Genomic DNA, 57,671 nt, shown 5'->3' on the forward strand with positions numbered 1-57,671 from the left:
TGAGTAAATATATATTCTTCTGAACTATTTATACTTACCATTATTGTCACAAGCATCCGTATAAATATTATAATTGTCAATGTCTGTATAATTAATAATACTGTATCTTTCCAGTTTTTTATTTCTAGTATTCCGCTTGGTGTTGCAGCAATCAATACCATCATTAACATAAGTATCATTATTGGAATTATTATATTCAAAATAAATCTTGCACCTTTTGTTTTCATAAACTTCACCTCATCTATATCGAACTATTTAATATTTTCTATTTTCTTTATTTTTTCTACATATACACTCAAAGGAACTTTCGAGCTATAATAATCTTCATTTTTAATATATAAATCTGGAGTTACTTTTTCTTCCTCATCACATATTCCACTTTCAGTTAATGACATTGCAGAAGACATCCTTACAATTAAATTACTATTATTCAACTTGAATAAAACTGGATCTACACTATATCCATCACCCCCAGTTTTTGTTCCAATTATTGTTGCAAAATTTTTTTCTTTACAGAAAACTGCAAATGATTCAGAAGCAGAAAATACATTTTCATCAACAAGAAGATATATATTTCCATTAAAAGGATATTTTGCTTTTCCTTTTATATACGTATTATCATTAGAAAACTCAGTAAACATATTCGGAACTTCTTTTGGAGCTTTTTCTAATATTTTATCTGGAAGTTCATCTATGTTATGTAAATTTTCACTTCTTCTACTTGTATAATCTTTTATCGTTTTTGAATCATTTCTGAATAGTGTATATCCACCACAACTATAATTCTTATTCGTTATAGTAGATATCAATTCCATCCAATATAAATCATTTCCACCAGTATTTCCTCTTATATCAATAATAAGAGCTTTATAATTATTTTTATTTTTTAAAAATTTTTCTATTTTTATCATATCATTATCAATATTGCCACTCGCTGAATTCATCTGTGGAATAGATATGTATGCTATATTTCCTTTCATAACATCAATTGTATCTATGTCTTTGAACACATCTTCATATTTTTCAATTCCTTTTATTTCATTCATCGACTCATATCTTTCTATTACATCTTTATCCTCTAGAATTGGAAAATATCCTATAGGCTCATATACTTTTTGGTAATAATCAAATACTTTTTTATCTGATATAACACCATTATGTCCTTTATTTAATTTCCGAAGAATCTTATTCAAAGTATACATAAATTCTTTATCAGAAGATGTTTCTAACACCATCTCCTTAAATTCTTCCTTTTTCGATAGCCAGTCAATTCCATTAAGTCGTTTATTTACCTCAAGAAATGGATATCCTTTTTCTACCTCACTATACATCTGTTCAAAGTCCTCTATTTTTTCCTCTGTTGTTAGAGTTGATTTATTATCACCTGTTAAATTACTCGAACATCCAGTTAAAATAAATGACCGTAATAATATTCCCAATATAAGCAACCTTTTCTTCATAGAAATTTACCTCCATTAGTTGAATTGTCGTACTTATACATAGCTTTCGAATTAATTCGTGTCATAATTAGTATTTGATTATATATTTATCTTAAGTTCATATTACCACTATTGTTATCGTTTTTCAATATATTTTTATCTATTAACATTATATTTTTTGTTTTTTTCAATATTAAAAAGTCTGATTCGATTATATATCGATTCAGACTTTTTATTTTTTATATTTATTGAATTTTTAGCTTAAATCTACTTATCTTCGATTTCAATATCTCCAGATACATTTTCAATAATCATTTTGGGTCCTTTTGAATTTTTAATAAATTCGTATTGATACTTTTGACTGTTATAGTAAATATTCTCACTACTATTTGCTTCTATACTATAGTTTTTGCCATCTACTTTTATATCTCCCTCTACTGAGCTTATATATACATTTTTATTCGCTATTCCTGTATATATACAATCACCATCTACTGTATCCATTTTTATTTCATTCCCGAATGTATTTAATGCTGAAACGTCTCCATCTGTAGTATCAAGATTACATGATGTATATTTTATATTTTTTAGAGATATGTCCCCACCTACTGTATCTATTTTTAGACTATTTAATAATTTATTCTCTGGTATAGTTATATTTATCTTATTTCTGTTATCCTTTTCTGATGTAAAATACATTATTTTCAAATCTTCTGAATCTGACTCTATAAAAAGAGTATTATTATTAACTTCCATATTTTTTATACTTTCTTGGTCGTCAAAATTATACTTCACAGAATAATCTTTTCCTATAGAAATTTCTACGTCTGCATCTACTGATGATATATCTATATTTGAAAATTCTTCTACTTTAATACTTTTTTCTTCTTTTGATACATTTGTTATTTCATTTTTATTATCGTCCATTTTACTTCCTGCTGTATATAATCCTATTCCTAATATTAATATAGCCACCATACAAATCACTATTTTCTTAATCATTTTTAGATCTCCTTTCAACAAAATTTGAAATTTTAATAGTTATTTTCTTCAATAAAAATCTAAAAAAAGGAACAAACATACATATCAATAATACTGTAACAGATATCAGTATAAGTGATCCTCCAAACGTCTTCATCCATAAAGCAGGATTAAAATTCACAAGATAGCTAAATGACTCCACAAACATAGAAACTGAAACTTTTGAAAACACAAGTATTATCATTAATATTGCAAATATCAATGCAATAATTGTTATCAATGTACCAATTAATATACCTATTATTGGAAGAGATACAGGAAGTGAGCATATTGCTATAATACCTATAATAAATGCCTTACTTATATCTTTATCATCCTTATCAAGAGTTTTCTTCGCTGATTCTGCATATATTTTTGAAGAAAGATTTTTAGGGTTCCCGAATCTATCTGTAAGTTCTTCATACTCTATAATCCCTGCATCTTCTGCATACTCTCTATAGAAATTTAAAGCTTCTTCTCTATCTTCATCATTAAGTTTATGAAGATGTCTTGCTAATTCGTTGAAATACTTATTATTTGTCATTACTTACATCCTCCTCAAGTAATATATCCATCTTCTTCTTCATTTCATTCCATTCCGATATATATTTTTCAAGCTCTAACTCACCTTTTTGAGTTAATTTATAATACCTTCGATTTCTTCCCTGGTAAGGCATATCATATACACTCAAAAGTTCGTTTTTCTGCAATCTTTTCAAAGCTGGATACATCGCTGTTTCAGAAACATCCAGTATTTCCCTTACTTCCTGAGTTATTGCATATCCATACTCATCTTTATTTCGAAGTATACTCAGAACTACGAAATCAAGTATTGCTCCACCTATCTGAAATCCCAAGTAAATCACCTCACTAAATAATTATTTATTCTCTTATATTATAAATCGAATAATATTATAAGTCAATAAACTAATGTTAAATTTAAAATTATATTATCCTGTATTCAAACTTTTAAAATCTATTATTAGAAATACAAAATAAAAAGAGCCTGCTTAACACAGACTCTATCTAATTATTTTTCATCTTCTATATACATACCTATATTATATCTATTTCTACCTACAGTGGCTTTCCCATATTCTATAGCACACATAGGACATTCATTTATACATTTCAGACATTGCCGACATTCTTTTCCCCATACTGGTTTTCCATTTTCAATATGTATAGTCTTTATAGGACAGTTTCTTTCGCACACTCCACAACCTATACACTTTTCCGTTGCATAAAAACTCTTCGTACTTCTTGCAAATTTATTAAATCCCAAATTTACTATTCCAGATTTGATCCATGAAAAGCTGCCTTCTTCTGCTCTATATGTATATTTTCTGTTTTTTATTTCACCTGAAATTTCTTTTATCTCAATCTCAGCATTTTTTATCTTTCTTATCGCATCTTCTTTATTATCCGGATCTGAACCTACTATATAATTATTTGGCATTACTATACTATAGTTGCTGTCAGTTCTATATACCTTTGAAAATTTCTTAAGTGCATATCCTACATTTTCTCCACATGTACACACTGCAAATGTAAAAGAATCAACTTTTCCCAGATTTTGAGCAAATGAAATCATAATTTCTGGAGCTCCCCAGGCATAAACAGGAAATACAAAACCTATATAATTTTCGTTTTCTACATCTGGTATATTTTCTTTAGACGATATATCAAATACTCTATCTCCAATATTTTCCGCTATCTTTTCTGCAACCCATTTTGAATTACCTGTTCCAGAAAAATAAAATATCATTATCTCATCTCCAATCAGTTATCTATTGAATTCTTTTGCTGAAATATATCCATATTCACTATCAGCATTTTCTACAGCCCTAAGTATAGCCTCTGATACAACTCTTGATGCAAGAGTTCCTATCATGTCGCAATCGGCTGGAACATCTCCCAGAGAAACTGCATATATACTATCGCCATCCGCAGAAGTATGTACTGGTCTTATCGATCTTGCATATCCATTCTGTGACATTCCTGCTATCTTACAAAGCTGTGTCTTGTTGAATTTCGCATTTGTAAATACAACAGCAAGTGTAGTGTTGCCAGTAAATTTATTATCCATGCTTTCCATTAATTTGAACAGCTCCTCTTCTGAATCAGAAAAAGATTTTTTATCCTCAGAAAGAAGTCCCGCTATTTTCTGTCCATTTTTCCAGTCGTATATATCACCAAGTGCATTTACTGCTACAACCGCTCCAACTTTTATATCACCTATCTGAACTGCATAGCTTCCTATTCCAGATTTCATACAGAAATCCATTCCCTTGAATTTTCCTACAGTAGCACCTGTACCTGCTCCATAATTTCCGTCTCTATAGTTTCCTTTTTCTGAATTTACACAGGCCTCATACCCCATTTCTCTATTTGGTCTTGTAAAAGTATCACCTACAGTCAGATCAAATAGACATGACTGACATACCAGAGGAACTTTTGTAACACCTACATCGAATCCTATACCTTTTTCTTCAAGGTATTTTCTTACACCCGAAGATGCCTCAAGTCCAAATGCACTTCCACCGCTTAGTAAAATTGCATTTATCTCCTGTGCAGCTGCCATCGGCTTTAGAAGTTCGCTTTCTATAGATGCCGGACCTCCTCCTCTTACATCGAGACCGGCTGCAGCACCTTTTTCAAATATAAAAACTGTACATCCTGTAGCTGCTTCTCTGTTTTCTGCACTTCCTATTTTTAGATTATCAAAATCTTTTATGCTTATTTCTTTCAAAATATGCTCACCTCTCTAAAGTAGAAATCATGTTTCATATATATAATTTTATTTCTATTCAAAATCAACTTCATATATTTCAATACTTTCTTCATTTTTCTCATCTATTGTAAAATCATTTTGGAAGAACCATTTATATGCACGATTTGCAATTATCTTCGTTTCAACAAAATCTAATCCGCCTCCAACAACTGCTCCTACGCCAGGTATAAGTTTTCCCAAATTTACAACACCTTTTGTTCCAAACTTAGTTATAAATCTAAAACCCACCCTTTGGTTAATTTTGGTTAGAACTTTTCCTGGTATTTTTTTGATCAAATTATTTGTAAATTTAACACCAAACTTTATACTTGTTTGCTTTACTAATGCATTAACCGAAACACCAGCGAGACAAGCATATACAAATGTTTGTGTTTCATCACTATCAAGTTCAAAACCAGCCATATATGAAACACAGGCAACCATACGCATTTGAACATATAATACACTCGTAACATTTGCTGGTAGTGTTACTGGCATTGTAATCACTCCACCAAATCCAGTAATAAATCCTGATGTTGCACATTTAGTAATTTGATTTTTAAGCATTGCTTCACAAGCAAGTTCCCTAGTTTCGTATTTTCTTAAATATTCATTTGCCATATCTTTTACACTAGGACTTACTTTTGGAATACCATTCAAACATTTATCATAACATGAATCTAAAATTTTCATAATCTCTGCTTGAGATAATTTTTCTTATTATTTTTAGCCATATTTTCTTTAATCCTTTCGTATATGTATTTACTTATATATTTATTTTATATTATTATCATACGATTTTTCTAAGTTCTATAATTTTGTCTGAAGTTTTCATAATAATCTCTCTTCATGTTGTATATAATTCTATACTTAGATTATATTATCCTTTATGAAATCAGAGCACCAACTCCCGGTTTTATTTTGTTAACCAACAGTTGTATCGTTTAAATTTTAACATTTATACTGTTATATTTGAGCATATTACAAAGAATAGTATTACGGCTGTAACTATAAAAGCAAAAAATAGTATAGCAAATATTTTTATCCCCTTCCATATATCTACAGGCTTTTTATTATCTTTTTTATCTCTATTTTTCGTATACTTATCAAAATCAGCAAAAAATTTAAATAGTTTCAGCCATTCACTCTATTAGAATATTGTTTATAACAAATTATATATCTTTTTAAATATGTTTTCATCTATCATATATTAATAGAATCAATCTATTTATAACAATATATTATAATATATATTTAAACTAAAATTAATAATAATCAACAATATAATAAAAGCAGTAAATCAATTATAAATGATTTACTGCTTTCTTAATTACTATTTCTTGACAGCTGAAATTATAAGCATCATAGGTCTTCTCATTTCATCCTTCATACCATCTATATACATCATTTCTTCAGGTGGCTTTGGCTCTACTACTCTTTTAAGTTCAAAACCCTCTCTAAGTAATTTATCTATATAAGTTGTAATTGTCCTATGATATTTTGTTACATTTTCTCCTAGAAATACTGTATTTCTTTTACCTTCGTAATAATAATTATCAACTGGAAAATGCATTATATTGCCATTTTCATCATAGTACCAATCCTGTTTTCCCTCAGCTGTAAAAACTGGATGTTCCACTGAAAATATAAATTCACCCTTTGTTTTAAGAGATTTATATATTTTGGATAAAAGTTCATTAAAATTTTCAATATAGTGTATTGCCAGCGAACTTATTATTATATCAAACTCATCCTGATAATTTATATCTTCCATTGCCATACATATATAATTTATATTTTCTCTATTATTTTTATTTCTTGCTTCTTCAAGCATTTTTTCTGATATATCCGTTCCAATCACTAAATCAGCTCCATTATCAGAAGCATAAGAACAATGCCATCCATAGCCACAACCAAGATCGAGAACTTTTTTATTATTAAAATCAGGAAGTATTTTTTTTAGTTCATACCATTCTCCTGCACCCTCAAGTCCTTTTTTAGATCTTTCCATTTCAGCATATTTTTTAAAAAACTTTTCATTATCATACTTATTTTCTTTCATAATTCTTCCTTCCATTTAAAATTGTATTTATCTCCTGAGCAGTTGCCATCGGCTTTAGAAGTTCGCTTTCTATAGATGCCGGACCTCCTCCTCTTACATCGAGATCTGCTACAGCACCTTTTTCAAATATAAAAACTGTACATCCTATAGCTACTTCTCTACTTTCTACACTTCCAATTCTTAAATTCTTTTATGCTTATTTATTTCATAAATATCTTCCTATTTATTTTCTTCTTTTGATTCAATGTATTTAAGTATTATATTTAATATAGGGTATAATACTCCAGCCACTACAAATATAATCCATGATTTATCCCAACTATCAGTAGTCATACTGTATATTACATAAAAAGCAACAAATCCCATCCAATATATGCTGTTTATCAGTTTTGAAAATGTCATTTTAGAATTGTAGCTATTATATTCATTTAAGTTTTCTATTTTTTTCTTTGGAGAAAATTCTTCTTCCTGAAGTATTCTTTGGTATGTACCCCATCTTATAGCTGTCTTTACAAATATAAATACCGCACAGGCTACAACAAAAATCATAACACATACCATCTTTATAGAAAAATAATCATCTTTGTTTAATACTCCTGCAATTAAAATTGGAGATATAGAAAAAATACAAATTACCACTCCTATAATATTATTTAGGGTTCTCCTCATTTTATAATTCTCTTTTCGTTCCTTTATCTCATTTTCTATACTCCGGCTTACAGATATCTCTTCATAATCCATATATTCAAACTCTGATGATATATGTCCACTCATTATAAACATCGACACTGCAATTGATACCATAAGTAAAAGAATTAATACCCCTACTCCAGAAGCAATTCCCTCACTTATATTCATTGCACCAGCTTCACAAGCTCCAGATAAAAATATAAGCACTATAGGAGATATAATACAAAGAAATACACCTGTTGGAATTAGTTTTTCTATCCTCAATTTTTGATTTATAAATTTATATACTTCATCATCAGATACTTTCCTAGGTTCATTGTGTGATTGTATTTCATTTATTTTCTCTACTTCTGGATAGTATTCTCTATTTTCTAATTCATTATCTTTTGATTTAGATTCTATATTGTCTTTTAAAAGATAATCTGTTGTTACCCCAAATAACTCTGAAAGTTTTATTATTTTTTCTATATCTGGTATAGATTGACCACTTTCCCATTTTGATACAGACTGTCTACTTACATCCATATATTCAGCCAGATTTTCCTGAGACCATCCTCTGCTTTTTCTAAGTTCTATAATCTTGTCTGAAATTTTCATAATAACCTCTCCTCATGTTGTATATAATTCTATACTCAGATTATATTATCCTTTATGAAATCAGACCACCAACTCCCGGTTTTATTTTGTCAACCAACAGTTGCATCGTTTAAATTTCAACATTTATACAGTTATATTTGAGTATATTACAAAGAATAGTATTACGACTGTAACTATAAAAGCAAAGAATAATATGGCAAATATTTTTAGTCCCTTCCATATATCTACAGGCTTTTTATTATCTTTTTTATCCCCATTTTTTGTATATTTATCAAGATCATCAATATATTTAAATAGTTTCATATCTTCACTCCATTCAGGTATTATAATTTTTTATTCAACACTATATAAATACGGTAACAAATCTCTTGCCCTTACTTTTTTGACTCCTCCATTCTCCATAACTATAACCTCACATTCCGGTGCATAATCTGAAAGCATCTGTCTACAGTTTCCACATGGAGGTATAATTTCATCTCCATTTTTTCCTCTTACTGCTACAATAGATAAAAATTCCCTCTGACCATCTGTAATAGCAGCTCCTATTGCAACCTGTTCTGCACATGCACCATGAAGCGAATAAACATTTACACCTATGTATATTTTTCCATTTCTGCATCTAACCGCTGCACCAACTGTGTGGTTTTCATATTTATAATCGTAATTTCTTTTTATTACATCTGATGCAGCCTTTATCAACTCCTCATCTCCTTCATTAAGTAAATTCTCTCGTTTATATCTATCTATATATTCTTTCGTATATCTGCATACAGCGAAACATTTACCACATAAATCAGCTTCTATACCTGTTTCTCTCTTCATAATTTCAATCTGCTTTTCATAGCATTTTTCAACATCAACTATATTCTCTCTTTTCATTCCGGGAGCCCATAGAGTATTTTTAAGAGCAGATGCAGGACATTTATCAACACAGATACTACAATTTCCGCATAATGATCCTCCCGCTGGTATATCTGCTTCAAGTGGTGCATCAGTAAGAAGAGATGATATTCTTATTGCACAACCATACTCTTTTGTAACAAGTAGACAATTTTTTCCTATCCATCCAATGCCAGCCATTGTTGCAACGGTTTTATGTGGCAGTTCTGATATTCTATTTTCATTTATTTTTACTCTGTCTGTAGTCTGTGCATATGATTTGTATCCTCTGTCTAACAGATATTTTTCACCTGCTGATACAATATCATTCAGTTTGTTGTTCAAAGTATGATACATATTATAGTATTCTTCTGTAGGTGCACTTTTCAGTTGTATTACAAGTTCCACTGGAAGAGGTACTGCAACCGCCACACCTCTTTTATACTGACAATCGTCTCTATGACTCATATCAGCTATACCTACAAGTACAGCACCCTTATTATATAAAAGTTCTTTCAGTCCTTTTGTAATATTTTCCATATTAAAATCACACCTTTCCAACATTCGTATTACCTTTAAAAATCTATATTAATATATTTTTATCTCTAGACTATCAAGCAATGATACTACTTCCGGAAATGAGAATTTTGCATCTTTCAACATATTTGTATTTATATCTATCTCATATCCAGTAGATTCTCTAAAATCACATTTCATAAGATTAGAGTTTATATATTGAGTTGATTTCAGATTACATCCATTAAATTTTCCACTTCTTATATTGCATTCATCGAATATGCATTCATTAAAAATATTCCCAGAAAAATCATATTTGACAAAATTCATTCCTGAAAAAGTACAGTATTTCAGAAAACAATCTGATATACTTTTGATTGGTTCAAAAATCTGTCCTTCTGATACAAAATTTGCCATATTTATTCCAATTATATTGCAGGATACAAATTCAGTTTCTCTTATACCTGTTGATTCTGATTTTATAGACGATATACTGCAGTTTATAAACCTACATTCATTAAATATACAATTTTTCAAAGTACAATCTTCAAATACACAGTTTTCAAATTTACAATCTATAAACTCGATATCCTCTATATTTTCTCCATACAACTTTTTTTCTTTTATTATTTTATCTTCATAAACCATAAAAATCCTCCGAATTAATATATATCTAGATTATACAATAAAAAAACGCCACCGGCATATACCGATGGCATTATAAATATTTTTATTCAATTCAATATTATTCAGCTATTTCCCAGTTGTGGTAGATATCCTGAACATCGTCATCATCTTCAAGCATATCTATAAGTTTTTCCATAGCATGAACCTGTCCTTCTTCTTCAAGAACAGTTGTAGTCTGAGGTATCATTTTAACGTCTGCTGATATAAACTCGTATCCTGCTTCTTTTAATGCATCCCTTACTGCACCGAAATCAGCTGGATCAGTTATTACCTCAAATCCGTCCTCTTCTGTTATGAAATCTTCTGCACCAGCTTCTAAAGCTGCATCCATTAATTCATCTTCACTTACACCGTCTTCAGCTGCAACAAGTATCTGTCCTTTTCTGTCGAACATGAAAGATACACATCCTGAAGTACCAAGATTTCCACCGTTTTTATCGAAGTAGTATCTTATATTTCCTGCAGTTCTGTTTTTGTTGTCAGTAAGTGCATTTACTATAACTGCAACTCCTCCTGGTCCATATCCTTCATAAACTATTGTTTCGTAGTTTTCAGCATTTCCTGCACCAGTACCTTTTGCTATTGCTCTATCTATATTATCGTTTGGCATGTTGTCTGCCTTAGCTTTTTCTATAGCTGTTTTAAGAGCTGCATTGTATTCTGGATCTCCTCCACCATCTTTAGCAGCAACTGTTATTGCTCTAGCGTGTTTTGTAAATACTTTTGCTCTCTGGGCATCCTGTTTCCCTTTTCTATTGATTATGTTTCCTATACGTCCCATAATTCCACTCCTTCTAATCTTTTATCACTCTAAAATTCTACCACAAAATATCTGTTTAGTAAATTAGAATTTCGGAGGTGTTGGTGCTGTATGTCTCTTATGCTCACTGTTTCTGTGTAATCTATCTATTATTTCAAGGTGTTCTTTTGGAACTTCATCTCTTCTTCCCTCTACAACAGCATCTATATAATCATAAGTTGTTCCCATTTCATTCTCATCTGTCTGTCCTTCCCAAAGTCCTGCAGACGGAGCTTTGTTTATTATATCCTCATGTACTCCAAGCTCTTTTGCCCATTCGAATACTTCTCTCTTTGTAAGGTTTGCAAGTGGAAGAAGGTCTACTCCTCCATCTCCATGTTTTGTGAAATATCCTGTATGTATTTCAGCTGCATTATCTGTACCAACCACAAGGTATCCAAGATCATTTGCAACAGTGTATATAGTACTCATTCTTATTCTCGCTCTAAGATTTGCATCTGTCATTCTCAGATACTCTTCTTTAAGAAGATTTTTTTCTCTAAGCTTTTCTGTTACAAGATCAAGTATCATATTCTGAGGCTCTGCAAGTTCCAGGTCAAGATATTCTATATTACATCCTTCTATAACTTTAAGTGCATCCTCTCTATCCTTTGGATTTGATTTTATACTCATTATTACACCCATTGAATTTTCCGGGCATGCTTTTTTTATAAGGTATGACACAACAGCAGAATCAATTCCACCTGATACTCCTACTATAAGTCCTTTTGCATGTGCTTCTGAAACCTTATCCTTTAACCACTGCACAACTTTTTCTATATGTTCTTTTCTATCCATGATGTCCCTCCTAGTCTAGTATTATCTTTCCATCTTTTTCTGTAAGGTAAAACTCTTCTCCATCAGATATTTTTGCCGTTCCATTTGTTATATCAGTTATTCTCTCAACAAGTGCATCTCTATCCTCTGGCTTTGAATATATAATAAACTCAACATCTTCAAGATATATTGTATCCTTTACAAAATATCCAAGGTTCATTATCTCATTCTGAACTTTTCCTATCTGATTATAATCTATTTTTATCTTTACTTCCTGATACCATATTCTATCTATTATACCAGCTGCTTCAAGCCCTATCTTTGCACCTTTTGTATATGCTCTTACAAGACCTCCTGCACCTAGCTTTATACCACCGAAATATCTGGTAACAACTACAGCCACATCTCTTAAATCCTCTTTTTTTATAACTTCAAGAGTAGGTATACCTGCAGTTCCCTGTGGTTCTCCATCATCACTGTATCTCTGTATATTCATTGTAGGGCCTATTGTATATGCCCATACATTATGTGTAGCATCCTTGTGCTTTTTCTTTATCTCGTTTACAAATTCAATCGCTTCTTCCTCTGTTTTTACAGGTTTTGCATATCCTATAAATCTCGATCTTTCTTCTGTAAACTCATCGCTTCCGTATTCATATATAGTTCTGTATGAATTCATAATTACATCCTTTCAGATTTTTAAAACTCGAATATATTTATTCCTGTCTGCTCGTCAAATTTTCTTCCTATAGTATGCTCAAATACTGTTATAAATATTTCACTTGTTGCACCTACAACTGCTCTGTTAAGATGTCCACAATGAACAGCATCTTTCTTTGTATCTCCTATAACAATATGAAGATGTATATATGGTTTTGAATCTTTTTCTGTTATATTTCCTATTAGAGAACCTACTTCATAAAGTCCAGTGTATACTTCTCTTTTATACTCACCTGTCTCCATGTTATAAAGTCCTATCTCTGTTTCCTTTGTAGCACCGATTCCTGATATAGCTGCTGTTTTTATGTTTTCTTTTACACATACCTCGTTTATTTTTTCAAGTATTTCTTCTCCATAGTCAACTCTGAGTGCTATTGTATTTCCTGATTTTACATACTGCATAGTAATTCACCTCTTTTTTAATCTATATACTATTATATCTCAATAACAGATTTATTTTAAGAATTATTTGAAAAAAAAAATCCGCCTTTCCCGAAAGGCGGATTTTCTAAAAAGCTGATACATTACGATTATCTTGTCTGATTAGTCTACTATCTTCTTAGCGTCTTTATATTTTTTGTATGAAATTTCAACAAGAGATTTTTCCTTGCTGTGAGTTAGCATTTCTATTGCATCTTTCACTTTAAAGAATCCTCCATCAAGAAATTCCGGATCGATTTTGCAGTCAGTTTTTTCTGCGTCCATTATAAACCAGTTTATAGCATTACACACTCTCTGCTGTCTACTTCTTGAGAAGAACTCGTATATTGTGTCACCAGCTATATCAAGAAGTTTTACATCAACACCAGTTTCTGCTTTTACTCTTTCTATAGCACTTTCCTGAGCCATATCAGTTCCTGATATTTTTCCCTTTGGAAGTGTCCACTCACCTCTATCGTTCTTAACTAGAAGAACCTGATTTGCATGAAATACTACACCACCTGAACAACGTCTTACTATCATCTCGAACCCCTCCTAAAAAAATACATGGTATTTTATAGATTAAAAAATATAATGCCAGAATATCACTCTGACTTTTCTAACTCGATAATTGCTTCAAGATAGGCTCGAAGCACATAATCTTTTTCCGAATTTCTCTTTGCCTTATACTGATTTCTAAGGATATTGAGACTTCGGTTATTACCAACTTTTAAAAGAGCTTTCGCGCAGTACTGTCTGGTCTGCGGATTAGAGTCATAAAGTCCCATTTCAAGGACTTCTCTACTCTCAGGTGAACCAATTTTTCTTATAGCAGAATACGATATTCTTCTGACGTCAGAATTATTATTTTTTGTGAGCGTATGCAGAACTTTAAGAAATCCTGCATCTCTTAACTCCCCTGCTGTCCATATCAGTGCTATAAGATCATCCGTATTTCTTTCAGTGAGAATACGTTTGTACACCTTTCTCTTAAAGTATAACATTTTTTCGTCTTTTAATCTATTCAAAAAAGAAAGTCTTTCATCTTTTCCTAGTTCAAGATAGTTTTCAAGCTCATCTTTCTGTGATGTATCTGATACCGCCCTGTTTTTTTCTCGTTCTTCAAGTTTTGCCTTTATTATATGATCATTTATTTCCCGGGCACTTAAATTTCTTACTCTTTCTATCTGACCTATATTCAGAGATTCTTTATATAGAAGATATGTTATCTGATAATCCTCCAAAGAATCTATATTTTTCCAGCTTATTTCCATCTAAATCCCTACTTTTCAATTATAAACTGTTTGTATATATTGAAATCTTCTTCAACAAGAGATACTCTGAAAGTTATTCCATTCTCTCCGTATTCAAATTCCTCTACATTATATTTATCCTTGCATCTACTGAATATATCCCCTCTATCATATGGAATTAAAAGTTCAACATCATATGTATTTTCCATAACAGCTTTTTCTATCATATTAAGCAGCTTATCCATATTTATTCCCTGCTTTGCTGATATGTATACTATGTCATCATGATTTTTTGGATATATATCAAGTTCAAGTTTATCTACTTTATTGTAGACAAGTATTGTCTTTTTGTCGTCTGCTCCAAGTTCCTTCAGAACTTTTTCTGTTGTTTTTTTCTGTATCTCAAAACTCTCATTTGTTGCATCTATTACATGAAGTATAAGATCAGCGTAGTTTACCTCCTCAAGTGTAGATTTAAAAGCATCTACTAAATCGTGAGGCAGTTTACTTACAAAACCAACAGTATCTACGACAAGAAAATCCTTTTTATTCGGAAGTACAGCCTTTCTTAGAGTTACATCAAGTGTTGCAAACAGCATATCTTTTACAAACACTTCCTTTTCTTCCTCATAGTCTTTGTGTGTCTTTATAAGCTCATTTAAAAGAGTCGATTTTCCAGCATTTGTATATCCTACAAGTGCCACTATTGGAATATTTGATTTTTTTCTCTGAGTTCTCTGAGTCTCCCTGTTTTTCTTTACAAGTTTAAGTTCTTTTCTTATATCCGCTGCTCTGTTTAATATATGTCTTTTATCTATTTCCAGTTTCTGTTCCCCTGGACCTCTTGTTCCTATACCAGCTCCGGTTCTACTCATCGCCTCTCCCATTCCATAAAGTCTTGGAAGTCTGTACTTAAGCTGTGCAAGTTCTACCTGAAGTTTACCCTCCTTGCTCTTTGCTCTCTGTGCGAATATATCTAGTATAAGTGTAGTTCTGTCTATTACTTTTATTCCTGTAAGGTCTTCTATGTTTCTCGTCTGAGCTCCAGAAAGTTCGTCGTTGAATATTATCAGAGTCGCTTCAAGACTTTCGCAGTAGGTTCTTATCTCCTCTACTTTTCCCTTTCCTATATAGTATGCTGCATCCACTGCATGTCTATTCTGTATAAGAGATCCTACTACTTCAGCTCCTGCTGCCTTTGCAAGCTCCTTTAGTTCCTCCATAGAATCGTTTATATCTATATCGTCGGTTCTTTTTGCTATTGATGTCAGATTCATACCTACAAGCAAAGCTCTTTCTGTCACCTGTTCGTGAAGATTTATATCAAGTTCATTCATGTTATCACCTCTTTTTATTACTTTTTCTAATAATTTTTATAATAATTATATATCAATAATATAATATCATAATTGATATCTTTATACGTATACATGATATAATATATACATTATATTTTGGGAGGATTGTTATGAGCGATAATTATAAATTTTTCTGTCACAAAGGCTGTGAATTTTTTCCTTGTCATAAAACCGAAGACCCGGAAAACTTCAACTGTCTTTTCTGCTATTGTCCGCTTTATGCACTTGGAGAATCATGTGGCGGAAACTTCAGATATACAGACAAGGGAATAAAAGACTGCAGCAATTGTATGCTTCCACACAAAAAATCAAATTTTGATTATATAATGAGTAAATTCCAGGATATAGTCAAAATCACTTCAAAAAATTCAAAAGAATAATTTTATATCTAAAAGGGGAAAATACTCAGGTATTCTCCCCTTTTTCATATCATATTTTATAAATTTTATATTTCTTTTGATTTTAAATACAGTTTCAATAATATCATCCAGATAACAGCAGTCAGAATTATTATGAGAGCTGCTGCATGTAAAAAGAATGTTTCTGGAAGCATATTTATTATCGGATCCTTTGATGGATCAAATATCCAGTAGTCATTTCTGAACATTATTTTATGAAAAAGCACAAATGTTTTTTCAAAGGAGACAGCCATCATAATACCTGTAACAGCTGGAATTATGACCGTCATTATAAGTGTATCTCCAAGCATTTTGTATCTTTTTCTTTTGAATGCTTCATATATAGAGTATATTATCAGAACAATTCCTGCAGCCGCTATAAAATGAACTGCCAGAAATATATTTCTGACTTCCTCAAAATGTATTTTTCCTTCATTTGAAGATGGAAGTGTTGGAAGTGAAAACTCTCCTACCCTGAATTTTGTATTATAGTCTATAAGATAGTTGTAGTTTTCTATTATTTCCGTTTCAGAAATTCCACTTGTCTGCGGTATATTAAGTTTATCTATATCCATATAATAAAGCCATCTGGAATTTACGGTTATTATGACAGCTATCGATATTATAGCTGCTGCCGATATTATTGAACCTATAAACATCGCTGCTTTTTTCAAAGTCATCACCTCGAATGTTATTTGCAACTTACTCAGGAATATATTTAATATATATTATACTATCTTAGTTGTAAAATCTTCTATATTCCATACATCATCTACAAAATCCATATAGAATTCAGGCTCATGTGATACTAGAAGTACAGTTCCTTTGAATTCTTTTATTGCCTTCTTAAGCTCGTCTTTTGCATCCACATCAAGGTGGTTAGTAGGCTCGTCAAGTACAAGGAAGTTTATGTCTTTTAGCATAATCTTACATAATCTTACCTTTGCAGCCTCTCCTCCACTTAGAACTCTCACAAGACTTGTTATATGTTCATTTGTAAGTCCACATTTTGCAAGTGCCTGTCTTACCTCATAGTTTGTAAGGCCTGGATATTCCTGCCATATTTCCTCCATGGCAGTATTATTGTTGTCGTTTGAACTTTCCTGTTCGAAATATCCAACCTCAAGGTAATCTCCAAGTTTAACTTCTCCACTGTACGGTTTTATCATTCCAAGAAGAGTCTTTAGAAGTGTAGATTTACCTATACCGTTCATCCCTTTAAGTGCTATTTTCTTCCCTCTTTCAAGCTGGAAGTTTAGAGGCTTAGTAAGTGGCTCACCGTATCCAAGTACAAGATCCTTTGTCTCAAATACAATTTTTCCAGATACCCTAGCATCTCTGAAAGCAAATGTAGGCTTGATTTTTTCCTTTGGTCTTTCAAGTATCTCCATTTTATCAAGCTGTTTCTGTCTTGAGTTTGCCATACCTCTTGTAGCAACTCTAGCCTTGTTTCTTGCTATGAAGTCCTCAAGTTTTTCTCTTTCCTTCATTTGTCTTTCGTATGCCTGTTCTTCCTGTCTTTTCTTTATCTCGTTAAGTCTTTCGAACTCGTCATAGTTTCCTTTGTATCTGTTAAGCTCTCCATTTTCAAGATGATATACGACATTACATGTATTGTTTATAAAGCTTATATCGTGTGATACAAGTACAAATGCATTTTCATATTCCTGAAGATACTTAGTAAGCCATACTATATGTTCTTCATCAAGATAGTTTGTAGGCTCATCAAGTATAAGTATTGTAGGATTTTCAAGAAGAAGTTTAGTAAGAAGTACCTTTGTTCTCTGTCCACCACTAAGATCTGTTACATCTCTATCAAGTCCGATATCCCCAAGTCCAAGTCCATTTGCAACCTCGTTTATTTTTGCATCTATTGTATAGAATCCACTGTGCTCAAGGATAGTCTGTATCTCAGCAGTATCCTCCATAAGTTTTGCCATTTCATCATCAGATGCCTCTCCCATTTTCTCATACATCTGAAGCATCTCCTGCTCAAGTTCAAACATATGTCCAAATGCTTCTCTAAGCACTTCTCTTATTGTTTTTCCTTTTCCTAAAACCGTATGCTGATCAAGATATCCAACTGTAACCCTAGATGACCATTTTATATTTCCTGCATCAGGCATAAGTTTTTTGGTTATTATATTAAGGAAACTTGATTTTCCCTCTCCATTCGCTCCAACAAGTGCTATATGCTCACCTTTTCTTATTCTGAATGATACGTTTTCAAGTATAACCCTTGCTCCGAAGCCATGACTCACATTTTCTACTACTAGCATCAAAACACCTCTCTATTTATTTTATAATCATTTATTTTCACATTTATATTCAATCTATTTAATGATATATGTTTTTTGCCTATATTTCAATATATTTATGTTTTATGAATATGTATATATTATCATTCTTTTTAATACATTTTAATTTTTCATATAAACTGTTGTAATATGTGAATTTCTTCATAAAATAGCACTATTCAGCAGTTTTATGATATAATAATTACTTAGTATAGGAGGTAAAACTAATGAGAAATGATAATAATGGTGATAGCAATAGAATAAGAAGAAAAAAGATAAGTTCTTCACCGTCTAAAACTCCTTCAAAAGATACTCATAAGAAGGTGAGAACTTCAGGTAATGGAAGAAGGAAAAGAAAAAGAAAGTTTTCTGCTTTAAAAATTACCTTTCTAACTTTTCTTGCGCTTTTTGTAGTCGGCGTAGCTCTTGTACTCGGTGTTGGATTCAGTTCACTAAAAGACCTTAAGAACGTATCCGCTGCTGAACTAGACAAAAGAACTCATGTTACAACTACAATACTTTATTCAAACGGTGAGAAAATGTCCACTGCTCCAAGTGTAAACAAAAAAACACCTGTTATGCTTAATCAGATTTCACCTTATCTTCAAAAAGCTGTTGTTGCAATAGAAGATGAGCGTTTCTACCAGCATATAGGTGTCGACTTTATAGGTCTTGCAAGATCTGTTGTAAATACACTTACAGGAAATATGCAGGGTGGTTCGACTCTTGATATGCAGGTTTCAAAAATGCTTTATACAAGTACAGAACAGACAATCACTCGTAAAATAAAGGATATCTATTATGCAATTGAGATAGACAGAAAAGTTTCAAAGGACAAGATTCTTGAAACATACCTAAATAACTTCTTTGTAGGTAAAGGTCTATCAGGAGCTGAAGCTGGTGCCAGAGGATATTTTGATAAATCAGCAAAAGATCTTACTCTTGCAGAATCTGCACTTCTTGCAGGTTCAACAAAAAACCCTTCAAAATACTCTGCTTACAAAACAGCTAAACTTGATGGTACTGAAACAAAAGAAGATCTTGATCACAGACTTATAACTTTTACAAACACAGAGGATGATGATCTTGATGAGCCCACAGAAACAGAGCTTCAGATGATAGATAAAATCTATGAATGGGGTATGATAAACGAGGATAAATACAAGCGGCTTAAAGCTCAAACTCTTGTAATAAGAAAAGCCGTAAATAATCCTGATGCAAAAGAAAGACAGGAAACAGTATTATGGAAAATGAAAGAGCTTGGATATATTTCTCAGAAGGAATATACAGAAGCTCTTGCAGAAGAAATTGTTATAAGACTCCCTGAAAGTTCTGATGGAGTTTCCAGTTCTGTTGAAGACGTTATAGAGTCTGAAGTTATATCTGCTCTTATGGAACAGGGAAATACCAGAGAAGAAGCCACAAATATGTACTACAACGGTGGTCTTGTAATAAATACAACTATAGATCCAAAAATCCAGGATTCTATAGAAACTGAATATAAAAACAACAATAACTTCCCAGGAAATAAAATAGGTCCTGATGGAGTATATCAGCCACAGTCTGCCACTGTTATTCTTGATCATTCAACCGGACAGATAAAAGGACTTGTCGGCGGAAGAAATATAACGGGAAGAAAAACTCTGAACAGAGCACTTACTCCTAGACAGCCGGGTTCTACAATCAAACCTCTTGCGGTCTATACACCTGCAATTGATACCATGTCTATTACACAGGCTACTGCATTCAGTGATGCCAAGGGTGGATATAGATTTGAGAAAAACAGAAGCTGGAACCCTAGTACTACAACTGCAGGAAGTGGTTCTATGAGCCTTAGACTTGGTCTTGCCAAATCTTCTAATACAGTTGCTGTAAAAGTTGCAGAACTTCTTGGTGATTCATATGACGACTGTGTCGACATAATGATTGACTACCTTAACAACTTTGGTATAACAACACTTGCAGATAACAAGGCTACATCAGATTCAAATAATACGGACAGAACATTCCCTGCCCTTACACTTGGAGGACTTACTTATGGTATTTCTCCTCTTGAACTTGCATCTGCATATGGTGCTCTTGCAAATGGCGGTGTTTATATAGAACCTACTATATTTACTACAATAGAGACTTTTGACAATCAGACTCTTGTAAAATCATCACCTGAAAAACACAAAGTTGTAGATCCTGAGGTTGCGTATGTAATGACTGATATGCTTAAAGCTGTTATTACAGAAGGTACTGCAGGAAAAGCTCAGATTTCTGGTGGAATGCCTGTTGCCGGTAAAACCGGTACAACAAACAGTTCAAAAGAAGCATGGTTTGTCGGTTATACACCTTATTATGTAGGTGCAACTTATATAGCTGATGATGCCGGTGTAAAAGATGAAAACGGAAATGTAGTTCCTACAAGAAATATAGGAGGCGGAAGTTCTTCATCTGCTGTGCTTTGGCAGAAAATCATGACAAGAGTTCACAAAAACCTTGAGGTTAAGGATTTTGAAGTTCCAGATAATATATACTTTGAAAAAATAAATCTTCAGGATGGTGGCGCATCTTCTTCAGGTTCAAAAGCAGCCTTTATTGAAGGTACATCTGCCACAAGAGTAACTACTATGCCATCAAAACCATCTTCCGACAAAGCTGAAGAAAATACAAACAACGAAACTACTTCAGGAGACGGAAATGATGGAGGAGATGGAAACAGTGGAAACTCTGGTTCTAATAACTCCGGCTCTGAAAAACCGGATAGCGGTTCTGATAATGGTGGAGATTCTGGAAACTCTTCAGGCGGAGATTCCGGAAACTCTGGCGGAGAAAATTCCGGTTCCGAACCATCTACTGAACAATAATTTATAAATAAAAAAGCAGATTGTGAATAAAATTCTCAATCTGCTTTTTATTATATTAAATTTTCTTCTGCTATATTATGCCTTTTTCATACTTAACATCTGTCTCCGCAAGTTTTCTCATTGTTTCGATTGCCTTCTTTTCCATACGCGAAATCTGTACCTGTGATACTCCCAGACAGTTTCCTATTTCATTTTGTGTTTTATCCATAAAATACTTCTGTCTTATAACTGTTCTTGATTTCATCGGTATTCTATTTATCAGAGTCTCCAGATAAAGTCTATCAACAGTATAATCACTTTCATCCCTTTCATTTATTCTCATTAGGTCTACATAGTTAATAGTTCCACCGTCTTCTGATTCTCGGCATTCATCTATTGACTCTATATATAGATTACTTTTTTCCACATCAATTACTTCTTTTATATCCATATCGAGTCTTTCAGCAATTTCTGATGAACTTGCGTCTTTTCCATACTGTTTTAGAAAAAGCTCTTTCTCTTTTTTTATTTTCAGACCTTTTTCCTTTAGACTTCTTGATACTCTTATAATTCCATCATCCCTCAGATATCTTTTTATCTCTCCCTCAATCTTTGGAACTGCATAAGTTGAAAATTTCACATTAAAATTCATATCAAATCTCAGTATCGCCTTAAGAAGTCCCATACATCCAAGTTGAATAAGATCATCCTGCTCTTTTCCTGAATCACGGTATTTTCTGACCACACTTCTAACGAGTCCCATATTTCTACTTACAAGAATCTGTCTTGCATCAATATCTCCTTTTTGGGACTTCGCAACAAGTCTCATAATTTCACTGTGTTCCAGAAGTTCATCCTCCGGTACCACAGAGCTTTTTTCCTCACTTGCACTGACCTCTTTCATATACATAATATTGCCCCCCTATTTTTTATTCATACCAAAGTGAAACCTGTTTCAGAAATTGTGCTCAGTAAAATCCATTTACAGTAAATTAAGCTATTTTTTTATATATACTATGCTGTCGTTATATGTTACCTGTCCACCAAAATCTGATATACCTGATTCTGTTAGATAGTTTGGATTTCCATGCTTTTTCCACCATCCGACATACATTTTCACTGTATAGTCAGGAACCCCATCATCAATAACAGCTGTTACCTCTATCTTTCCCTTTTTGCCGTATAATATAACTGTTTTACTGTTTTTAACATTATATTTCTCAGCCATTTTATTGTTTAAATAAACTTTTGCCATATCTTCTCTATCCATATAATGTGCACTTGAAAGAGTATCCGATGGATGAACAGTAATCAGCCTAAGTCCTCCCTTTTCTATCTCGTCAGTGCTTTCATTTCTGATATACTCGGGGATATATGTTCCTCCTATTGATTTTGCATACTCTGAATAGATTTCTATCTTTCCGGTTTCTGTAGGAAATTTTCTATCTGCCCATGCAATATCTGTATCTATTGTAAAATTTGTATCTATGAGTTTCTGAAGAGATATCTCTGAATCGTAATCTTTTAGGGGAGCGATTACTTTTTCAAGATATTCTTCTTTTTCTACATAGGGGTATTCTTTCATTTTCATTCTTTTGGCAAGTTCTCTGAAAAAATAATATTCATCCATAAACTCATGTTTTGGATTTACCGCTTTTTCATTTACTGTTATGTATGGATTTGTCATGGAGCTGTATATTATATCCATACTTTCTAAAGTATTTGTACAAGGTATAAAAAGGTCGCATTTTGATGCCGTATCAGTCATAAACATATCAAAACACACTTTGAATTCTATATCTTCAAATACTTTTTCTAGTCTGTACAAATCCGGAAGCTGGTTTAACATATTACTTTTTGTGACTACAATCATTTTTATAGGCTCATCTGTTTCATAGGATTTTTCTATAAAATCAGATATATCACTTACATAAAATTCTCTATTCTCGCCGTATAAATAACTTTTATATGGATCTGAATCCAGAATATCAGGATAAACTCTATTGGAATAACTGACTCCTCCACCTTTGATTCCTATCTGTCCGGTTATTATCCCCAGTGAGTCTATCAGCCTTACTGTGTTTCCGCCATTTTTATATTTCTGTATACCATATCCTACATTTATATGAGATGGTGAATCCGCGTACTCAACTGCAAGGTTTTCTATATCACAAACAGAAACTCCACACTCATCGGATAGATAGTTCAGATTCTGAGACTTTACATATTCTTTGAATTCATCAAATCCATATACATAATTTTTGATAAAATTATAATCAATCAGATTTTTTTCTATTATTATTTTCACCATTGCAAGTGCAAGAGCACCATCAGTTCCTGGTTTTGTCCTTATATACAAATCAGCTGATTTTGCTGTTTCTGTATATATTGGATCTATTACAATTATCTTACTTCCATTTCTTTTTGCATCAAGAACTGCCTTCATCGTATGTATAGTAGTGTTAGCCGGATTTTTTCCCCATAGAATAATCCTTTTGCTGTTTTTCATATCATCTATTGAGTTTGATTTTACATCGCCAAAATCAGCCTTTTGTGCCTTCATACCAGCACTCCAGCATGGACCACCTTTTTGAATACATACACCTCCATAATAATTGAAAAATATATTTTCAATGCATTTCAGTACTGATCCTGTACCATACTGATCATAGTGCATTATAGATTTTGAGGAATATTTATTTTTATAATATGTAAGTTTTTCAGACATTATATCAAGTGCTTCGTCAAAATCTATTTCAACCCATACTCCATTCACTTTTTTCATAGGACTATATATCCTGTCCTTATGATTGAGTCTATCAAGATGCATTTTACCTTTTTTACATATAAATCCCTTTGTATAAGGATTTGTTTTTTCTCCTTTTATGGATAATACCTTACCATCTTCAACTTCTACACTGAATCTACAGCAATCATGGCAATCAAGTGTACAACCATGACTCAGAAATTTTTTATCTCCCATTCAATCCACCTCCTATTTATCTATATTTATGAAATAATTATACAATGTTATACAGAAAAAATCCTGCTCTACATGAACAGGATTTTCTATATAATCATTTATTAAATTTGTTCGGAATTATTTTTTATTCTTTTTATTGGCTCTTTCTATGTTAAGCTTATTTCCTTTTATCTTCTTGTTTTTCATTTTTTCTATAACAAGTTTCGCTTTTTTCTTTGGAACTTCAACAAATGTAAATTTATCATATACATCTATAGTTCCTATAGTTTTTCCAGATATTCCAGCTTCTCCAGATATAGCTCCAAGTATATCTTTTGCCTGTACTCTCTGCTTTCTTCCGACATTTATAAACAGCCTTACCATTCCTTCTCTGGCACCTGTTTCGTCAGTTTTTCCTCTTTTTCTTGATTTTTTAGGTTTTTCTTCTATTATTTCCTCTTTTTCTTCCTCACCCATAGCAAGTTTAAGAAGAGCTGCAGCTATATCTATTACAGAGTATTCTGTTTCCTCTTCTTCACAGAAGTTTTCTATCCACTGTATCTGCTTGGAAAGTTTTCCTTCTTCAACAACTCTTTTTACCTCACTGAAGAATGCTCCAACTTTCTTCTCTTCAACATCTCCTACTGTAGGTATCGGATGTTTTATAAGTTTTGACTTTGTGTATCTTTCTATATCCTTCATCTTTCTTATATCTCTTCCGTATACAAATGAGAAAGATATACCCTCTCTTCCAGCTCTTCCTGTTCTTCCTATTCTGTGAACATAGTATTCTTCATCCTGAGGAAGATCGAAGTTAAATACACATTCAACATCATCTACATCTATTCCTCTTGCCGCAACATCTGTAGCTACAAGTATATCTATAGTTCCGTTTCTGAATTTATCCATTACTATATCTCTCTGAACCTGCTTAAGATCTCCGTGAAGAGCATCCGCAAAATATCCTCTTCCCTGAAGCTCTCCTACAAGCTCATCCGCACCTTTTTTAGTGTTACAGAATACAACTGAAAGCTTTGGATTATATACATCTATAAGTCTTGAAAGAACTTCTATCTTGTTTGATGATCTTGTTTCTATATAGTACTGTTTTATATTTTCAACTGTAAGCTCTTTTCTTACAACTTTTATATGTTCCGGGTTATTCTGATATTTTTTTGTAAGTTCAAGTATTGCTTTTGGCATTGTTGCAGAGAAGAATGTAGTCTGTCTTTCATCCGGTACATTCTCAAGTATTGTCTCTATATCCTCTCTGAATCCCATATCAAGCATTTCATCCGCTTCATCAAGTACAACCATTTTTACATTTTCCGTTTTAAGTGTTCTTCTTTTTATATGGTCTATTGTACGACCTGGTGTCCCTATTATTATCTGTACTCCACCTTTAAGAGCTTTTATCTGTCTTTCTATAGGCTGCCCACCATATATAGGAAGAGCTTTTATACCGTGCATATATTTTGCAAGTTTTCTTATCTCCTGAGATACCTGTATTGCAAGCTCTCTTGTTGGACAAAGTACTATTGCCTGAAGTGATTTGTCTGATGAATCAACCATTTCAAGTATAGGTATAGAAAAGGCTGCTGTTTTTCCCGTTCCAGTCTGAGCCTGTCCTATTACGTCTCTTCCTTCAAGTATTACCGGTATAGATTTTGCCTGTATTGGAGACGGCTCTTCGAACCCCATCTCTGCTACAGCCTTTTTAATATTTTCATTTATCTGTAAATCTTCAAATTTTGTTATTTCCATATATTATTCCTTTCCGTTTCTATTTTTAGATACTAACCTTTTTATTATATACCCTGGCAAATAATAAGTAAACCTATATTTTCTCATTATAAAATATGTTTACATACTATAATACTAATTCTTTATTTTTCACAATATTCGTTATGATTCGAACGTTTACTTTTTTATAAAAATGATTCTTATGTGTTTTTTGAAACTTACTGTTACTTTTGTATCGATACCCATTTTCAATTTCTAATAATTTTCTGTTTTATCTGTTTAAATATATTTTCTGCGGGTATAATAATAAAAGCAAAAACTGTTTTATCCATTATAAATTAATATATATAGTATATTTATTAAAAAAATCGCTATTTTTTAATGTTTACATCTATTACATGTGTATAAATTAATATTTTGTATAAATTTTTTTATACATCTGTATCCCAGTTTTTTCAGTATGTAAACATTACTGAAAAAATAACAATTAATATTTGTATTTTCTTGTATACAATCTGGTTTTTTTATGGTAATATAACAGTTGCAGATTATTAAATAATTTATATAACTTACTTTTATTATATATAGGAGGTAAATTACATGACTACAGCATGGAATGGTTTTAAAACTGGTAACTGGAATAAAGAAGTTGATGTAAGAAACTTCATACAGTTAAACTATACACCATACGAGGGAGATGCATCTTTCCTTGCAGGTGAATCTAAAAATACAGAAAAATTATGGGGTGAAGTTGCTGAACTTTGTAAAAAAGAAATAGCAAACGGTGGTACTCTTGATGTAGATACTAAAACTATATCTTCTATAGATGCCTACAAGCCTGGATATATAGATAAAGAATTAGAGCAGATAGTTGGTCTTCAGACTGATGCTCCTCTAAAAAGAGCTGTTATGCCATACGGTGGTATAAGAATGGTTGAGAACTCTTGTAAAGCTTACGGATACGAGCTTGATCCAGAAGTTTCAACTATATTCCACAAATACAGAAAAACTCACAACCAGGGTGTTTTCGATGCTTATACAAAAGAAATGAGAGCTGCAAGAAAATCTGGTGTTATAACTGGTCTTCCAGATGCATACGGAAGAGGAAGAATAATAGGAGACTACAGAAGAGTTGCTCTTTACGGAGTTGACAGACTTATAGTTGACAAAATGGAGCAGAAAGAATCTCTTGAAGTTTCTACTATGGATGAATCAGTAATAAGATTAAGAGAAGAAATATCTGAGCAGATAAACGCTCTTGAAGCATTAAAAAGAATGGCTGAAAGCTACGGATTTGATATATCAAGACCAGCTGAAAACGCAAAAGAAGCTGTTCAGTGGTTATACTTCGGATACCTTGGTGCAGTTAAAGACCAGAACGGTGCTGCAATGTCACTAGGTAGAACTTCTACTTTCCTTGATATATACTTCGAAAGAGATTTAAAAGCTGGTATATTAACAGAAGAAGAAGCTCAGGAAATAATGGACCACTTCGTTATGAAGTTAAGAATGGTTAGATTCCTTAGAACTCCAGAATACAATGAATTATTCTCAGGAGACCCAACTTGGGTTACTGAATCAATAGGTGGTATGGGTATAGATGGTAGAACTCTTGTTACTAAAAACTCATTCAGAGTTCTTAACACTCTTTACACTCTTGGACCATCTCCAGAGCCAAACCTTACAGTTCTTTGGTCTACAAGACTTCCAAAAGGATTCAAAGATTTCTGTTCTAAGGTTTCAATAGATACAAGTTCAATACAGTACGAAAACGATGATCTTATGAGAGAATACTGGGGAGATGACTACGGTATAGCTTGTTGTGTATCTGCAATGAGAATAGGTAAACAGATGCAGTTCTTCGGAGCCAGAGTTAACGTAGCAAAAACTCTTCTTTACGCTATAAACGGTGGTGTTGATGAAAAATCAGGTGCTCAGGTAGGACCAAAATTCGAACCTATAACATCTGAATACCTTGACTACGATGAGGTTATGTCTAAGTTTGACTTATTCACTGAGTGGCTTGCTAACCTTTACGTAAATACTCTAAACGTTATACACTACATGCACGATAAATACTCTTATGAAGCACTAGAAATGGCACTTCATGACAGAGATGTATTCAGAACTATGGCTTGTGGTATAGCTGGTCTTTCAGTTTGTGCTGACTCTCTATCAGCTATAAAATACGCTAAAGTTAAAACTATAAGAAACGAAGATGGAATAGCTGTTGACTTCGAAATAGAAGGAGACTATCCAAAATTCGGAAACAACGACGACAGAGTTGACGAAATAGCTGTTAACATAGTTAAAGACGTTATGAACAAAATAAAACAGAACAAAACTTACAGAAATGCATACCATACTCAGTCAATACTTACTATAACTTCAAACGTTGTTTACGGTAAGAAGACTGGTAACACTCCTGATGGAAGAAGAGCTGGAGAACCATTCGCTCCAGGTGCTAACCCAATGCACGGAAGAGATGAAAACGGAGCACTTGCTTCACTTGCTTCAGTAGCAAAACTTCCATACGAATATTCTCAGGATGGTATATCTAACACATTCTCTATAATACCAAAATCATTAGGTAAAGATATGGATGAAAGAATAAACAACCTTTCTTCTATGTTAGATGGATATTTTGCTCAGAGAGCTCATCATCTAAACGTAAACGTATTTGACAGAGCTACTCTTGAAGATGCTATGGAACATCCGGAAAAATATCCACAGCTAACAGTTAGAGTTTCTGGATACGCAGTTAACTTTATAAAATTAACTAGAGAACAGCAGTTAGACGTTATAAACAGAACATTCCACAACAAAATGGCCTAATTTCAGAAGTAATCCTTTCTGGATATAGGTCGGAAAGGTAGTACATTATGATAAAAGGTAGAGTTCATTCAGTAGAAAGTTTCGGGACCGTTGACGGTCCCGGAATTAGATATATAGTATTTCTTCAGGGTTGTCCTTTGAGATGTAAATACTGCCACAATAGAGATACATGGGCTATGTGCGGCGGAAAAGAGATGACTGCTGAGGAAGTTGTTAAAGATGCTCTTAAATATAGAACTTACATGGAAGTTTCAGGTGGTGGTATAACTGTTTCCGGTGGTGAAGCCACTGCCCAGCCGGAGTTTCTTTATGAAATATTTAAGGAAGCAAAAGCTAATGGAATACATACATGTCTGGACACATCGGGATACAGATCTCCTGAATCAATATCTAAAGTTCTTGAAGTTACAGACCTTGTACTTCTTGATCTTAAGCATATGGTTCCAGAAAAAGCAAAAGATCTTGCCGGAATAAATATCGAAAAGACTTTTGAGTTTGCAAAATACCTTGATGAACACAAAATACCAGTATGGATAAGACACGTTCTTGTTCCTGGTGTTACTGATTCAGAAGAGAACCTGAACCTTATGGGTGAATTTGTTTCCAAGCTTAATAATGTAGACAGATTTGAAATTCTTCCATATCATACACTTGGTGTTCATAAATGGGAAGATATGGGACTTGAATATCCTCTTGAAGGTATTGAACAGGCTTCTGATGATGATGTTAAAAGAGCAAAGGATATAATAGAAAAATACGGTGTTTCAGTGTATAATAAATAGTATATGTAATTATATTTATTATATGCGGAGGTATACACATGAATATAGAAAACTGTATAAAAGAAAGAAGAAGTGTGAGAAAGTACAAAGAAGATGCTATTCCACACGAAGTATTTGAGAAAATTGTTGATCTTGCCAGATTTGCTCCTTCATGGAAAAATTCTCAGACAGCAAGATACCATATAATAGAAGATGCTGATACAAAAGAAAAACTGGCTTCTGAATGTGTTATGGACTTTGAGTTCAATGCTAAAACTATAAGAAGATCTGCTGCAGTTGTTGTACTTACTGCTGTTGGAAATATATGTGGATATGAGCCAGATGGATCTTTCTCTACTTCAAAGGGAGATAGATGGGAAACTTTTGATTCAGGTATAGCTTGTCAGACTTTCTGCCTTGCAGCACATGCAAATGGAGTTGGATCTGTTATACTTGGAATATTTGATGACGATAAAGTTGCAAAAGCATGCTCTATTCCAGAAAATGAGACTGTTATGGCACTTATCGCTGTTGGATATCCTGAATCTGCTTCAGGCAAAGTTCCTCCAAGAAAAGAAGTATCAGAGCTTTTATTCTTTGATAAGTAAACCTATAAAATTTGTATAAAATTAATCGAGCTGTGCGCATTAGCGTACAGCTCTTTTAATATCTATTTATTTGTTTAAACCAAGCACAACAGGAACCGATTTATATCCTACTCCCATTCTATCTATTCCCATATCGATAAGTTTTAGGAAATGCTCTCTGGTACGTATACATCCACTTCCTTTTACCTTGCAATTGTCTCCAACCTCCTTCATCATCATCTCTATAAGTTCTGGAACCGCACCATGAGATTCATGTCCTGTTAAAAAGCCTATACTTGTTTTTACAAAATCTGCTCCAGCTTCTACGCAGCATTTGCATGTTTTTCTTATCTGTTCCTCATTAAGTGCATCTGTCTCAAATATAACCTTTATTTCTTTGCCACACTTATGAGCTGCATCTGCACATGCTTTTATATCCTCAGTAACCTCGTCAAATTTTCCGCTTCTTATCATTCCGAAGTTTGCAACTATATCTATTTCCTTTACAGTTTCATATCTTCCAGCTATCTCTATCTGCTTAACCTTTGATTCTGTAGAGCTTGTTCCAAATGGAAAATCACATACAGGACAAAGCATTGTCTCACTTCCCTTTACGTATGGTTCACAAAGCTCTATATATCCCGGATTTATGCATATTGTAGCGCATCCAAGTTCTACCCCATCCTTAGTAAGTTCTATTATCTCATCCTCTGTAAACTCTGGCTTTAGAACCGAATAGTCTATATATGAAGCCAGTTCCTTTATACTCATTTCACTTGCTTTTTTATCTGGTTTTATCATATCGAATATTGAATAACAATTTTTATTTTTGTGTGTTTATGTTTGTTATTCTTCCTCCTTGAATATAATTTATCATACAAACATACATTTGTAAACATTTTGTTTCATTTTCATACATATATCAATATATAAAAACCCGAAGTTAAAACCCCGGGTTAATTCCATACTTCAATTTTATTTAACGTTGCTTTTCTTTTTTGTGTAATAAATCCGTAGTAATATATACGCTACTAATACAAGCAATATCGGTATCATCGCATTGCTGTACAATGAGTTTTTTATCTGATATAACATAGCTGTCGATACAAAAGCCAACGGTGGCAGTGCTTTTACCAGACCGTATCCCATGCCAGTCAGCCTATCCATATAACTATATGAAATATAAAGAATCACACACGATATTATATACCCTGCAACAAGTATATATGCATGGATTTTATCGTTACCAACAGTAAAATATATTAGTATCATAAATATAAGATAAAATAAAGCTTCACTAAAAATAGTTTTTTTCATACTAAAGCCCCCTTTATATATCTTTTTTTAAGAATATAATATAATAGAATACACTTCAATATTTATCCAATACTGTAACTATTTGTAATTTTAACAAAAATGCCAATTAATACTATTTCTTATAATAAAAGCAATTTCTATAATAAAAAATGAACCTCAATTATTCTCTATTCAAATAACCGGGTTCATTTTATTATTTCTATACCAATATATAATTATCAGGAAGTTCTTCCTCCGATATATTTTCATCAACATTGCATATAACAGCATCAAAATCATCACTGCTGATAAAACTACAGAATCCCTTTACACTAAGCTTTGACGAATCTGCAAGAAGATATTTTCTGACAGACAAGTTCATAGCCTTTTGCTTTACTGCCATTGTATCCATCTCAGCTGTATATACAAGTTTTCTTTCTATATCTACTCCCGCACAACTTATAAATGCGTGATCAAAATTGAATTTTTCTATATCACTTAATGTTATCGGTCCTACAGACATATTGTATTCCGGAATATACTTTCCACCGATTACAAAAAGTTCTGCCTCGCTGTCATCAAACATATTTACTATAAGCTGGCTGTGAGTAACTATCTTCACTTTTTTTCCTTTTATATATTTCAGTATTGGAACTATACTCGTTCCACCATCAAGAAATATACAGTCTCCATCTTTTACAAATTCAGATGCTCTTTTGGATATTATATCTTTTTCTTTTGAGTATTCGATTCTTTCACTCATAGATTTTTCGTCTCTGTCAGATAAAATCATCTTCTGTTTTATGCTCTTTGCACCGCCATGTACCCTTATAAGAAGGCCTTGTTTTTCAAGCTCCTCACAGTCTCTTCTTATTGTAGTTTCTGTAACACCCATACATTCTGACAGCTCTTTTGTAGATATAAAACCTCTTTTATTGACAGATTCCACTATCCTTGAAAAACGCTCACTGGCTATCAATTTACTCGACCTCGCATACTATTGTTTCTATAGTTTCTATGGCTCTTTCAACAAGTCCCTCTATATCAAGTTTTTCTTCCGCCTTCTCTATTCTATCAAGTTTAGGCTTTGTTATAGGTTTTGGTGGTGCAAATACACTACAGCAATCCTCTTCCGGAACTATCGATATTTCATATGTACCTATCTCCTGAGCTATATCTATTATATCAGTCTTATCCATAGCTATAAGTGGTCTGAATACAGGAAGTGAACATACTGCATTTGTACAAGTAAGTCCGTATATAGTCTGTGATGCAACCTGACCTATACTCTCTCCTGTAACTATAGCCTGGCAACCTCTCTTCTCTGCCATCTTCTGAGTTATCATCATCATAAATCTTCTTGAGTGGATAGTAGTTTCCTCTCTATTAAGTTTCTCTGTTATTTCTTTTTCTATTTCAAGTATATTACAGCAGTGAACTTTTATAGGTCCACAATATCTTGAAAGAGTTCTTGCAAGATCAAGTACTTTTTCTCTTGATCTTTCACTTGTGAATGGATATGTATGGAAATGTATACATTCTACATCCATACCTCTCTTTGCTATCATCCAAGTTGCAACTGGACTGTCTATTCCTCCTGATAAAAGAGACATTGCTTTTCCAGCTGTTCCCATAGGCATTCCGCCGTATCCTGGAACAGTATCTGCATATACCATTGTATTAAACTCTCTGTATTCACATCTTATTTTTACTTCAGGATTTTTTACATCAACCTTTATTCTATCCCCAAGTTTTGTAAGAAGATATCCACCGATATCTATACTCATCTGTGGAGAAGTAAGAGGCAGTGATTTATCTCCTCTTCTAGATTCAACCTTGAAAGTTTTACATCCCTCTTCTATTTTCTTCTCTAGAAGTTTTTCGGCAGTCTGTTTAAGCACATCGTAATCCTTGTCAGCCTTTATACCAGGACATACTCCTACTATCCCGAATACTTTTCTTGTTTCTTCCATTACTTCTTCGTAGTTTTCATCATTTACATCTATATATATTCTTCCGTACTCTTTATATACATTGTATTCACCAAGCGGTTTAAGCATATTTTTTATGTTTTTTATAAGCTTGTTTTCAAAAAGATATCTGTTTTTTCCCTTTACTCCTATTTCACCGTATTTTACTATAAGTATGTTATACACAATTGCACCTCTTTCCTATTTTCTAAGTCTTATTATACTTCTAAGTTCATCCACAGATTCACATAATATATCAACAGCATTTTTTATTTCCTCATCTGCGTTCATTTCAGATATACTGAATCTTATCGCTCCCTCTATCTCATCCTGAGAAAGCCTCATAGCATTAAGGACATGACTTCCTTTTTTCTTTGATGAGCAGGCCGATCCTGTGGATACATATACATTTTTCTGTTCAAGATAATGTAAAAGCACTTCTCCTCTTATATCTTCAAATGAAATATTTAATATATGGCATACTCCATTTTCAGGAGAGTTTATTTTTAATCCATCTATTTTTTCCTCTATAAGTTCTTTTAATAGATTTCTCTTTCTCTCCATTTCTGATATATGACCTTTAAGGTCTGCAAATGTAATCTCTACAGCCTTTCCAAGACCATATATTCCAGGTGTATTTTCTGTTCCGGATCTAAGATTGGATTCCTGACCTCCACCTGTTACAAGAGGATTTATTCTTACTCCATCTTTTATATACATAAACCCTATTCCTTTTGGTCCATGTAACTTATGTCCACTTACACTCATAAAATCTATACCTAATGAAGGTACCTTTATATCCAGCTTTCCATATGCCTGTACCGCATCTGTATGGAAAATTATCTCATTGTCAAACTCTTTAACTATATTTACAAGTTTTTTTATAGGCTGTACAGAACCTACTTCATTGTTTACATACATTATACTTACAAGTAACGTATCTTCAGAAAGACTGTTTCTAAGTTCATCCTCTGATATCATACCTTTTTCATCTACCTCGAGATATGTCACTTTATATCCTTTTTTTTCAAGGTATTCAAGTGTGTTAAGCACAGATGGATGCTCTATCTTTGTGGATATTATATGTTTTTTTCTTTTACCATAAATTTCAGCACAGCTTCTTAGAACTGTATTATTACTTTCTGTTCCGCCCGAAGTAAATATTATTTCCTTCTCCTTCGCTCCTATTGTTCTGGCTATATTTCTTCTTATATCTTTTATATCTTTTTCTATTTCAAGTCCTTTTCTGTGAGCTGCAGACGGATTCCCATATTTTTCTGTAAGAGATTTTATCATTATATCGACAACTTCCGGGTATGGTTTGGTAGTTGCACTATTATCAAGATACATCTCCATTTATATCACCTGCTTTTCATCGTATTTTATACATATCTATATATTATATCATCTTTTTATTCTATTTTTAATATATACATCCTAAATTTAACTATTTATATATTTTCAAAATTGATAATCTTTATCTATTATATCTACAAATAAAATATTTTTATTGATGATATCATTTCATAAAAAACGTATTGCTTTTTATTTTGTATTTTATTATAATGAGATTGAGGTTATCCCCCTGGTAACCCCAATTAGTTAATATATCTATTCCCAGTATCCTTTATCAGGATATATTTTATGTTTATTAACTTTTTCAGTCGCAATTACGGAAGTTGTGACACAAAAAAGGAGCTTACCCCGAGCTCCTTTTTTTGCGTCCATTATTATATGCATATTAAATTCTTATTTAACTTGGATATAATTTTTTCATGTACAGCAAAACAGAGGGAATTATCCCTCTGCAAATATATAAAACCTGTTTAAGTCTGGTAACTTTTTTATTATATAAGAACTTTAGCAAAGAAATCCTTTGTTCTATCATTTTTAGGGTTATTGAATACTTCTTCTGGAGTACCTTCTTCAAGTATTTTTCCATCATCGACAAATATTACTCTATCCGCAACTTCTTTTGCAAATCCCATCTCGTGAGTAACTATTGCCATTGTCATTCCCTCTTCAGCAAGCTCTTTTATAACATCAAGAACTTCTTTTACCATTTCAGGGTCAAGTGCTGATGTAGGTTCGTCAAATAGCATCATATCCGGTTCCATAGCAAGTGCTCTTGCTATTGCTATTCTCTGTTTCTGTCCACCTGAAAGCTGTGCCGGATAAGTATCTTTTTTATCAAGAAGACCTACCCTTTTTAAAAGCTGTTCAGCTTTTTTATTTGCTTCATCAACTGTCATTTTCTTAAGTGTAACAGGTGCCAGTGTTATATTTTCAAGTATTGTCTTGTGTGGGAATAGATGGAAGTTCTGAAATACCATTCCTATTTTCTGTCTTACTTCATCTATATCAGTGGATTTATCTACAAGACTTTTTCCCTCAAATATTACATCCCCACTTGTTGGTGTTTCAAGAAGGTTCATACATCTTAGAACTGTACTCTTTCCAGATCCACTAGGACCTATTATTACAAGTATTTCACCTTTTTCTATCTCAAGGTCTATTCCCTTAAGTACCTTATGATTTCCAAATGATTTTTCCAGATTTTTTAATGTTATCATAAATATCACTTAACTCCTCTCTTTTGTAACTAGTTAGAGGCCGCCATTTTCTTTTCAAGAAGTCCGACAAGTTTTGAAAGTGCAAATGTCAGTACAAAGTATATTGCAGCCGCAAATAGATATGGTCCAAAACTGTCATATGTAGCATTCTTAACTGTATTAGCTGTGAACATTATATCTATTACACCTATGAATGAAAGTATTGCTGACTCTTTTACAAGCGCAACGAACTCATTCGCAAGTGATGGAAGTATGTTTTTTATTGCCTGTGGCACTATTACATATCTCATTGTAGCCCAGTAATTAAGTCCAAGAGATCTACTCGCTTCCATCTGTCCTTTGTCAACTGACTGTATTCCAGATCTCATTATTTCTGCTATGTATGCACCTGAATTTATAGAAAGTGCAAATGAACCTGCTATAAAATCACTAGGTATACCAAATATACTTGGGAAGTTTATCCCTATCTGAGGCAGTCCATAGTATATGATAGAAAGCTGTACAAGAAGTGGTGTATCACGTATAACCTCTACATATACACTAGATAATACCTTGAATATCTTATTATTTGAAAGTTTTCCAAGACAAAGTATAAGTCCTATTATAAACCCGAAGAAAAGGGCTATAAAAGATACTTCTATTGTCGTCATTGTAGACTTTATAAAAGTCGGTAAATATGGTCCTATAAAATCAAAACTCATGTGTTAATCTCCTCTCCAAGTTACAAGAGAAATTCCTATTCAGCCGCAAGAGCTGTATTTTCTTCAAGTGATTTATTTAATCCATCGGCTTTGAACTGCTCTATAACTTTGTTTATTAATTCTAAATATGCTTTATTATTTCCTTTATTTACTGCAACTGCCATACTTTCTTCAGTTTCACTTTCTGGAAGTTCATATGCTGATAATGCTATTCCATCTATCTGATTTACGTTTATCATACCAACTGTATCATTTACTATGACACCGTCAACATTTCCGTTTTTAAGTTCTGCCATAGCATCTGGTATAGCTTCAAGTGCCTTGAATGAAGTGCATCCTAAACCTGTTACATATGTTTCCTGTAGAGAACCTTTCTGTACTGCAAGTTTCATATTTTTTACATCTTCATCTGATTTTGTAGTGTTTTCATCACCTTTTCTTACTACAAGAACGTTGTGTCCAGTGTAGTATATATCAGAGAAATCAACCTGTTTTTCTCTTTCTGGAGTTGGAGACATTCCTGATATTACCATATCGACTTTATCAGCTTTTAGAGAATCTACAAGTCCGCTGAATGCCATTTCCTTAAATTCAACCTCTACTCCGGCTTCTTCAGCTATAGCCTTTGCAAGGTCTGCATCGACACCTACTATTTCATCTGTACCTCCAGCTGTACTGTGGAATTCAAATGGAGGGTAATCAGCTGACATACCTACTACAAGTTTTCCACTTTCTTTTATCTGATCAAGTTTTTCGGCAGACTCTGTATCATTTCCGCCACTGCATGCAACCATGCTCATTGATAATAAAACTGCCATACCTATACCCATTAGTTTCTTCATTTTCATAATAAAATTTCTCCCTTCATCCTATTTGAATTCCTCACCAGCTACAGTCCTGCAGTCAGGGGATTAAGCTCCCTGAGTTGCAAGATCTATATTATTCTGTAATGATTTTTCAAAATCGTTAGCTTTGAAGTCATTTACAACTTTGTTTATTACTTCAAGGAATTCAGCATTATCATCTTTTTTGTTTATTGCTGCTGCCATACCTTCTTCTGAATTAGAGCTGTCTAGTTTGAAATTAGCTTCTACTATTCCACCCATTTCCTGCATACTTAAAAGACCAACTGTATCATTTACAACTACTGCATCAACATTACCGTTTTTAAGTTCTGTCATAACATCTGGGATAGCCTGTAGAGATTTTATAGATTCACATCCAAGTTCCTGTACGAAACCTTCCTGTATAGAACCTTTCTGTACTGCTATTTTCATTCCTTTTAACTGATCAAGAGATGTTATAGAATCTTCTTTTCCTTCCTGAACTGCTATTATATTTTTACCTACATAGTATAAATCAGAGAAGTCAACATTTTTCTCTCTTTCAGGTGTTGGTGACATTCCTGATAGTATAATGTCTATTTTGTCTGCGTTAAGAGCACCTATAAGTCCGTCAAATGACATTTCCTTAAATTCAACTTCTACTCCTATCTCTTCAGCTATTTTAGCTGCAAGGTCTGCATCGACACCTACTATCTTATCTTCACCATCTACTGTTGAATGGAATTCAAATGGAGGATATTCTGCTGATAAACCTACAACAAGTTTTCCGCTTTCTTTTACTGCTTCAAGTTTGTTTGCTGCTTCAGTTTCTTCTCCTCCTGAGCTACATGCTACCATTCCTAACGATAATATTGCTGCCATTCCTAATCCTAATAATTTTTTCATTTTCATAGTAAACACTCCTTTTTTAGTTTTTTTCCTTTTTTTAGTTTTGTTTTTAGTTTTTTGGTATATTGGTAGTTTTATCGTCTAAACGACTTAAATCTCATTATTTCCTTTAGTTTGAATTTTCTAAAAATGGATTTTGCGAATAAAAAAACTCCTAGCCTTTAGACTAAGAGACGAATCGACCGCGTTACCACTCTTATTGGAGATTTTTACTTTCATTAATTATAATCTCTATGATAGCCCTCTAGTAATATCGCTTCAATAAAAAAAGCCTCTTAGCCCGAAGACCAAGAGACGAATTAACCGCGTTACCACTCTTATTGATAAGTAAAAACCTACCCTCTCAAACCCTTAAGGCGGGAAACCTACTACCATACTAATTTCCGGTAGTCTCCTCTAAAGCTCTCTTCACACTGTACTTTGTTACTGGACTCACACCATTCTCCAGCTCGCTGAAACTCCATTCAGGCTACTCTCTTTTTCATTGGATTTATATCTCGTTCAGTTGATGATTTTATTATACGCATATCGAAATATTTTGTCAACATATTTTTTGAAGTTTTTTTAATTTTTTCAAAAATGCAAAAAACTTCGGTTTCAAAATCGTTTTCAGGACATTATAAAATCAAAAATCTATATTTTATCCAATACCAGTCTATATGACATATGAACTAACTATTTTTCTATATTTTTATTTTTATTCTTTTTTCCTGTATTCCTTTCATTTCAGATACAAATCTGGATTCAGATATTTTCTTTGAGTATCTGTTTTTAGGAGAACTTACACATACACTCTTTCTGGCTCTTGTAATTCCCACATACATAAGCCTTCTTTCCTCTTCAATCTGTTGTTCTTTTTTCTCATCATCATCCTCATCAAGTGTCTTTTCATGAGGTGATATACCTTCACATGCGCCGATTATATACACATGGTCAAATTCAAGTCCTTTTGCACTGTGCATTGTCGTAAATGTAACCCCGTATTCCCGATTGTTCATACTATTTTCCTCGGCACTTATTTTAACCTGTTCTATATGTGAGAAAAATTCCTCTATAGTACTGAAATTAACTGCAGAACTTTCAAACTCGTTTATTATCTCTATTATTCCACCCGGCTTGATTTTTCTGTTCCGGCAGTAATCGAGCACATATCTGTCATAGTCGAGTGTAGATCTTATATACGATATTGCATTTTTAGGATTGAGCCCTTTTATATAGCTCATATCTATATCCAGTTCCTCGATTCCTCTTTTTTGAATTTTTTTCAGATTATCGTCGTCGAGAAGTGTGCCTATAAAATTATCCGATGCCTTGGCTTTTGCTATAGATGCTTTTGGTATATACCTCAGAGGTCTATTTATTATCCTCTCCCAATCTGCTGGTATATCTGGATTTAGAGAAAGTCTAAGATATGCCATTATATCGCTTACTGCCCAGTGATTGTATATTGTAACAGCAGCATCTTTGACTATAAAAGGAATTCTCATATTCATAAATGCGTCTACAAGCGCTCTCGACTGTATATTCGTTCTGTATATAACTGCAAAGTCACTGTAATCCCGTATTCCATCTTTTACCATCTGGGCAATTTCTTTTCCAGTTTCTGATGCCTCTTCTTCAGGATCGTATGGTATTTTATATCTTATATCTGCTCCATTTCCCAGAGCGCATTTTATAGTCTTTTCAAATCTGTTTTTATTATTTTTAATTAGATTGTTTGATATTTCTATAATCTCAGAGTTCGACCTGTAGTTTATATCAAGAAGAATTTTTTCGGTACCCCCAAAATATTTTTCAAACTCTATAAGAAAATCAGGTCTCGCTCCCCTGAATCCATATATACTCTGATCTTCATCGCCAACAGCAAATATATTATTTAACGGAGAGGCTATCATTCTTATTATTTCAAACTGCACTCTGTTTATATCCTGAAACTCATCTATAAGTATATATCTGTATACCTGTCTTACAAAATCAAGTTTCTGTGGACTATTTCTAAGCATCTTGTAAGTCATTATCAGCATATCGTCAAAATCTATTTTGCTGACCTTTTTCTTGTACATTTCATACATACTATAAAGTCTTGAAAAATCCTCTCTATCAAGAACTGACGATACAAATTTTGTTTTGTCCATAAGTTCATTTTTTATGTATGATATCTCTGTTATAATCCTTGTAACCGTATCGTCATCATCAGCATTTTCTATCCTCAGATTTTTTATTATTCCTCTGATAATATATCTCTTTTCCTTTTCATCCAGAATATTTTTAAGTTGAAGATTTTCAAAGTATCTAAGCATTCTAAAAAACACAGAGTGAAATGTCCCGTATGTTACCTTTAAAAGCCTTGGATCATTGGATATTTCAAGAACCCTATTTTTCATTTCCATAGACGATGCTCTTGTAAAGCTGATTGCAAGAATTCTCGTAGGCGCAATATTTTCATTTATAACCATATTTGCTATTCTATATGTTATTACCCTTGTTTTTCCAGATCCAGGTCCTGCAAGTACAAGACATGGTCCATCAGTATGCAGTACAGCTTTTTTCTGATTGTCGTTCAGATTTTCTATATTCAAATTATCACCTCTTTTCACCTGAAATATTTATATCAGCTGGATATTCTTTTTAACTCTTCCAGAACTTCAGGAGAACTGTCCTGTGAAGTCATAACCGTTATCAAATCTCCATGTATAAGTTTTGTATATCCATGAGGTATTATCTCTTTTTCGCCTCTGTTTACAGCCACTATAAGCGCTGTTTCTGGCCAGTCTATTTCCCCTATACTTTTTCCATCAGCATAACTGTTCATATCTATTGATACTTCAAGCAGTGTTTTCTGTTTTGATGCTCCTTTGTATTCATTTGCTTCGTGTTTTCTTTCCAGAATTCTGTCTAGAAGACTTTCATAGATAGGGGCTGAACTGAAAACATCAGATGTTATCTGTGCAGATAAAACCACAACCGCAAGAGGAAGAAGATGTGCAAGAGATCCAGTCATTTCAGATATTAATATTATTCCGGTTATCGGAGCCTTTACAATAGCTGCAAAATGCCCCGCCATTGCAAGTACTATAAAATTCATCAGAAATACAGACGGTATACCCATATATTTTATCGCTATTATTCCAACTATATTTCCCCCAAGGGCTCCAAGTACCAGAAGCGGGAAAAATATTCCACCAGGTACACCTGATCCGAAACATATAAATGTTAGCATAAATTTTACAACTAAATATATTATCAGTATCCATAATGCAAAATTCTTCTCCTGAAGCGACATTATAAGTTCGTGTCCCCCACCGATCATATCAGAACATAGTATACCCGCTATTCCTGTTATCACAAAAGGTATAGCTATTTTTATCCTATTGTCAAATCTACTTTTTCTAAATACACTCTGTGTAAAAATCAGACCTTTATTGAAAAAAACACCACTTACTCCTATAATTATTCCCAGAATTATAAGAACCCAGTAGTATTTTATCGGCATTATTTCAAGCCGGCTGAATTCAAGTGACGGTACAATTCCAAAAAACTGTTTTGACACACAATCAGCTGTAAGTGATGCTGTCATTGCAGACAAAAGTATAAGAGGAGAGAAATTTTTATGCGCCTCTTCAAGCGCAAACATAACTCCAGACATAGGTGCATTAAATGCTGCAGAAAGCCCTGCGCTCGCCCCACATGTAGTAAGATAAATCTCCTCATGGTCGAGCTTACCAGTTTTTTTTGAATATGTCTCTCCTATGCATCCCCCCATCTGTACTGAAGGTCCTTCTCTTCCCACAGAAAGTCCGGCACCAAGGCATATCATTCCACCTATAAATTTATAAATAAGAACTCTTATCCGGTTTATACTTAATCTTCTCGATAGTATCCCCTCAAGCTGTGGTATACCACTTCCCGAAATCATAGGCTCTCTTTTTACAAATTCCGATACAACAAGTGAAATCAATATAAGTCCAGCAAATATAAATGGAATAAGATGTATATTTTTTCCACCTGAAGCATATATTCCATTGAATATTTCTCCAAGCCACGCTGCACCTATGCGATACATTACGATTATTGCACCTGTAACAGCCCCTATTATAAGCGAATCTCTTATAAGTCTATATTTTATATTTCTTATCCTCCAGAATATCTCTGATATATTTCTTGTTTTTTTATACATACCCATACTCCCGTTTATTTTTTCCACATTATAGTATAACATACTTTGTGTATATAAATCTGAGGCTTTATTTTTATCTGCTATGCTTTGACTTAATACAACTAAAGTCACATATATTCATAAATACATCAATAAAAAAACACCTCTCAAAAGAGGTGCAATTTTTATTTTATATATTCACTGTAATCGTCAATTGTATCAGCTGTATGGGAATCTGAACCCAGAACCATTTTGACATTGTATTTATCCGCCATTTCTCTTACAAATCCATCTATGTAAAGCTCTCCGCATCCTTCTTTTCTAAGTCCTGCAACATTGAAATCAAGCTCATATCCTTTTTCAGATATAATTTTCATAATATCTTCTATAATTTCTCTCTGTTCATTGTAATCATATGGGAATTCTTTGCAGAATCTTCTAATCAGATTAAAATGTCCTATTCTTTTAGGTTTATATTTCCCAAGGTCACTTTCAACTGCAAGTTTTAAAGTCTCGTAATATCTTTTATATAGTTTGTCTATTCCACCAGTTTCTTCTATCAGTTTCTGAGTTTCTTCCTTGCTGAAGTCTATACATCTGTATGTATCTCCTACTTTTACAATATGAACAGAAAGTATTGCATCGTCTATTGCTTCTCCATATCTGTTGAGAAGTTCTTTTGTTTTTTCCTCAAGCCCTTCTATAAAGTCTACTTCAAATCCAAGATTTATCTTGATTTCTTTTTTATACTTTTCTTTTAAATCCTTTATCCTTTCAATATATTTATCTATATCCTCGGATAATAGTACACTGTCATTTGCTGGAGAAGGATCTTTAAATCCTTCAGGATAACACATATGCTCAGTAAAAGTTATTTCATCATAACCAAGTTTTATCGCTTTTTCAACGTATTTTTCAATCGCATCATCTGTTCCATGAGGACAGAATTCTGTATGTATATGACCATCCTTTTTCATTTTATTAATCCCTCCGTCTAATCATATATTCCGGCTATTCTGATAATTTCAGGTACACTTTTTTCTGCACCAACAGGCATTATATGAACTCCATCGCATAGATTTTCTTCTTTTAGCTTTTTTATAAATTCTCCGGCTATCTTTATACCTTCGCTTCTGAAGTTATCTTTTCCTGCTTTTTCCATTCTTTCTATTATTTCATCGGGAACTTCTATCCCTGGTATATTATTATTTAAAAACTGAGCCATCTTTGGTGATTTTAACGGCACAATGCCTATTAGTATTTTACAGTCAAAATCCTTTGTAAGCTCCCTGAATCTTCTGGCTGTTTCAATATCGTACACAGCCTGTGTCTGAAAGAATTTAGCCCCAGCCTTTATTTTTTTTCTCATTTTTATAATCTGTATCTCTATAGGTGAAAAACTCGGTGTAACTGCAGCTCCTGCATAAAATACAGGATTTCCATCAAGTTTATTTCCGTTCATATCTGTCCCGGCGGATATTTTTTCACATACTCTCAGTATATTTATGCTATCGAGGTCGAATACATTTTTTGCCTGAGGATGATCTCCTTTAGATGTGTGGTCTCCTGTTATTGCAAATACATTTTCTATTCCACAAATTCCTGCAGAGAGAAGTTCTCCCTGTATAGCTATTCTGTTTCTATCCCTTCCTGTAATCTGAAAAACAGGTTCTATTCCATTATCAATAAGAAGCCTGCAAACTACAAGTGAACTAGCTCTCACAACAGCAGACTGAAAATCTGTTACATTTATCGCATCTACAAAAGGTTTTAATATCTCTATACTTTCTTTTATGTGAGTTAAATCTGTTCCTTTTGGTGGTGCAACTTCACAGGTTACTGCAAATTTACCGCTTTCCAATTTATCCTTTAATCTGCTCAAACTACCATCTCCGTCTTTATAATACGAATCCTATCTTCTCGTATTCATATCTTTCATTTTTATATCTCTTTTTCTGTTGAGTTTTGAATAATCTCTCTCATCTCTTATCATAAGAAGATTATCAAGCTGATTTATTCTCTCAAGTCTTTTGTATATTTTTATCCATGCGCAACTCATCTCAGGATTTACTTCACATTTTCCGTTTTTGTCTGCACCACCACATGCTCCATTGAGAAGTCCCTTTGCACAAGATGTTACAGGACATATTCCTCCAGTCCATCCGAGCTGACATTCTCCACATGCTCTACACGCCTCTTCGTATCTTCCAAGCATCTGAGCCTCCCCTATAAATAGAGTATCATTTGCCGGATACACAGGTTTGTCCTCTATTATTTTAGCTACGGTCTGTGTTCCATCTCCACATGCCATAGATAAAAGTGCATCTGTATTCTCTATTATATCACTGTATTTATTCAGGTCTTTTTTAGTCTTTGAAAGTGTACATCCAGGATCGAGGATAAGAGTTCCTGTAACCTTCTTACCCTCTTTTTCAAGTAATTCCTTCATTTCATTTACCTGTTCCTCACCACCGCTTTTACATACGGTGGCACATCTTTTACATCCAAGAATAAATACACTTTTATGTTCTTTCAGAAATTCCATTATCTCTTCAAAAGGTTTATTTCCGGAAACAATCATTGTATCACTTCCCTAATATATTTTTATAATCCATTCTGCTGTCTACAGGCTTTTACAACATGTTTTGCAAGAACCGATGTCGTTACTGAACCCACTCCTCCTGGTACAGGTGTAAGCATTCCAGCTTTTTTCATAACTGAATCTGCATCAATATCTCCACATAGTTTTCCTTCAGAATTGACGTTTATACCTACATCTATTACAACAGCGTCTTCTTTTATATATTTTGAGTCTATCATCTCTGCTTTTCCTATAGCCGCTATTACTATATCCGAATCAGATAATTCCTTTTCCATATCTTGGGTTCTGGAATGACATATTTTTACAGTCGCATTTTCATCCATAAGCAGCATTGAAACCGGCTTTCCAACTACCATAGATCTTCCTGCAACACCGACTTTTGCACCACTTAGATTTATATCGTAGTATTTTAGTATTTCAACTACTGCAGAAGGAGTACACGGAGGAAAACCTGTCTTGTCTCCCTCAAATACCTTCGCTGTATTTATAGAACTGAAACAATCCACATCTTTTGAAGGTTCTATTATATTTTTTATTTTATTTTCATCTATATGCTTTGGAAGAGGTCTTAGACAAAGTATTGCATTTACATCATTTCTTTCGTTGAGATTTTCTATCTCTTTTATATACTCCTGTTCTGATATATCCTCTGAAAGTACAACATTCACTACATTTATGCCGGTTTTCCCGCATCTATTCACAGCGCCTCTTTCATATGACATATCATCAGGATTTTCTCCAACTCTAACTATTGCAAGTGAAGGTTCAATTCCCGATACTTTAAGTTTTTCAACATCTTTTATTACTTCTTCTGTTATTCTATCTGCAACAGGCTTTCCTTTTATAATTGTACACTCTTTCATCTTACCCCTCCATTATCTCTATGACACGTTCGAATACCTCATCACATATTCTTATACCTTCATCTGTTATCTCATTTACTTCCTTTGATATTTTTTCAGCGTATTCTCTATCCTTCATAGACATTGTATTTATCTTTACATTGAGCTGAGAACCAAGTAGACAGGATCTCAGACACTGAACTCCCACACCTATGTCACTTATTACTATTTTTGATGATTTATCAACCATACTCTGATGTATTTTTATAGCTCTGTAACAAGTCTTTGCTGCTCTGTATGGAACTTCACATGCTTCTTTCAGAACTTTTTCCATTGTTTCCTCTTTGTATTTTTTTTCTTCTTCAGTATTTGAAGGAAGTCCGTATGTTTTTGAAAGAGGCATAAAACATTTTGCATCTTCATCCACCATTTCAAGCAGTTCTCTTTCAAGATGCTTTGCCTCGTCTAAAAGTTCTTTTATCTCTTCTTCGTATTCCTTGTATTTCTTTTTTCCTATTGTAAGGTTTGCCACCATATTTCCAAGAGCTACACCTATTGCTCCTACAAGTGCAGATGCTCCTCCTCCACCTGGAACAGGGCTTTTTGATGATAGCTCATCTATAAATTCTATACAGTTTTTTTCTATTATTTTCACTATATCGCCACCTTTTTAATGCATTTTGTCAGTCTTATTGTCTATTATATTACATATAATATAATTAGTGAATATAAATTTTTCTGACAATTTTATACATCTTATATCATTTTTATTATTAAAAAATAGAGACTCTATAATTTTTATAGACTCTCTAATTTAAAATCAATTATACAACAGGAAACTTCATACTATCTCTAAAGATTTTATCATATCCGTCAACAACTGCTAACTCTACATAATTCATTTCTTTACCAAGCTTTTCCATATCATCCTTTGCCTTTTCTGACATAAGTGCCATATATGCTCCAGATTTTGATGTATTACCTATATATTCGATTTTATCAGATACTTCAAATGGCAAAATACCTGTACCAGTTAATGACTCAACAGTAAGGTGTGAACCAAACTGTCCTGCTATTAGAACCTTATCAAGTTCTTTCATATCAATATTTTCTTCTTTTAATAATGCTTTAAATCCTGATAAAATAGCTCCTTTTGCAAGTTGTACCTGTCTTACATCTGATTGAGTTATTGTAATTTCAGGATCCTTACTTATTATAAATTCTCTTTTATTACCATTGAGTTTAATCATTGAATATCTATAATCATCCTCTGCTATAGACTCTTTTTTTATAAAAGTACCTCTTTTATCTATAATCCCGTGCTTTATCATCTGCTCTATAGCTGATAAAATCCCACTTCCACATATTCCAAGAGGTTTTTTATCTCCTATAACCTTTAATTTTATTCCTTCTTCAGTTATTTTTATATCTTCTATAGCTCCATCAGCTGCACTCATTCCGCAACTTATATTCATTCCTTCAAGAGCTGGACCAGCAGCACATGAACAGCACGCCATTTTTCCATCTATTGAAAGCACTATCTCTCCATTTGTTCCTATATCTATAAATAGTATATTTCCTTTTCTCTTTTCAAGTTCACATGCATATACCCCAGATACTATATCTCCCCCTATAAATGCTGATACCTGTGCTATGCAGTACAAATCTGTATTGTATCCCGGCATAATTCCTATAGCAGAAGCTTTTTTTCTTATAGCATTTTTAAATACAGGCTCATATGGATATTTTCCTAACGATTTTGCATCTTCTCCTAAAAGCATATGAGTCATTGTACAATTCGCAGAGATGAGAATTTCTTTTATTTTTTCTTTTTCCATATCGGTATTTGAACATATCTCGTCAATAAGTTCATTAATACATTCTACAATTGACTTCTGCATTATTTCGACCCCATTATCTGGATTTTCATATTCATATGTTATTCTAGTAAGAACGTCTGAACCATATTTTCTCTGTGGATTTATTTTTGTCATTTTTCCTATTTCATTCCCATTTGCAAGGTTTATTATTCCCATAGCAACTGTTGTGGTTCCAATATCTACAATTATTCCATATCCATCTTTATCAGAATCAATTTCAAACTCTGGTATATATCCACTGCTTAAAACCTTATAATTTTTGTGCCCACTATTATTTTCAATTTCATAATCTCCATAAGCATTTAAAAGGCAGGATAACCTTATTCCTTTTTCAATTTCTTCTTTTTTAAGTATACTCTTTTCGGCATCTGTTATTTCATCAGTATTTCCAGATATTATTTTTACTTTGCATTTACCACATGTTCCATTTCCATTACATGGATTCTCCACAAATACTCCATTTTCCAGAAGGACATCCATCAGCCTTTTCCCATCAGAATATTCAATTATACTTCCATCTGATATTTTTATAAAAGACATTATCTATCCTCCTCTACACTTTTTATCATTTCCTGTATATTTACAAGAGGTGTTTTCATACCCAGTCCGCATGCCGGTGATATGATATCGCTGCCATTTTTTATACATAGCTTTGTAAGAGTTGCTATTTTCTCAGGTTCTGCAAATTCAAGAGCATAGGTGCTTACATTTCCCATAATAACTCTTCCTTTTAGGTTTTCTTTAGCCTCAGACATTGGAACTATTGAATCAAAACTAAGAACATCTGAATTTATTTTGTTTACCTGTTCATATACACTATGCATCTGTCCACATATATGCACTATAGTATATACACCATGTTTCTTTGCTACATCAACGATTCTGTTTATGTATTCAACTGCAAATTCATCAAATAATTTCGGACCAAGTATTTCTCCCGTTCCACTTGGATCAGATATAGCTATAACATCTGCTCCTGCCTCAATCTGTGCCTCTGTAAATTTAATTAACTGATTTGTTATAAATTCCATAAATTCATGGGTTTTGTCTTTTTTTCGTCTCATTTCTTTATACAATACTACAGGCTCCATTACCGAACCAGCAGTACTTATTGGTCCTGTTATATTCCCCACTACAGGAACATCTTTAAGTTCTTTTTTAAGAATTTCTATTGCATCTGTTACAACTTTACTTCTTCCTTTTTTTACATCTATCTCTTTAAGCTTATAAAATTCATCAACTGAATTTATGACATATTCTGTAACATGTGGTTCAAATACATCTGATCCAAAGTCTACAGAAGCTCCCATTTCTTCCGCTTCTACAGTCATACAGAATGGTACACCTACATTTTCAAAGCAACCTATATTATATACTCCCTTTGCAAGCTCTGCCATTTTCATTGCATTGTGATGTGCTTCAGGAAGATATACATGTATTTCTTTCATAAGTTCTGATGTAACCATATTCATCATTCCACCCGGACATATTACAGGAGGGCGATCAATATTTTTCATATGTACTGCATTCTCAAATCTTTCTTTAGCTGTTGACATCAACATTACCCCCTTTACTATTTTATGAGACTATTCGCAAGTTTTACAGCTTCCACAGCATTTGAAGAGTATCCGTCCGCTCCTATTTCATCAGCAAATCTTTTTGATACAGGACCTCCTCCTATCATAATCTTTACTTTTTCTCTTATTCCCTCTTCATTTAGTTTTTTTATAACATCTGACATTCCAGACATTGTTGTAGTCATAAGAGTAGACATGCATAATAACTCTGCATTTTCTTTTTTAACAGTATCTATAAACGTTTCAGCTGATACATCTCTTCCAAGATCTATCATCTCAAATCCAGCAGTTTCCATCATAATTTTTACAAGATTTTTACCTATATCATGTGTATCCCCCTCAACAACACCTATAACAGCTTTTATCTTATTAGATTCAGATGATTTATCCTCCATATATGGCTTCATTATGTCAAGTCCAGCATACATCGCATCTGAACATAGAAGTATATCCGTTATAAAGTATTCCTCTTCATCATATAAAACTCCCGCTCTATTCATACCGTCTATAAGACCTTCAGTAATAGCTTCTTCAACAGGATATCCCAGGCTTATATACTCATTTGAAAGATCCGCAACGACATCTTCTTCCATCTCAAGTACGCCATCTGATAGCGCTTTTATTATTTCTTCTTTCCTACTCATTTGTTAACCTCCCTATATCTCTATTTAAGTTTTACTACATTTATTTCTTTTATAGTCATTCTACTATTTATACACATTCCTGCAACTATATCTGCAGATTCAGACATTTTTTTTACAGCTTCACTATAGTACATTTTCTCAATCAAATCTGTATTTTCCAATTCTATTACATCCATATACTCTAAAAGTTCAACTGTTTTCGGACATAGATGCAAAACTGCATCATTAGGCATAATTTTTAATAACTTTTTTATAAAATCAACTGTAAAATTTTCTGCAATCCATACAGCCCGTTTTGGACCTATAATATCCTTCATAAGTGGAGGATCTGAGTAACTTATTATTCTTGCTCCATTTTCAAATGCCTTCTGTATATACTCAACCATATACTTTTCTATTATATTAAAAAGAATTTTCAATGTGTCTGCTTCTTTTCTTGTAGCTTTCAGTACTTTTGTTATATCTATCATTGAATCCATAACTGACATTATTCCTGAAATATTAAATATATAGTCTATGTTTTCTTCTAAAAGTTTCTCACATAATTTCATTGTTTCTAATAACTGCTTTATGTCCATATCCATGGATATATTTTCTAACATTTCACCAATACTTTCATATCTATATCTTGAACACTTTACAGTATTATCTTTATAGCTTATATCTGTTATCCCACCTATAGCTTCCGTGAATACCATCTCTGATATAGGTATTGTACAGTACCCGCTTTTATCTCTTTTAGATTCATATATACATATTTTTATCATATCTCTATAATCTGTATATGCTTTGGGAAACAAATTCTTTATTTTATCATCCGTATACTCTATATCTTTTTTTATACATCTGTTTAAAATCATCTTTATTTTATTCCTTATGCTATATTTCAACCATTTCAAATGACGTATTTATTCTACGTCCTGTAATACTATCAAATAACATTATTTTTTCAGTATTAAGATTAATAATAATATTCTCTCTGGCTTCCACATTTTGGTCAATTGTAAGCCTGATTTTTAAATCATTTTTGTATACATGCAGAATTTTTTCATTACCTGTAAATTCAACATACTCCTTAGAAACTAATATTCCTTTACTTTCTGATATACTTATATTTTCAGGTCTTATTCCTATAACAGGTTTTATCTCTGCATTTATAGGAGTTGATGATTTCAGCTTTATTCCAAGATCTATAATATCAATAATATTATCTTTTTCCAGTACACCATCTATCATATTCATCTGTGGATTTCCTATAAACTCAGCAACAAAGATATTCTGAGGATTATTATACAATTCTTCCGGAGAATCTAATTGCATTATTTTACCTTTATTTATAACTGCAATTCTATCACCCATAGTCAAGGCTTCGGTTTGATCATGTGTTACATATATAAAAGTTGTATTTATAGTTTTGTGTAGATTCAATATTTCTCCTCTGGTCTGAGTTCTAAGTTTTGCATCTAGATTAGATAATGGCTCGTCCATAAGGAAAACTTTTGGATTTCTTACCATAGCCCTTGCTAAAGCTACTCTTTGTCTTTCTCCACCAGAAAGTTCCTTTGGTTTTCTTTTTAAAAGTTTTGTAAGATTTAGGCTTTCCGCTATTTTTTTTACTTTATCTTCAATCTCAGATTTACTATATTTTATATACTCTTCTTTTCCATTTTCATTAACTATTTTTCTCTTTTGTTTTAGAGGATAAGATATGTTTCCAAATACACTCATATGTGGATAAAGTGCATAATTCTGAAATACCATTGCTATATCTCTTTCTTTTGGTTCCATTTCTGTAACATCCTGACTATCTATATATATATTACCTGATGAAACTTCCTCTAGTCCCGCAATCATTCTTAAAAGAGTTGTTTTTCCACAACCTGATGGTCCTACAAATACCATAAATTCTTTGTCATTTATTTTAAGATTAAGATTTTCTATTGTATTATCTTTACTGTTTCCATATTTTTTATATATCTTTTCAAGTTTTATCTCTGCCATATTTATTACTCCTTTACTTTATAGCACCTTTTGAAAGGCCACCAACAAGATATCTATTAAGAAAAATTACTATCAGTACTGGAGGAATTATTGATATAATACCACCTGCACTTATAAGCCCGAAATTTATACTTGCCTTTTCATTTAATGTTGTAAGAAAAACTGTTAATGGCTGTGCTTCTGAAGTCGCAAATACAAGTGGTATTGCATACTGTCCCCATGAACTCAAAAAACTTATTATTGCCGAAGCAATTATTCCTGGTGCTATCATAGGTAATACTATAAACATCGATTTTAGTTTTGAAGCTCCATCAATCTGTGCCGCCTCTTCTATTTCTTCGGGTATAGATTCAAAGAAATTTTTCATTATCCATATTGCAAGTGGCATATATGCTGATATATAAATAAGTACTACACCTGTAATAGTGTCCAGAAGTGATATTGACATCATTATCTTATAAAGAGGTATCATTACACTGTATGCCGGAAGAACCATCGTTACCAAAAGCAATGAAAATAAGAATCTGGATAATTTTGTTTTTACTCTGGCAAAAACATATCCAGCAAGAACAGCAATTATACATATTATTGCTGTTGCTATAATAGAAGTTACAAGCGAGTTTATAAATGCCTCTTTAAAATTTCTCGCAACAAGTATGTTTCCACCATCTATACCAAAAATATCCTTATAATAACCAAGTGTATATTCCTTTCCAATCATGATACTGGATATATCATATAAATCAGCTTTTTCCAAAAAGCTGGTTCTTATCATCCAGCTTATTGGTAGTATACTGTATAAAGATAAAATAATAAAAACTATTATTATTTTTATTATGTTGTTTTTTCTATTAATCATCAACACTTCTCCTTACTATAAAATTAAGAATAATCATAACTACTATAAGACTGAATGATATAACAAGTGATAGTGCCATACCTTTTCCTAAGTCATATTCTCTGAATGCTGTTAAATAATTTTGTATAAGAAGACTTCTTGTATCGTATGCTATTCCAGTCATAGAGTACGCTTCATCAAATAAATGAAATGCTCCTATACATCCCTGAACAAGAGTTATTATAAAAACACTCCTTACACTTGGAAGTATTATTGTAAAAAATTGTTTTATTTTACTGGCACCATCTATTGTAGCAGCCTCAAATACTTCCTTTGGAATAGATTTCATTTTTGCCATAAATATAATAGTTATAAGTGGTACCATTCTCCATACATGTACTAATATTATACATATCTTAGATAATTTAGGGTTATTGAGCCATATAATAGCATCTGATATAATACCTAACTTCATAAGAAAAGTATTTATCATTCCTATAGATGGATCAAATATAAGTTTCCACATTATACCATTTACAAGCGGTGGAAGAGCCCACGGCAATATTAAAATTGCAACTGCAATTCCATGACCTTTAAACTTTTCTTTAAGTATATAAGCAAATATAAGTCCAAGTAATGTTTCCGCTATAAGAGCTGTTATAAGATAAAAACTTGTATTTGAAAAAGCCTTTATTACATTTCTATCCTTGAATAAATTTATATAGTTTACCATACCAACAAATTCTTTATCATTCATATTTAGAAGACTTACAGAAAAAAAGCTGTCTTTAATAGTAACAATAAGAGGTGCAAGAACAAATCCTGCCAGAAAAATCACCATTGGTATAAGCCATAAATAAAGCTGCTTTTCTTTTTTTTTCATTAACTCACCTCTTTAATTAATAATAAAATCTTTTAAATTCAGAAAGAAGCAGAAAATTATTTCTGCTTCCCTCTAATATTATTTCCTATTTTTCTGAGTTTAATTTTTCTGCTGAATCTGCTATAGCCTGAAGTCCCTGATCAAGAGTAAGTTCTCCTTTGGCCATCTGGTTCATTATTGTAGCAGTTTCACCTTCCCATGTTCCATACCATTCAGGTGCTCCCTGTGGGAATAATGGTTCTATAGTTCCAAGAACCTCAGATACTATTTCTCCACCTGGAAGATCTCCTGATTCTATAAGACTGTCTATTACTTTCTGACTGCTAGGGAATATTCCATAATCTGTAAAGAATGTTTTTAGGAAGTCTTCTGTATTTATATATTTTATAAACTCTGCTGCAGCTTCCTTATGTTCACTTGAAGATGGTATTCCTACACCCTCTAATAAACTATATGTACGAGTTTCTCCATTTGCCCCTGGCACCTTGATTACTTCAACACTGTCTGCTATAGAACTTTTTTCTTTATTAAAGTATTCTGTTACATTTCCAGACCAACCAGCTATATCTATACTTCCATCACCATTTTTGTAATGATCAACTATATCAGTTCCCTGATAATCTACTGCTGCCGGATCTACAAGTTCAGCTTCATATGCATCCATTATCCATTTCATGGCTTTATATCCTGCTGATTCTTTGTCTGTAAAAAGAGGTTTATAGTTTTCATCAAACAACTCTCCACCCATAGATTTTGTAAGCATAAACCATGGAGTAGTTGTTCCTGCTGTTGCTGATAATGGTAAAGATATCGGATATTCTTCCGCTCCGCTTTCTTTTATTTTTTTAGCAGCTTCAAGAATTTTATCCGCATCTGCTGGTACTTCATCAATTCCAGCTTTTTTGAAATCATCCTTATTTACATAAGTCATTCTGAAGTCGTTATATATAGGAACTGCAAGGTAATTTCCATCATAATTATAAGATTCCTTTGTTATACAATCTTCCCAGAAAGACTCATCCATATAATCGTTAAGTGGTTCATACCATCCAGATGCTCCAAATGTACTTACCCAGTCCCAGCTGAATTCAGTAACATCAGCAGGAGCTTTTCCACTTGAACATGAAGTAACTATTCTGTCTTTTAATGCATCCCATTCCATTATTTCAAGATTTACAGTTATACCTGTTTTTTCCTCAAAATCAGGTATTGCAGCTGTAATTCCTTCTTCATACCAAGGCGGTAAAAGTACAGTTATTTCCTCCCCTGCATAAGGCTTATCTGTACTTGCTTCTTTTTCTGTGTTTCCACTGCTACAAGCTATCATTGATATAGACATTATACCAGCCATCCGCACAGCTAAAAGTTTTTTCAGTTTCATTATATAATTGCTCCTTTCTTTATTTATAATTCATTGACAGCATCTATTACTGCCAACATATTATCAATTGGGGTATCAAGTGGACAATCACATCCAAATGACATCATATAGTTTTTATGACCTTTCATTATTTTCATAAGATTAGCCGCTTCTTTGTATACACTTTCATAATTTCCATTTTCCATTACTTCCACAGGATCAAGATTTCCTGCTACAAAGACATCGTCCGGTACATTTTTTATTACCCATTCCATATCCATTATCTGATCTAAACTAAGAATCTCAGCCCCTGATTCCACCATCATATTCATATATTTTCTTGTATCTCCACATACATGAAGAGAAGATACTGCTTTTTTATTAATTTCATTTATGATATCCTTCAGATATTTCTGTACTGTATTTTGATATATAGATGGCCTCATTATACTCATTACAGGTTCTGATATCTGGACTACATCAGCTCCATTTTCAATAGCTGCTAGACAGAATTCTTTTATAATTTCTGATGTATATTTTATAATTTCGTTAAAAAACTCTTTATTTCTTATTGAAGATCTTAAAATATACTCCAAGCCAGAAAGTTCACCTGATAAAGTCAATGGTCCAACAACAGCAACCATATGTGGTTTATCTATACATGATCTTATCTTGTTTATAGATTCAAGATATATAGGAAATAAACCATCCTTTCTTACATCTATATTCTTAATTTCTTCTATATCTTCTATACTCTTTATTCTATTTTCTATAGTACTTGGAAAATCTCTTTCAGGTTTTTTCATTTCTAAACCTATTGCATCCTGAAATATTGTTCCAAAATCTACTGTATATGTAAAATCTGTAGGAAATTTTTCCTCTATAAGTTTAGCAATTTCAAGTTGCTTATCTGAATCTTTATATACCTCATACATGGTATAATTCGTAAGCATAAGACCCATGCCGCCCATTTGAGGGTATATAAATCTTTTTTTTGAATTCTTTATTTCTTCAAGAAGTTTTTTCAATAAATCTCACCTCTTCTATGTAAAATTAAACATACTTATATATTTATATATTAAATCTTTATACATTACTATTCAAATTGTTATTTTTTATAGATGTATAGTTTTTTTGTATAATTAAAATCCCTTACATTATTTTATGTAAGGGATTTTATTATATATTATTTAGTTAATACTTTTCTTTTTCTTTCTATCATTATATATAAGCTTAAACATATATATAAATACTGTAAGTGCAAACAGTACAAGAAGTCCTGTCACAAATAACTTAGCTCCACCTGTAAGCATACCACCAACATATGAGTAAACAATAGTTGCCGGTAACTGACCTATTCCTGTAGCTATGAAAAACGGTAAAAACTTCATAGAAGTAAGTCCTGCTGCATAACTGACTATGTCAAAAGACATAAAAGGAAGAAGTCTACATACAAGTATTGCATACTTACCATATTTATCAAAGAATTCATCTATACTATCTATAGCAAATTTGCTTGTAAGCTTTTCTACAACTTCTCTTCCATAGAATTTTGCAATATAGAAACATAATGCTGCTCCTGCCATTGCACTTGACCATGAAAGTACGGCTCCCCATACCCATCCAAATAATGCTGCATTTGTAAATGTTATCATAAATGCAGGAAGAGGTGCTGCTACAGATTGTAAAAGCATCAGTATAAATGATATTATCGGTGCTATAGGCCCAAATGAAAGTATATACTGTTTAAGCGACTCAAGGTCAAGCATTGATAAATAGAATATCATCTGGTTTATAAATACCTTTACAGGTGTTACAAAGAAATATATTCCTAATATCACTAAAAGTACACCTATTTTTATACCCCAGCTTTTGATTTTTTCCTCTCTTGTTTTTTCTCTTTTAACGTTCTCTTTTATTTCTTTATTTTCCTTCATATTTTTCCTCTCGATTATTCAAGCTCATTAGCTTCGTCAGCTGCCCACTCATAGAATGATGCATCATAGTTTCTTACATTAGTATATCCAGCATTTGTCATTACAAGTGCCATATATGCAGATCTTATACCTGCTGTACAGTATGTAACAACTGCATCATCTTTATTTATTCCTGCTTCAGTCATTATAGCTTCTATTTCTTCATTTGATTTTATAGTTCCATCTTCATTGTATAATTCAGTAAATGGTATACTTATAGCTCCTGGAAGATGTC

Annotated in this window: 57 protein-coding genes and 1 other annotated feature (2 of these 58 cut by a window edge); of the genes, 5 read left to right on the forward strand and 52 right to left on the reverse strand. The window is 32.7% G+C overall.

The window, feature by feature from the left end; genetic code table 11:
- The 20 genes from EXD82_RS04405 to hflX form a co-directional block, all read right to left on the reverse strand.
- Positions 1 to 227, reverse strand: partial view of a DUF2975 domain-containing protein gene (locus EXD82_RS04405; protein WP_142535701.1) — the beginning only. Its footprint begins 241 nt before the window's first position; only the first 227 of its 468 coding nucleotides appear in the window; its start codon is at positions 225 to 227; its stop codon lies off the left edge, out of view.
- A 24-nt stretch (positions 228 to 251) separates the two neighbouring features.
- Positions 252 to 1,460 (reverse strand): S41 family peptidase, encoded by a 1,209-nt coding sequence (locus EXD82_RS04410; protein ID WP_142535702.1) that lies wholly within the window; start codon positions 1,458 to 1,460, stop codon positions 252 to 254.
- A gap of 246 nt (positions 1,461 to 1,706) precedes the next feature.
- Positions 1,707 to 2,441, reverse strand: a complete 735-nt coding sequence (locus tag EXD82_RS04415) for a DUF4097 family beta strand repeat-containing protein (protein WP_142535703.1) — start codon at positions 2,439 to 2,441, stop codon at positions 1,707 to 1,709.
- On the reverse strand, positions 2,434 to 3,003 hold the full coding sequence (locus EXD82_RS04420; RefSeq protein WP_142535704.1) for a DUF1700 domain-containing protein: 570 nt from the start codon (positions 3,001 to 3,003) through the stop codon (positions 2,434 to 2,436). The genes EXD82_RS04415 and EXD82_RS04420 overlap by 8 nt, the downstream gene beginning before the upstream one ends.
- The gene (locus EXD82_RS04425; RefSeq protein ID WP_142535705.1) at positions 2,993 to 3,316 is read right to left on the reverse strand and encodes a PadR family transcriptional regulator; all 324 of its coding nucleotides are present in this window, start codon (positions 3,314 to 3,316) and stop codon (positions 2,993 to 2,995) included. The genes EXD82_RS04420 and EXD82_RS04425 overlap by 11 nt, the downstream gene beginning before the upstream one ends.
- Before the next feature lie 173 nt (positions 3,317 to 3,489).
- The gene (locus tag EXD82_RS04430) at positions 3,490 to 4,227 is read right to left on the reverse strand and encodes an EFR1 family ferrodoxin (RefSeq protein WP_142535706.1); all 738 of its coding nucleotides are present in this window, start codon (positions 4,225 to 4,227) and stop codon (positions 3,490 to 3,492) included.
- Positions 4,228 to 4,245: 18 nt separating this feature from the next.
- The gene (locus tag EXD82_RS04435; protein WP_142535707.1) at positions 4,246 to 5,211 is read right to left on the reverse strand and encodes a P1 family peptidase; all 966 of its coding nucleotides are present in this window, start codon (positions 5,209 to 5,211) and stop codon (positions 4,246 to 4,248) included.
- Positions 5,212 to 5,265: 54 nt separating this feature from the next.
- Entirely contained in the window at positions 5,266 to 5,925 is a 660-nt protein-coding gene (locus tag EXD82_RS04440) for an EcsC family protein (RefSeq protein ID WP_142535708.1), read from the reverse strand.
- Between the two features lie 640 nt (positions 5,926 to 6,565).
- Positions 6,566 to 7,294, reverse strand: a complete 729-nt coding sequence (locus tag EXD82_RS04445; protein WP_142535709.1) for a class I SAM-dependent methyltransferase — start codon at positions 7,292 to 7,294, stop codon at positions 6,566 to 6,568.
- A 219-nt stretch (positions 7,295 to 7,513) separates the two neighbouring features.
- The gene (locus EXD82_RS04450; RefSeq protein ID WP_142535710.1) at positions 7,514 to 8,581 is read right to left on the reverse strand and encodes a helix-turn-helix domain-containing protein; all 1,068 of its coding nucleotides are present in this window, start codon (positions 8,579 to 8,581) and stop codon (positions 7,514 to 7,516) included.
- Positions 8,582 to 8,704: 123 nt separating this feature from the next.
- A complete protein-coding gene (locus EXD82_RS04455; RefSeq protein WP_142535711.1) occupies positions 8,705 to 8,884 on the reverse strand; it encodes a hypothetical protein in 180 nt (59 codons plus the stop codon).
- A 30-nt stretch (positions 8,885 to 8,914) separates the two neighbouring features.
- Positions 8,915 to 10,000, reverse strand: a complete 1,086-nt coding sequence (locus tag EXD82_RS10425; RefSeq protein WP_246082008.1) for a 4Fe-4S double cluster binding domain-containing protein — start codon at positions 9,998 to 10,000, stop codon at positions 8,915 to 8,917.
- Positions 10,001 to 10,048: 48 nt separating this feature from the next.
- Positions 10,049 to 10,624 carry a pentapeptide repeat-containing protein gene (locus tag EXD82_RS04465; protein WP_142535712.1) on the reverse strand — a complete coding sequence of 192 codons (576 nt, stop codon included), beginning with the start codon at positions 10,622 to 10,624 and terminating at the stop codon, positions 10,049 to 10,051.
- Positions 10,625 to 10,721: 97 nt separating this feature from the next.
- Positions 10,722 to 11,444 carry a YebC/PmpR family DNA-binding transcriptional regulator gene (locus EXD82_RS04470; protein WP_142535713.1) on the reverse strand — a complete coding sequence of 241 codons (723 nt, stop codon included), beginning with the start codon at positions 11,442 to 11,444 and terminating at the stop codon, positions 10,722 to 10,724.
- Positions 11,445 to 11,507: 63 nt separating this feature from the next.
- A complete protein-coding gene (gene nadE, locus EXD82_RS04475; protein WP_142535714.1) occupies positions 11,508 to 12,260 on the reverse strand; it encodes an NAD(+) synthase in 753 nt (250 codons plus the stop codon).
- A 10-nt stretch (positions 12,261 to 12,270) separates the two neighbouring features.
- Positions 12,271 to 12,918 carry a YigZ family protein gene (locus EXD82_RS04480; protein WP_142535715.1) on the reverse strand — a complete coding sequence of 216 codons (648 nt, stop codon included), beginning with the start codon at positions 12,916 to 12,918 and terminating at the stop codon, positions 12,271 to 12,273.
- Between the two features lie 20 nt (positions 12,919 to 12,938).
- Positions 12,939 to 13,361 carry a PPC domain-containing DNA-binding protein gene (locus tag EXD82_RS04485; RefSeq protein WP_142535716.1) on the reverse strand — a complete coding sequence of 141 codons (423 nt, stop codon included), beginning with the start codon at positions 13,359 to 13,361 and terminating at the stop codon, positions 12,939 to 12,941.
- A 141-nt stretch (positions 13,362 to 13,502) separates the two neighbouring features.
- Positions 13,503 to 13,922 carry an NUDIX domain-containing protein gene (locus tag EXD82_RS04490; protein ID WP_142535717.1) on the reverse strand — a complete coding sequence of 140 codons (420 nt, stop codon included), beginning with the start codon at positions 13,920 to 13,922 and terminating at the stop codon, positions 13,503 to 13,505.
- Positions 13,923 to 13,984: 62 nt separating this feature from the next.
- Positions 13,985 to 14,653, reverse strand: a complete 669-nt coding sequence (locus tag EXD82_RS04495) for a HEAT repeat domain-containing protein (protein ID WP_142535718.1) — start codon at positions 14,651 to 14,653, stop codon at positions 13,985 to 13,987.
- Between the two features lie 8 nt (positions 14,654 to 14,661).
- A complete protein-coding gene (gene hflX, locus EXD82_RS04500; RefSeq protein WP_142535719.1) occupies positions 14,662 to 15,969 on the reverse strand; it encodes a GTPase HflX in 1,308 nt (435 codons plus the stop codon).
- Positions 15,970 to 16,100: 131 nt separating this feature from the next.
- On the opposite strand from hflX, the gene EXD82_RS04505 reads away from it, so the two are divergent.
- Positions 16,101 to 16,370: a cysteine-rich small domain-containing protein gene (locus EXD82_RS04505; protein WP_142535720.1), complete on the forward strand. Its 270-nt coding sequence runs from the start codon at positions 16,101 to 16,103 to the stop codon at positions 16,368 to 16,370.
- 65 nt (positions 16,371 to 16,435) lie between these two features.
- Here EXD82_RS04505 and EXD82_RS04510 read toward each other — a convergent pair whose 3' ends face one another.
- Both EXD82_RS04510 and EXD82_RS04515 read right to left on the reverse strand, forming a co-directional pair.
- Positions 16,436 to 17,062, reverse strand: coding sequence for a TIGR01906 family membrane protein (locus EXD82_RS04510; protein WP_174919160.1), 627 nt, complete (start codon positions 17,060 to 17,062; stop codon positions 16,436 to 16,438).
- 54 nt (positions 17,063 to 17,116) lie between these two features.
- Positions 17,117 to 18,667, reverse strand: coding sequence for an ABC-F family ATP-binding cassette domain-containing protein (locus EXD82_RS04515; RefSeq protein WP_142535722.1), 1,551 nt, complete (start codon positions 18,665 to 18,667; stop codon positions 17,117 to 17,119).
- Positions 18,668 to 18,912: 245 nt separating this feature from the next.
- Between EXD82_RS04515 and EXD82_RS04520 the strand changes: the two genes are divergently transcribed.
- The gene (locus EXD82_RS04520; RefSeq protein ID WP_142535723.1) at positions 18,913 to 21,537 is read left to right on the forward strand and encodes a transglycosylase domain-containing protein; all 2,625 of its coding nucleotides are present in this window, start codon (positions 18,913 to 18,915) and stop codon (positions 21,535 to 21,537) included.
- 70 nt (positions 21,538 to 21,607) lie between these two features.
- On the opposite strand, the gene EXD82_RS04525 is transcribed toward EXD82_RS04520, so the two are convergent.
- The 3 genes from EXD82_RS04525 to EXD82_RS04535 all read right to left on the reverse strand — a co-directional run bounded on the left by EXD82_RS04525 (position 21,608) and on the right by EXD82_RS04535 (position 26,242).
- Positions 21,608 to 22,426, reverse strand: coding sequence for a sigma-70 family RNA polymerase sigma factor (locus tag EXD82_RS04525; protein WP_142535724.1), 819 nt, complete (start codon positions 22,424 to 22,426; stop codon positions 21,608 to 21,610).
- A gap of 87 nt (positions 22,427 to 22,513) precedes the next feature.
- On the reverse strand, positions 22,514 to 24,499 hold the full coding sequence (locus tag EXD82_RS04530; protein ID WP_142535725.1) for a molybdopterin-dependent oxidoreductase: 1,986 nt from the start codon (positions 24,497 to 24,499) through the stop codon (positions 22,514 to 22,516).
- Between the two features lie 117 nt (positions 24,500 to 24,616).
- A complete protein-coding gene (locus EXD82_RS04535) occupies positions 24,617 to 26,242 on the reverse strand; it encodes a DEAD/DEAH box helicase (RefSeq protein WP_142535726.1) in 1,626 nt (541 codons plus the stop codon).
- A gap of 579 nt (positions 26,243 to 26,821) precedes the next feature.
- Between EXD82_RS04535 and pflB the strand changes: the two genes are divergently transcribed.
- The 3 genes from pflB to EXD82_RS04550 are packed head-to-tail and all read left to right on the forward strand — an operon-like array spanning position 26,822 to position 30,425.
- Positions 26,822 to 29,056: a formate C-acetyltransferase gene (gene pflB, locus EXD82_RS04540; protein WP_142535727.1), complete on the forward strand. Its 2,235-nt coding sequence runs from the start codon at positions 26,822 to 26,824 to the stop codon at positions 29,054 to 29,056.
- 47 nt (positions 29,057 to 29,103) lie between these two features.
- A complete protein-coding gene (gene pflA / locus EXD82_RS04545; RefSeq protein WP_142535728.1) occupies positions 29,104 to 29,838 on the forward strand; it encodes a pyruvate formate-lyase-activating protein in 735 nt (244 codons plus the stop codon).
- A 38-nt stretch (positions 29,839 to 29,876) separates the two neighbouring features.
- Entirely contained in the window at positions 29,877 to 30,425 is a 549-nt protein-coding gene (locus EXD82_RS04550; RefSeq protein WP_142535729.1) for a nitroreductase family protein, read from the forward strand.
- Between the two features lie 66 nt (positions 30,426 to 30,491).
- Here EXD82_RS04550 and deoC read toward each other — a convergent pair whose 3' ends face one another.
- From deoC to EXD82_RS04685, 27 genes are all read right to left on the reverse strand, one after another.
- A complete protein-coding gene (gene deoC / locus EXD82_RS04555) occupies positions 30,492 to 31,205 on the reverse strand; it encodes a deoxyribose-phosphate aldolase (protein ID WP_142535730.1) in 714 nt (237 codons plus the stop codon).
- A gap of 174 nt (positions 31,206 to 31,379) precedes the next feature.
- Positions 31,380 to 31,721, reverse strand: a complete 342-nt coding sequence (locus tag EXD82_RS04560; RefSeq protein ID WP_142535731.1) for a hypothetical protein — start codon at positions 31,719 to 31,721, stop codon at positions 31,380 to 31,382.
- Between the two features lie 199 nt (positions 31,722 to 31,920).
- Positions 31,921 to 32,679: a DeoR/GlpR family DNA-binding transcription regulator gene (locus EXD82_RS04565; RefSeq protein WP_142535732.1), complete on the reverse strand. Its 759-nt coding sequence runs from the start codon at positions 32,677 to 32,679 to the stop codon at positions 31,921 to 31,923.
- 1 nt (position 32,680) lies between these two features.
- Complete coding sequence (gene thiI, locus EXD82_RS04570) at positions 32,681 to 33,856, reverse strand: tRNA uracil 4-sulfurtransferase ThiI (RefSeq protein WP_142535733.1); 1,176 nt, start codon at positions 33,854 to 33,856, stop codon at positions 32,681 to 32,683.
- 15 nt (positions 33,857 to 33,871) lie between these two features.
- The gene (locus tag EXD82_RS04575) at positions 33,872 to 35,026 is read right to left on the reverse strand and encodes a cysteine desulfurase family protein (protein WP_142535734.1); all 1,155 of its coding nucleotides are present in this window, start codon (positions 35,024 to 35,026) and stop codon (positions 33,872 to 33,874) included.
- Between the two features lie 491 nt (positions 35,027 to 35,517).
- Complete coding sequence (locus EXD82_RS04580; protein WP_142535735.1) at positions 35,518 to 36,243, reverse strand: amino acid ABC transporter ATP-binding protein; 726 nt, start codon at positions 36,241 to 36,243, stop codon at positions 35,518 to 35,520.
- A gap of 29 nt (positions 36,244 to 36,272) precedes the next feature.
- Positions 36,273 to 36,944 (reverse strand): amino acid ABC transporter permease, encoded by a 672-nt coding sequence (locus EXD82_RS04585; protein WP_142535736.1) that lies wholly within the window; start codon positions 36,942 to 36,944, stop codon positions 36,273 to 36,275.
- Between the two features lie 35 nt (positions 36,945 to 36,979).
- On the reverse strand, positions 36,980 to 37,792 hold the full coding sequence (locus EXD82_RS04590) for a transporter substrate-binding domain-containing protein (RefSeq protein ID WP_142535737.1): 813 nt from the start codon (positions 37,790 to 37,792) through the stop codon (positions 36,980 to 36,982).
- A 63-nt stretch (positions 37,793 to 37,855) separates the two neighbouring features.
- Positions 37,856 to 38,680, reverse strand: a complete 825-nt coding sequence (locus tag EXD82_RS04595; RefSeq protein ID WP_142535738.1) for a transporter substrate-binding domain-containing protein — start codon at positions 38,678 to 38,680, stop codon at positions 37,856 to 37,858.
- Positions 38,681 to 38,964: 284 nt separating this feature from the next.
- Positions 38,965 to 39,171: a binding site (T-box leader), on the reverse strand.
- Positions 39,172 to 39,360: 189 nt separating this feature from the next.
- Entirely contained in the window at positions 39,361 to 41,256 is a 1,896-nt protein-coding gene (locus EXD82_RS04600) for an ATP-dependent helicase (protein WP_142535739.1), read from the reverse strand.
- 32 nt (positions 41,257 to 41,288) lie between these two features.
- The gene (locus EXD82_RS04605; RefSeq protein ID WP_142535740.1) at positions 41,289 to 42,854 is read right to left on the reverse strand and encodes a ClC family H(+)/Cl(-) exchange transporter; all 1,566 of its coding nucleotides are present in this window, start codon (positions 42,852 to 42,854) and stop codon (positions 41,289 to 41,291) included.
- Positions 42,855 to 43,018: 164 nt separating this feature from the next.
- On the reverse strand, positions 43,019 to 43,810 hold the full coding sequence (hisJ, locus tag EXD82_RS04610; RefSeq protein WP_142535741.1) for a histidinol-phosphatase HisJ: 792 nt from the start codon (positions 43,808 to 43,810) through the stop codon (positions 43,019 to 43,021).
- A 17-nt stretch (positions 43,811 to 43,827) separates the two neighbouring features.
- Complete coding sequence (locus tag EXD82_RS04615; protein ID WP_142535742.1) at positions 43,828 to 44,715, reverse strand: methylenetetrahydrofolate reductase; 888 nt, start codon at positions 44,713 to 44,715, stop codon at positions 43,828 to 43,830.
- A 30-nt stretch (positions 44,716 to 44,745) separates the two neighbouring features.
- Positions 44,746 to 45,414: a methylenetetrahydrofolate reductase C-terminal domain-containing protein gene (locus tag EXD82_RS04620; RefSeq protein WP_142535743.1), complete on the reverse strand. Its 669-nt coding sequence runs from the start codon at positions 45,412 to 45,414 to the stop codon at positions 44,746 to 44,748.
- Between the two features lie 23 nt (positions 45,415 to 45,437).
- Positions 45,438 to 46,298, reverse strand: coding sequence for a bifunctional 5,10-methylenetetrahydrofolate dehydrogenase/5,10-methenyltetrahydrofolate cyclohydrolase (locus tag EXD82_RS04625; protein WP_142535744.1), 861 nt, complete (start codon positions 46,296 to 46,298; stop codon positions 45,438 to 45,440).
- A gap of 1 nt (position 46,299) precedes the next feature.
- A complete protein-coding gene (locus EXD82_RS04630) occupies positions 46,300 to 46,932 on the reverse strand; it encodes a cyclodeaminase/cyclohydrolase family protein (protein WP_142535745.1) in 633 nt (210 codons plus the stop codon).
- 169 nt (positions 46,933 to 47,101) lie between these two features.
- Positions 47,102 to 48,697: an ASKHA domain-containing protein gene (locus EXD82_RS04635; protein ID WP_142535746.1), complete on the reverse strand. Its 1,596-nt coding sequence runs from the start codon at positions 48,695 to 48,697 to the stop codon at positions 47,102 to 47,104.
- Complete coding sequence (locus EXD82_RS04640) at positions 48,697 to 49,713, reverse strand: uroporphyrinogen decarboxylase family protein (RefSeq protein WP_142535747.1); 1,017 nt, start codon at positions 49,711 to 49,713, stop codon at positions 48,697 to 48,699. The genes EXD82_RS04635 and EXD82_RS04640 overlap by 1 nt, the downstream gene beginning before the upstream one ends.
- Positions 49,714 to 49,730: 17 nt before the next feature.
- Complete coding sequence (locus EXD82_RS04645) at positions 49,731 to 50,378, reverse strand: corrinoid protein (RefSeq protein ID WP_142535748.1); 648 nt, start codon at positions 50,376 to 50,378, stop codon at positions 49,731 to 49,733.
- 20 nt (positions 50,379 to 50,398) lie between these two features.
- Positions 50,399 to 51,238, reverse strand: coding sequence for a uroporphyrinogen decarboxylase family protein (locus EXD82_RS04650; RefSeq protein WP_142535749.1), 840 nt, complete (start codon positions 51,236 to 51,238; stop codon positions 50,399 to 50,401).
- Between the two features lie 19 nt (positions 51,239 to 51,257).
- Positions 51,258 to 52,379, reverse strand: a complete 1,122-nt coding sequence (locus tag EXD82_RS04655) for an ABC transporter ATP-binding protein (RefSeq protein ID WP_142535750.1) — start codon at positions 52,377 to 52,379, stop codon at positions 51,258 to 51,260.
- Between the two features lie 13 nt (positions 52,380 to 52,392).
- Entirely contained in the window at positions 52,393 to 53,238 is an 846-nt protein-coding gene (locus EXD82_RS04660) for a carbohydrate ABC transporter permease (RefSeq protein ID WP_142535751.1), read from the reverse strand.
- Positions 53,231 to 54,100, reverse strand: a complete 870-nt coding sequence (locus EXD82_RS04665) for a carbohydrate ABC transporter permease (RefSeq protein ID WP_142535752.1) — start codon at positions 54,098 to 54,100, stop codon at positions 53,231 to 53,233. Before EXD82_RS04665 ends, EXD82_RS04660 begins: the two co-directional genes overlap by 8 nt.
- Before the next feature lie 85 nt (positions 54,101 to 54,185).
- Complete coding sequence (locus tag EXD82_RS04670) at positions 54,186 to 55,481, reverse strand: ABC transporter substrate-binding protein (protein ID WP_142535753.1); 1,296 nt, start codon at positions 55,479 to 55,481, stop codon at positions 54,186 to 54,188.
- A gap of 23 nt (positions 55,482 to 55,504) precedes the next feature.
- The gene (locus EXD82_RS04675) at positions 55,505 to 56,488 is read right to left on the reverse strand and encodes a uroporphyrinogen decarboxylase family protein (RefSeq protein WP_142535754.1); all 984 of its coding nucleotides are present in this window, start codon (positions 56,486 to 56,488) and stop codon (positions 55,505 to 55,507) included.
- Positions 56,489 to 56,650: 162 nt separating this feature from the next.
- On the reverse strand, positions 56,651 to 57,397 hold the full coding sequence (locus EXD82_RS04680; RefSeq protein ID WP_142535755.1) for a TVP38/TMEM64 family protein: 747 nt from the start codon (positions 57,395 to 57,397) through the stop codon (positions 56,651 to 56,653).
- 14 nt (positions 57,398 to 57,411) lie between these two features.
- Positions 57,412 to 57,671, reverse strand: the 3' end of a protein-coding gene (locus EXD82_RS04685) for a sulfurtransferase (RefSeq protein WP_142535756.1). 715 nt of this gene lie beyond the right edge of the window; 260 of the gene's 975 nt are visible here — the last part of the coding sequence; its start codon lies beyond the right edge, outside the window — the gene reads right to left on this strand; its stop codon occupies positions 57,412 to 57,414.

The sequence above is a fragment of the Peptacetobacter hominis genome (genome assembly GCF_006861675.1).
GTDB lineage: Bacteria > Bacillota > Clostridia > Peptostreptococcales > Peptostreptococcaceae > Peptacetobacter > Peptacetobacter hominis.

What these genes read in the sequence shown, in the direction of transcription:
- EXD82_RS04635 (WP_142535746.1), bottom strand. Translation starts at nt 48,697, where the DNA reads ATGTCTTTTATAAAAATATCAGATGGAAGTATAATTGAATATTCTGAT.
- EXD82_RS04625 (WP_142535744.1), bottom strand. Translation starts at nt 46,298, where the DNA reads ATGAAAGAGTGTACAATTATAAAAGGAAAGCCTGTTGCAGATAGAATA.
- EXD82_RS04410 (WP_142535702.1), bottom strand. Translation starts at nt 1,460, where the DNA reads ATGAAGAAAAGGTTGCTTATATTGGGAATATTATTACGGTCATTTATT.
- EXD82_RS04490 (WP_142535717.1), bottom strand. Translation starts at nt 13,922, where the DNA reads ATGATAGTAAGACGTTGTTCAGGTGGTGTAGTATTTCATGCAAATCAG.
- EXD82_RS04450 (WP_142535710.1), bottom strand. Translation starts at nt 8,581, where the DNA reads ATGAAAATTTCAGACAAGATTATAGAACTTAGAAAAAGCAGAGGATGG.
- deoC (WP_142535730.1), bottom strand. Translation starts at nt 31,205, where the DNA reads ATGATAAAACCAGATAAAAAAGCAAGTGAAATGAGTATAAAGGAACTG.
- EXD82_RS04445 (WP_142535709.1), bottom strand. Translation starts at nt 7,294, where the DNA reads ATGAAAGAAAATAAGTATGATAATGAAAAGTTTTTTAAAAAATATGCT.
- EXD82_RS04515 (WP_142535722.1), bottom strand. Translation starts at nt 18,667, where the DNA reads ATGCTAGTAGTAGAAAATGTGAGTCATGGCTTCGGAGCAAGGGTTATA.
- EXD82_RS04470 (WP_142535713.1), bottom strand. Translation starts at nt 11,444, where the DNA reads ATGGGACGTATAGGAAACATAATCAATAGAAAAGGGAAACAGGATGCC.
- pflB (WP_142535727.1), top strand. Translation starts at nt 26,822, where the DNA reads ATGACTACAGCATGGAATGGTTTTAAAACTGGTAACTGGAATAAAGAA.
- EXD82_RS04520 (WP_142535723.1), top strand. Translation starts at nt 18,913, where the DNA reads ATGAGAAATGATAATAATGGTGATAGCAATAGAATAAGAAGAAAAAAG.
- EXD82_RS04530 (WP_142535725.1), bottom strand. Translation starts at nt 24,499, where the DNA reads ATGGGAGATAAAAAATTTCTGAGTCATGGTTGTACACTTGATTGCCAT.
- EXD82_RS04655 (WP_142535750.1), bottom strand. Translation starts at nt 52,379, where the DNA reads ATGGCAGAGATAAAACTTGAAAAGATATATAAAAAATATGGAAACAGT.
- nadE (WP_142535714.1), bottom strand. Translation starts at nt 12,260, where the DNA reads ATGGATAGAAAAGAACATATAGAAAAAGTTGTGCAGTGGTTAAAGGAT.
- EXD82_RS10425 (WP_246082008.1), bottom strand. Translation starts at nt 10,000, where the DNA reads ATGGAAAATATTACAAAAGGACTGAAAGAACTTTTATATAATAAGGGT.
- EXD82_RS04485 (WP_142535716.1), bottom strand. Translation starts at nt 13,361, where the DNA reads ATGCAGTATGTAAAATCAGGAAATACAATAGCACTCAGAGTTGACTAT.
- EXD82_RS04590 (WP_142535737.1), bottom strand. Translation starts at nt 37,792, where the DNA reads ATGAAAATGAAGAAACTAATGGGTATAGGTATGGCAGTTTTATTATCA.
- pflA (WP_142535728.1), top strand. Translation starts at nt 29,104, where the DNA reads ATGATAAAAGGTAGAGTTCATTCAGTAGAAAGTTTCGGGACCGTTGAC.
- EXD82_RS04645 (WP_142535748.1), bottom strand. Translation starts at nt 50,378, where the DNA reads ATGAGTAGGAAAGAAGAAATAATAAAAGCGCTATCAGATGGCGTACTT.
- EXD82_RS04620 (WP_142535743.1), bottom strand. Translation starts at nt 45,414, where the DNA reads ATGATTGTTTCCGGAAATAAACCTTTTGAAGAGATAATGGAATTTCTG.
- EXD82_RS04665 (WP_142535752.1), bottom strand. Translation starts at nt 54,100, where the DNA reads ATGAAAAAAAAAGAAAAGCAGCTTTATTTATGGCTTATACCAATGGTG.
- EXD82_RS04595 (WP_142535738.1), bottom strand. Translation starts at nt 38,680, where the DNA reads ATGAAAATGAAAAAATTATTAGGATTAGGAATGGCAGCAATATTATCG.
- EXD82_RS04560 (WP_142535731.1), bottom strand. Translation starts at nt 31,721, where the DNA reads ATGAAAAAAACTATTTTTAGTGAAGCTTTATTTTATCTTATATTTATG.
- EXD82_RS04585 (WP_142535736.1), bottom strand. Translation starts at nt 36,944, where the DNA reads ATGAGTTTTGATTTTATAGGACCATATTTACCGACTTTTATAAAGTCT.
- EXD82_RS04670 (WP_142535753.1), bottom strand. Translation starts at nt 55,481, where the DNA reads ATGAAACTGAAAAAACTTTTAGCTGTGCGGATGGCTGGTATAATGTCT.
- EXD82_RS04465 (WP_142535712.1), bottom strand. Translation starts at nt 10,624, where the DNA reads ATGGTTTATGAAGATAAAATAATAAAAGAAAAAAAGTTGTATGGAGAA.
- EXD82_RS04550 (WP_142535729.1), top strand. Translation starts at nt 29,877, where the DNA reads ATGAATATAGAAAACTGTATAAAAGAAAGAAGAAGTGTGAGAAAGTAC.
- hisJ (WP_142535741.1), bottom strand. Translation starts at nt 43,810, where the DNA reads ATGAAAAAGGATGGTCATATACATACAGAATTCTGTCCTCATGGAACA.
- EXD82_RS04605 (WP_142535740.1), bottom strand. Translation starts at nt 42,854, where the DNA reads ATGTATAAAAAAACAAGAAATATATCAGAGATATTCTGGAGGATAAGA.
- EXD82_RS04640 (WP_142535747.1), bottom strand. Translation starts at nt 49,713, where the DNA reads ATGTCAACAGCTAAAGAAAGATTTGAGAATGCAGTACATATGAAAAAT.
- EXD82_RS04495 (WP_142535718.1), bottom strand. Translation starts at nt 14,653, where the DNA reads ATGGAAATAAGCTGGAAAAATATAGATTCTTTGGAGGATTATCAGATA.
- EXD82_RS04650 (WP_142535749.1), bottom strand. Translation starts at nt 51,238, where the DNA reads ATGATTTTAAACAGATGTATAAAAAAAGATATAGAGTATACGGATGAT.
- EXD82_RS04420 (WP_142535704.1), bottom strand. Translation starts at nt 3,003, where the DNA reads ATGACAAATAATAAGTATTTCAACGAATTAGCAAGACATCTTCATAAA.
- EXD82_RS04415 (WP_142535703.1), bottom strand. Translation starts at nt 2,441, where the DNA reads ATGATTAAGAAAATAGTGATTTGTATGGTGGCTATATTAATATTAGGA.
- EXD82_RS04680 (WP_142535755.1), bottom strand. Translation starts at nt 57,397, where the DNA reads ATGAAGGAAAATAAAGAAATAAAAGAGAACGTTAAAAGAGAAAAAACA.
- EXD82_RS04455 (WP_142535711.1), bottom strand. Translation starts at nt 8,884, where the DNA reads ATGAAACTATTTAAATATATTGATGATCTTGATAAATATACAAAAAAT.
- EXD82_RS04430 (WP_142535706.1), bottom strand. Translation starts at nt 4,227, where the DNA reads ATGATATTTTATTTTTCTGGAACAGGTAATTCAAAATGGGTTGCAGAA.
- EXD82_RS04580 (WP_142535735.1), bottom strand. Translation starts at nt 36,243, where the DNA reads ATGATAACATTAAAAAATCTGGAAAAATCATTTGGAAATCATAAGGTA.
- hflX (WP_142535719.1), bottom strand. Translation starts at nt 15,969, where the DNA reads ATGAATGAACTTGATATAAATCTTCACGAACAGGTGACAGAAAGAGCT.
- EXD82_RS04480 (WP_142535715.1), bottom strand. Translation starts at nt 12,918, where the DNA reads ATGAATTCATACAGAACTATATATGAATACGGAAGCGATGAGTTTACA.
- EXD82_RS04440 (WP_142535708.1), bottom strand. Translation starts at nt 5,925, where the DNA reads ATGAAAATTTTAGATTCATGTTATGATAAATGTTTGAATGGTATTCCA.
- EXD82_RS04575 (WP_142535734.1), bottom strand. Translation starts at nt 35,026, where the DNA reads ATGGAGATGTATCTTGATAATAGTGCAACTACCAAACCATACCCGGAA.
- EXD82_RS04660 (WP_142535751.1), bottom strand. Translation starts at nt 53,238, where the DNA reads ATGATTAATAGAAAAAACAACATAATAAAAATAATAATAGTTTTTATT.
- EXD82_RS04535 (WP_142535726.1), bottom strand. Translation starts at nt 26,242, where the DNA reads ATGGAAATAACAAAATTTGAAGATTTACAGATAAATGAAAATATTAAA.
- EXD82_RS04525 (WP_142535724.1), bottom strand. Translation starts at nt 22,426, where the DNA reads ATGTATATGAAAGAGGTCAGTGCAAGTGAGGAAAAAAGCTCTGTGGTA.
- EXD82_RS04505 (WP_142535720.1), top strand. Translation starts at nt 16,101, where the DNA reads ATGAGCGATAATTATAAATTTTTCTGTCACAAAGGCTGTGAATTTTTT.